At 70.0% G+C, this 55,936-nt stretch carries 53 protein-coding genes (2 of these 53 running past the window's edge); 12 read left to right on the plus strand and 41 right to left on the minus strand.

The genetic code is table 11. The features are described from left to right. The 3 genes in view from ACX12L_RS10135 to ACX12L_RS10145 are tightly spaced (each overlapping or abutting the next) and all read left to right on the plus strand, a layout consistent with a single transcriptional unit that may run on beyond the window. Positions 1–607, plus strand: partial view of a high-affinity branched-chain amino acid ABC transporter permease LivM gene (locus ACX12L_RS10135; RefSeq protein WP_459262423.1) — the end only. It extends 653 nt beyond the left edge of the window; only the last 607 of its 1,260 coding nucleotides appear in the window; its start codon lies off the left edge, out of view; its stop codon occupies positions 605–607. After that, positions 607–1,380: a high-affinity branched-chain amino acid ABC transporter ATP-binding protein LivG gene (gene livG, locus ACX12L_RS10140; RefSeq protein ID WP_459262424.1), complete on the plus strand. Its 774-nt coding sequence runs from the start codon at positions 607–609 to the stop codon at positions 1,378–1,380. Before ACX12L_RS10135 ends, livG begins: the two co-directional genes overlap by 1 nt. Continuing rightward, positions 1,380–2,090 carry an ABC transporter ATP-binding protein gene (locus ACX12L_RS10145; RefSeq protein ID WP_459262425.1) on the plus strand — a complete coding sequence of 237 codons (711 nt, stop codon included), beginning with the start codon at positions 1,380–1,382 and terminating at the stop codon, positions 2,088–2,090. Before livG ends, ACX12L_RS10145 begins: the two co-directional genes overlap by 1 nt. Before the next feature lie 80 nt (positions 2,091–2,170). Here ACX12L_RS10145 and ACX12L_RS10150 read toward each other — a convergent pair whose 3' ends face one another. The 23 genes from ACX12L_RS10150 to ACX12L_RS10260 form a co-directional block, all read right to left on the minus strand. After that, positions 2,171–3,232 carry a 6-phosphofructokinase gene (locus tag ACX12L_RS10150; protein WP_459262527.1) on the minus strand — a complete coding sequence of 354 codons (1,062 nt, stop codon included), beginning with the start codon at positions 3,230–3,232 and terminating at the stop codon, positions 2,171–2,173. Between the two features lie 2 nt (positions 3,233–3,234). After that, entirely contained in the window at positions 3,235–4,317 is a 1,083-nt protein-coding gene (gene nagZ, locus ACX12L_RS10155; protein ID WP_459262426.1) for a beta-N-acetylhexosaminidase, read from the minus strand. 67 nt (positions 4,318–4,384) lie between these two features. Next, the gene (acpS, locus tag ACX12L_RS10160) at positions 4,385–4,777 is read right to left on the minus strand and encodes a holo-ACP synthase (protein WP_459262427.1); all 393 of its coding nucleotides are present in this window, start codon (positions 4,775–4,777) and stop codon (positions 4,385–4,387) included. 57 nt (positions 4,778–4,834) lie between these two features. Then, a complete protein-coding gene (locus tag ACX12L_RS10165) occupies positions 4,835–5,602 on the minus strand; it encodes a pyridoxine 5'-phosphate synthase (protein WP_459262428.1) in 768 nt (255 codons plus the stop codon). Next, on the minus strand, positions 5,599–6,372 hold the full coding sequence (recO, locus tag ACX12L_RS10170; protein ID WP_094437886.1) for a DNA repair protein RecO: 774 nt from the start codon (positions 6,370–6,372) through the stop codon (positions 5,599–5,601). The genes ACX12L_RS10165 and recO overlap by 4 nt, the downstream gene beginning before the upstream one ends. A gap of 221 nt (positions 6,373–6,593) precedes the next feature. Next, positions 6,594–7,598 carry a GTPase Era gene (gene era, locus ACX12L_RS10175; RefSeq protein ID WP_459262528.1) on the minus strand — a complete coding sequence of 335 codons (1,005 nt, stop codon included), beginning with the start codon at positions 7,596–7,598 and terminating at the stop codon, positions 6,594–6,596. Between the two features lie 5 nt (positions 7,599–7,603). Beyond that, a complete protein-coding gene (gene rnc, locus ACX12L_RS10180) occupies positions 7,604–8,245 on the minus strand; it encodes a ribonuclease III (protein WP_459262429.1) in 642 nt (213 codons plus the stop codon). Between the two features lie 59 nt (positions 8,246–8,304). After that, positions 8,305–8,670, minus strand: a complete 366-nt coding sequence (locus ACX12L_RS10185; RefSeq protein WP_459262430.1) for a DUF4845 domain-containing protein — start codon at positions 8,668–8,670, stop codon at positions 8,305–8,307. Between the two features lie 13 nt (positions 8,671–8,683). After that, a complete protein-coding gene (gene lepB / locus ACX12L_RS10190; RefSeq protein WP_459262431.1) occupies positions 8,684–9,658 on the minus strand; it encodes a signal peptidase I in 975 nt (324 codons plus the stop codon). Between the two features lie 6 nt (positions 9,659–9,664). Further along, on the minus strand, positions 9,665–11,473 hold the full coding sequence (gene lepA, locus ACX12L_RS10195; RefSeq protein WP_459262432.1) for a translation elongation factor 4: 1,809 nt from the start codon (positions 11,471–11,473) through the stop codon (positions 9,665–9,667). Positions 11,474–11,897: 424 nt separating this feature from the next. Beyond that, on the minus strand, positions 11,898–13,379 hold the full coding sequence (locus ACX12L_RS10200) for a DegQ family serine endoprotease (protein ID WP_459262433.1): 1,482 nt from the start codon (positions 13,377–13,379) through the stop codon (positions 11,898–11,900). 108 nt (positions 13,380–13,487) lie between these two features. Continuing rightward, positions 13,488–14,474 carry a MucB/RseB C-terminal domain-containing protein gene (locus ACX12L_RS10205; protein WP_459262434.1) on the minus strand — a complete coding sequence of 329 codons (987 nt, stop codon included), beginning with the start codon at positions 14,472–14,474 and terminating at the stop codon, positions 13,488–13,490. A 121-nt stretch (positions 14,475–14,595) separates the two neighbouring features. Continuing rightward, positions 14,596–15,234 carry a sigma-E factor negative regulatory protein gene (locus ACX12L_RS10210; RefSeq protein WP_459262435.1) on the minus strand — a complete coding sequence of 213 codons (639 nt, stop codon included), beginning with the start codon at positions 15,232–15,234 and terminating at the stop codon, positions 14,596–14,598. 39 nt (positions 15,235–15,273) lie between these two features. After that, positions 15,274–15,909, minus strand: coding sequence for an RNA polymerase sigma factor RpoE (rpoE, locus tag ACX12L_RS10215; RefSeq protein WP_459262436.1), 636 nt, complete (start codon positions 15,907–15,909; stop codon positions 15,274–15,276). Beyond that, the gene (locus ACX12L_RS10220; protein ID WP_459262437.1) at positions 15,906–16,400 is read right to left on the minus strand and encodes a hypothetical protein; all 495 of its coding nucleotides are present in this window, start codon (positions 16,398–16,400) and stop codon (positions 15,906–15,908) included. The genes rpoE and ACX12L_RS10220 overlap by 4 nt, the downstream gene beginning before the upstream one ends. A gap of 99 nt (positions 16,401–16,499) precedes the next feature. Beyond that, positions 16,500–17,744 carry a beta-ketoacyl-ACP synthase II gene (gene fabF, locus ACX12L_RS10225; protein ID WP_459262438.1) on the minus strand — a complete coding sequence of 415 codons (1,245 nt, stop codon included), beginning with the start codon at positions 17,742–17,744 and terminating at the stop codon, positions 16,500–16,502. Between the two features lie 58 nt (positions 17,745–17,802). Continuing rightward, entirely contained in the window at positions 17,803–18,042 is a 240-nt protein-coding gene (acpP, locus tag ACX12L_RS10230) for an acyl carrier protein (protein ID WP_003058049.1), read from the minus strand. 103 nt (positions 18,043–18,145) lie between these two features. Further along, positions 18,146–18,883 (minus strand): 3-oxoacyl-ACP reductase FabG, encoded by a 738-nt coding sequence (gene fabG / locus ACX12L_RS10235; RefSeq protein WP_459262439.1) that lies wholly within the window; start codon positions 18,881–18,883, stop codon positions 18,146–18,148. Then, complete coding sequence (gene fabD / locus ACX12L_RS10240; RefSeq protein ID WP_459262440.1) at positions 18,880–19,833, minus strand: ACP S-malonyltransferase; 954 nt, start codon at positions 19,831–19,833, stop codon at positions 18,880–18,882. Before fabD ends, fabG begins: the two co-directional genes overlap by 4 nt. A 61-nt stretch (positions 19,834–19,894) precedes the next feature. Continuing rightward, the gene (locus tag ACX12L_RS10245) at positions 19,895–20,875 is read right to left on the minus strand and encodes a beta-ketoacyl-ACP synthase III (protein ID WP_459262441.1); all 981 of its coding nucleotides are present in this window, start codon (positions 20,873–20,875) and stop codon (positions 19,895–19,897) included. Positions 20,876–20,896: 21 nt separating this feature from the next. Next, the gene (gene plsX, locus ACX12L_RS10250; RefSeq protein WP_459262442.1) at positions 20,897–21,928 is read right to left on the minus strand and encodes a phosphate acyltransferase PlsX; all 1,032 of its coding nucleotides are present in this window, start codon (positions 21,926–21,928) and stop codon (positions 20,897–20,899) included. Between the two features lie 123 nt (positions 21,929–22,051). After that, positions 22,052–22,234, minus strand: coding sequence for a 50S ribosomal protein L32 (rpmF, locus tag ACX12L_RS10255; RefSeq protein ID WP_013519991.1), 183 nt, complete (start codon positions 22,232–22,234; stop codon positions 22,052–22,054). A 138-nt stretch (positions 22,235–22,372) separates the two neighbouring features. After that, positions 22,373–22,924, minus strand: coding sequence for a YceD family protein (locus tag ACX12L_RS10260; RefSeq protein WP_459262443.1), 552 nt, complete (start codon positions 22,922–22,924; stop codon positions 22,373–22,375). Positions 22,925–22,950: 26 nt separating this feature from the next. On the opposite strand from ACX12L_RS10260, the gene ACX12L_RS10265 reads away from it, so the two are divergent. Together ACX12L_RS10265 and ACX12L_RS10270 are read left to right on the plus strand one after the other, a co-directional pair. Next, the gene (locus ACX12L_RS10265; RefSeq protein ID WP_459262444.1) at positions 22,951–23,550 is read left to right on the plus strand and encodes a Maf family nucleotide pyrophosphatase; all 600 of its coding nucleotides are present in this window, start codon (positions 22,951–22,953) and stop codon (positions 23,548–23,550) included. Beyond that, positions 23,547–24,320: an SAM-dependent methyltransferase gene (locus ACX12L_RS10270; RefSeq protein ID WP_459262445.1), complete on the plus strand. Its 774-nt coding sequence runs from the start codon at positions 23,547–23,549 to the stop codon at positions 24,318–24,320. Before ACX12L_RS10265 ends, ACX12L_RS10270 begins: the two co-directional genes overlap by 4 nt. A gap of 4 nt (positions 24,321–24,324) precedes the next feature. Here the strand turns inward: ACX12L_RS10270 and ACX12L_RS10275 are convergent, their stop codons facing one another. The 4 genes from ACX12L_RS10275 to ACX12L_RS10290 are packed head-to-tail and all read right to left on the minus strand — an operon-like array spanning position 24,325 to position 27,427. Continuing rightward, a complete protein-coding gene (locus tag ACX12L_RS10275) occupies positions 24,325–25,365 on the minus strand; it encodes a S49 family peptidase (RefSeq protein ID WP_459262446.1) in 1,041 nt (346 codons plus the stop codon). 4 nt (positions 25,366–25,369) lie between these two features. Further along, complete coding sequence (locus ACX12L_RS10280) at positions 25,370–25,741, minus strand: Rieske (2Fe-2S) protein (RefSeq protein ID WP_459262447.1); 372 nt, start codon at positions 25,739–25,741, stop codon at positions 25,370–25,372. A gap of 2 nt (positions 25,742–25,743) precedes the next feature. Beyond that, a complete protein-coding gene (locus tag ACX12L_RS10285) occupies positions 25,744–26,415 on the minus strand; it encodes an HAD family hydrolase (protein ID WP_459262448.1) in 672 nt (223 codons plus the stop codon). Next, entirely contained in the window at positions 26,408–27,427 is a 1,020-nt protein-coding gene (locus ACX12L_RS10290) for an RluA family pseudouridine synthase (RefSeq protein ID WP_459262449.1), read from the minus strand. The genes ACX12L_RS10285 and ACX12L_RS10290 overlap by 8 nt, the downstream gene beginning before the upstream one ends. 589 nt (positions 27,428–28,016) lie before the next feature. Between ACX12L_RS10290 and ACX12L_RS10295 the strand changes: the two genes are divergently transcribed. The 4 genes from ACX12L_RS10295 (at position 28,017) to queF (ending at position 33,760) form a co-directional block, all read left to right on the plus strand. After that, a complete protein-coding gene (locus ACX12L_RS10295) occupies positions 28,017–31,085 on the plus strand; it encodes an Rne/Rng family ribonuclease (RefSeq protein ID WP_459262450.1) in 3,069 nt (1,022 codons plus the stop codon). A gap of 146 nt (positions 31,086–31,231) precedes the next feature. Continuing rightward, positions 31,232–32,005, plus strand: coding sequence for a peroxide stress protein YaaA (yaaA, locus tag ACX12L_RS10300; protein WP_459262451.1), 774 nt, complete (start codon positions 31,232–31,234; stop codon positions 32,003–32,005). Then, positions 32,002–32,856 carry a 2OG-Fe(II) oxygenase gene (locus tag ACX12L_RS10305; RefSeq protein WP_459262452.1) on the plus strand — a complete coding sequence of 285 codons (855 nt, stop codon included), beginning with the start codon at positions 32,002–32,004 and terminating at the stop codon, positions 32,854–32,856. Before yaaA ends, ACX12L_RS10305 begins: the two co-directional genes overlap by 4 nt. A 58-nt stretch (positions 32,857–32,914) precedes the next feature. Continuing rightward, complete coding sequence (gene queF, locus ACX12L_RS10310) at positions 32,915–33,760, plus strand: NADPH-dependent 7-cyano-7-deazaguanine reductase QueF (protein ID WP_459262453.1); 846 nt, start codon at positions 32,915–32,917, stop codon at positions 33,758–33,760. A 16-nt stretch (positions 33,761–33,776) separates the two neighbouring features. Here queF and ACX12L_RS10315 read toward each other — a convergent pair whose 3' ends face one another. The 3 genes from ACX12L_RS10315 to ACX12L_RS10325 all read right to left on the minus strand — a co-directional run bounded on the left by ACX12L_RS10315 (position 33,777) and on the right by ACX12L_RS10325 (position 37,643). Continuing rightward, the gene (locus ACX12L_RS10315) at positions 33,777–35,339 is read right to left on the minus strand and encodes a methyl-accepting chemotaxis protein (protein ID WP_459262454.1); all 1,563 of its coding nucleotides are present in this window, start codon (positions 35,337–35,339) and stop codon (positions 33,777–33,779) included. Between the two features lie 141 nt (positions 35,340–35,480). Next, on the minus strand, positions 35,481–36,674 hold the full coding sequence (locus ACX12L_RS10320; RefSeq protein WP_459262455.1) for a DNA polymerase Y family protein: 1,194 nt from the start codon (positions 36,672–36,674) through the stop codon (positions 35,481–35,483). A gap of 75 nt (positions 36,675–36,749) precedes the next feature. Continuing rightward, complete coding sequence (locus ACX12L_RS10325; RefSeq protein ID WP_459262456.1) at positions 36,750–37,643, minus strand: LysR family transcriptional regulator; 894 nt, start codon at positions 37,641–37,643, stop codon at positions 36,750–36,752. Between the two features lie 132 nt (positions 37,644–37,775). Between ACX12L_RS10325 and ACX12L_RS10330 the strand changes: the two genes are divergently transcribed. The 3 genes from ACX12L_RS10330 to ACX12L_RS10340 are packed head-to-tail and all read left to right on the plus strand — an operon-like array spanning position 37,776 to position 41,875. Then, positions 37,776–38,744: a tripartite tricarboxylate transporter substrate binding protein gene (locus ACX12L_RS10330; RefSeq protein WP_459262457.1), complete on the plus strand. Its 969-nt coding sequence runs from the start codon at positions 37,776–37,778 to the stop codon at positions 38,742–38,744. Between the two features lie 29 nt (positions 38,745–38,773). Next, the gene (locus tag ACX12L_RS10335; protein ID WP_459262458.1) at positions 38,774–40,000 is read left to right on the plus strand and encodes a CaiB/BaiF CoA transferase family protein; all 1,227 of its coding nucleotides are present in this window, start codon (positions 38,774–38,776) and stop codon (positions 39,998–40,000) included. Positions 40,001–40,036: 36 nt separating this feature from the next. Continuing rightward, entirely contained in the window at positions 40,037–41,875 is a 1,839-nt protein-coding gene (locus ACX12L_RS10340; protein WP_459262459.1) for an acyl-CoA dehydrogenase family protein, read from the plus strand. A gap of 118 nt (positions 41,876–41,993) precedes the next feature. On the opposite strand, the gene ACX12L_RS10345 is transcribed toward ACX12L_RS10340, so the two are convergent. The 11 genes from ACX12L_RS10345 to ACX12L_RS10395 all read right to left on the minus strand — a co-directional run. Further along, complete coding sequence (locus ACX12L_RS10345; RefSeq protein ID WP_459262460.1) at positions 41,994–42,926, minus strand: DMT family transporter; 933 nt, start codon at positions 42,924–42,926, stop codon at positions 41,994–41,996. A 171-nt stretch (positions 42,927–43,097) separates the two neighbouring features. Next, the gene (locus ACX12L_RS10350; RefSeq protein WP_459262461.1) at positions 43,098–44,270 is read right to left on the minus strand and encodes an alpha-hydroxy acid oxidase; all 1,173 of its coding nucleotides are present in this window, start codon (positions 44,268–44,270) and stop codon (positions 43,098–43,100) included. 148 nt (positions 44,271–44,418) lie between these two features. Next, positions 44,419–44,925, minus strand: coding sequence for an OmpA family protein (locus tag ACX12L_RS10355; RefSeq protein WP_459262462.1), 507 nt, complete (start codon positions 44,923–44,925; stop codon positions 44,419–44,421). A 22-nt stretch (positions 44,926–44,947) separates the two neighbouring features. Continuing rightward, a complete protein-coding gene (locus ACX12L_RS10360) occupies positions 44,948–46,183 on the minus strand; it encodes a diguanylate cyclase domain-containing protein (protein WP_459262463.1) in 1,236 nt (411 codons plus the stop codon). After that, complete coding sequence (locus tag ACX12L_RS10365) at positions 46,183–46,719, minus strand: YfiR family protein (protein ID WP_459262529.1); 537 nt, start codon at positions 46,717–46,719, stop codon at positions 46,183–46,185. The genes ACX12L_RS10360 and ACX12L_RS10365 overlap by 1 nt, the downstream gene beginning before the upstream one ends. 49 nt (positions 46,720–46,768) lie before the next feature. After that, the gene (gene pbpC / locus ACX12L_RS10370) at positions 46,769–48,940 is read right to left on the minus strand and encodes a penicillin-binding protein 1C (RefSeq protein WP_459262530.1); all 2,172 of its coding nucleotides are present in this window, start codon (positions 48,938–48,940) and stop codon (positions 46,769–46,771) included. Continuing rightward, the gene (locus ACX12L_RS10375; protein ID WP_459262464.1) at positions 48,940–49,821 is read right to left on the minus strand and encodes a methylglyoxal synthase; all 882 of its coding nucleotides are present in this window, start codon (positions 49,819–49,821) and stop codon (positions 48,940–48,942) included. Before ACX12L_RS10375 ends, pbpC begins: the two co-directional genes overlap by 1 nt. Positions 49,822–50,148: 327 nt before the next feature. Beyond that, complete coding sequence (locus ACX12L_RS10380; protein ID WP_459262465.1) at positions 50,149–51,405, minus strand: CoA transferase; 1,257 nt, start codon at positions 51,403–51,405, stop codon at positions 50,149–50,151. Between the two features lie 133 nt (positions 51,406–51,538). Next, positions 51,539–53,188 carry an acyl-CoA dehydrogenase family protein gene (locus ACX12L_RS10385; RefSeq protein WP_459262466.1) on the minus strand — a complete coding sequence of 550 codons (1,650 nt, stop codon included), beginning with the start codon at positions 53,186–53,188 and terminating at the stop codon, positions 51,539–51,541. Further along, positions 53,185–55,284, minus strand: a complete 2,100-nt coding sequence (locus tag ACX12L_RS10390; RefSeq protein ID WP_459262467.1) for an acetate--CoA ligase family protein — start codon at positions 55,282–55,284, stop codon at positions 53,185–53,187. The genes ACX12L_RS10385 and ACX12L_RS10390 overlap by 4 nt, the downstream gene beginning before the upstream one ends. Continuing rightward, a protein-coding gene (locus tag ACX12L_RS10395) for an acyl-CoA dehydrogenase family protein (protein WP_459262468.1) crosses the window boundary here: on the minus strand, positions 55,284–55,936 show its 3' portion. Its footprint extends 505 nt past the window's final position; 653 of the gene's 1,158 nt are visible here — the last part of the coding sequence; its start codon lies beyond the right edge, outside the window; the stop codon is at positions 55,284–55,286. The genes ACX12L_RS10390 and ACX12L_RS10395 overlap by 1 nt, the downstream gene beginning before the upstream one ends.

A 55,936-nucleotide genomic window follows, 5' to 3' on the forward strand; every position in this document is an offset into this window, starting at 1 on the left:
CACCGGCGGCCCCGACGGCATCTCGGGCCTGCCCAAGCCTTCGGTGTTCGGCCTGGAGATGGCGCGCAGCCCCTCGGCCGAGGGCGCCACCACTTTCCACCAGTTCTTCGGGCTGGAGTTCAACTCCATGCACATGGTGATCTTCCTGTACCTGATGGCGCTGCTGCTGGCGGTGGTCACGCTGTTCATCAGCAACCGGCTGATCCGCATGCCCATAGGCCGCGCCTGGGAGGCGCTGCGCGAGGACGAGATCGCCTGCCGCTCCCTCGGCCTGAACCCCATGAAGATCAAGCTCTCGGCCTTCACGCTGGGCGCCATGTTCGCGGGCTTCGGCGGCGCGTTCTTCGCGGCGCGCCAGGGCATCGTGAACCCCGAGTCGTTCACCTTCATCGAGTCGGCGCTGATCCTGGCCATCGTGGTGCTGGGCGGCATGGGCTCGCAGCTCGGGGTGATCCTCGCGGCCATCCTGCTCACCGCCCTGCCCGAGTTCGCGCGCGAGTTCGCCGAGTACCGCATGCTGATCTTCGGCCTGGTGATGATCCTGATGATGGTGTGGCGCCCGCAGGGCCTGCTGCCCATGCAACGCCACCACGTGGAGGTGAAGTGATGGCAGCCGGCAACAGCTTTTTGCACGTCGAGGGCCTGAGCATGCGCTTCGGCGGCCTGCTGGCCGTCGACGGCATCGCCTTCGATGTCAAGGAACGCGAGATCTTCGCCATCATCGGCCCCAACGGCGCGGGCAAGACGACGGTGTTCAACTGCATCAGCGGCTTCTACCGCCCCACCACGGGCAACATCCGCCTGCAGGGGCAGGACATCGCCGGCCAGGGCAGCCACAGCGTGGCGCTGCACGGACTGGTGCGCACCTTCCAGAACGTGCGCCTGTTCAAGCACATGACGGTGCTGGAGAACCTGCTCGTGGCGCAGCACCGGCACCTGTCCACGAACCTGCTCACGGGCCTGTTCAAGACGCGCGGCTACCGCGAAAGCGAGCAGAAGGCCCTGGACAACGCCCTGCACTGGCTGGACTACATGGGCCTGCGCGAGTTCGTCAACCGCGAGGCTGGCAACCTCGCCTACGGCCACCAGCGGCGCCTGGAGATCGCGCGCTGCATGGTGACCAAGCCGCGCGTGCTCATGCTCGACGAGCCCGCCGCGGGCCTGAACCCGCAGGAAAAGAAGGACCTGCAGGGCCTGATCGAGAAGCTGCGCCAGGAGTACGGCGTGGCGGTGCTGCTCATCGAGCACGACATGAGCCTGGTGATGGGCGTGTCCGAGCGCATCCTGGTGATGGAATACGGCCGCCCGATCGCCCTGGGCACGCCCGACGCCATCCAGAAGGACGAGCGCGTGATCAAGGCCTACCTGGGAGAGGAATGATGCAAGCCATGCTGGAATTCAAAGGCATCAGCACCCATTACGGCGCGATCTGCGCCGTCAACAACGTCAGCCTGCACGTCAACAAGGGGGAGATCGTCTCGCTCATCGGCTCCAACGGCGCGGGCAAGACCTCGCTCCTGATGACGCTGTGCGGCAACCCGCGCGCCAGCAGCGGCCAGGTGCTGTTCGAGGGCGAGGACATCACCAACACGCCGTCCCACCTCATCATGCGCAAGGGCATCGCCATTTCGCCCGAGGGGCGGCGCATCTTCCCGGCCCTCACGGTGGTGGAGAACCTGCAGATGGGCGGCTTCTTCCAGTCCAAGGACGCGATCGGCGAGGGCATGGAATACGCCTTCAAGCTCTTTCCGCGCCTGAAGGATCGCGCCAACCAGCGCGCGGGCACCATGAGCGGCGGCGAGCAGCAGATGCTGGCCATAGGCCGCGCGCTCATGAGCAAGCCGCGCCTGCTGCTGCTCGACGAGCCCACGCTGGGCCTGGCGCCGCTCATCATTGCGCAGATCTTCGAGATCATCCAGGAGATACGCGCGCAGGGCGTGACGGTGTTCCTGGTGGAGCAGAACGCGAACCGCGCCCTGTCCATCGCCGACCGGGGCTACGTGCTGGAAACGGGCCGCCTGGTGCTGGAGGACACGGGCGCCAACCTGCTGACCAACGCCGACGTGCGCAAGGCCTACCTGGGCGCCTGACACCAGAGGTTGGGCCGGGCATGAAAACCCGGCCTAACCCTTTCCAGCCAAGCGCTGCCAGCTCTCAAACCTGAAGCAGATCAATCACCCAGGCACACGCCGATGTCGCGCGCCATGGTGATCAGGTCGTGGTCCGGCGGCACCTTGCGCTGGGTGTTCGCCACCCGGGCGATCTCCACGCTGCCGATGCGCCCGTCCTGCAGCGTGACCATGCGGTCCAGCTGGCCGGCGATCACCAGCTGCGCCGCGTGGTGGCCGAAGCGCGTGGCCAGCACGCGGTCGAACGGCGTGGGGTCGCCGCCGCGCTGCACGTAGCCCAGCACGGTGGTGCGCACCTCGCTCTTGAGGTGCGGCTGCAGCTGCTGGCGCAGCACGTGGCCCACGCCACCCAGGCGCACCGGGTCGGGGCTGCCGGCCACGCGTTCGCGCACGGTGATCTCGCCGCCGCGCGGCTTGGCGCCCTCGCCTATGCAGATGATGGTGTAGCGCTGGCGCCGCTCGCGCTCGCGGCAGCGGCGGACGATGGCCTGCAGGTCGTAGTCGATCTCGGGCAGCAGGATCACGTCGGCCGCGCCGGCGATCCCGCTCTCCAGCGCCAGCCAGCCCGCGTGGCGGCCCATGGTCTCGACGATCATCACGCGGTGGTGGCTGTTGGCCGTGCTCTCCACGCGGCGCAGCGCGTCGGTGGCCGTGGCCACGGCCGTGTCGAAGCCGAAGCTGCGCTCGCACAGCGCGATGTCGTTGTCTATGGTCTTGGGCACGCCCACGCAGGCCAGGCCGATTCGCTGCAGGCCGTGCGCCAGGCTCATGGTGCCGTCGCCGCCTATGGCCACGACCACGTCCAGGCCCAGGGCGCGCACGTTGCGCCGCACCTGCTCCAGCGTGGCCTCGTCCTTCAGGGGGTTGGCGCTGTTGCTCGTGCCCAGGATGGTGCCGCCCATGTGCAGGATGCCCGAGACCCGGTCCCACACCAGCGGCCGGGCGCGCGGCGCGTCGCCCATCAGGCCCTCGAAGCCGTCCAGGATGCCCAGCACCTCGACCCCCTTGCCGTGGCCATGCTGGATCAGCGACTTGGTGACGGCGCGGATCACCGCGTTCAGGCCGGGGCAATCGCCCCCGCCCGTGAGCACGCCGATGCGCATGTTCATGGCAGCAGGTCCAGCGCGTGCATGTAGGCCGGCTGCACCATGAGGTCGTCCCAGGGCTGCGGCAGGGTCTCGGGCAGCAGCGCCTGGCGGCGCGCCTCGCTGGCCCTGCTGGCCTGCCAGCGGCCCGCGGCCTGGGCGTCGGCCAGGCCGGCTATGAGTTCGTCCACGGCCTGGCCGTCGCCCAGGCTCTGGTTGCACAGCAGCACCAGGTCGCAGCCAGCATTGAGCGCGGCCACGCCCGCGTCGGTATAGCTGACCACCTGGCCATCGATGCGCCGCGCGCCCTCCATGCTCAGGTCGTCGCTGAAGACGGCGCCGTCGAAGCGCAGCCGGCCGCGCAATATGTCCTGCAGCCACCTGGCCGAGAAGCCCGCGGGGCGGCCGTCCACCTTGGGATAGATGACGTGCGCCGGCATGACGCTGGTGAGCACGGTGGACAGCCACGGGTACGGCGCCGCATCGTCGGCCAGGATGGCCTTGAGGCTGCGCCGGTCCACCGGGATCTCGGTGTGCGAGTCGGCCCGGACGAAGCCGTGGCCCGGGAAATGCTTGCCGCAGTTGGCCATGCCCGCCTGCAGCAGCCCCTGCATGAGCGCGCGCGCCAGCATGGCGACCACGCGCGGGTCGCGGTGGAACGCGCGGTCGCCGATCACGCCGCTCTCGCCCCAATCCAGGTCGAGCACGGGCGTGAAGGAGAAATCGACGCCGCAGGCGCGCAGCTCGCTGCCCAGCACGTAGCCCGCCGCCGTGGCCGCGTCCATGGCGCGCAGGGCGCCGCTGCCCTGCCCCGCCTTGCCGTCGTTCATCCACAGCTCGCCGAAAGCGCGCATGGGCGGGATGTGGGTGAAGCCGTCGGTGCGAAAGCGCTGCACGCGCCCGCCCTCGTGGTCCACGCAGATCAGCAGGTCGTGGCGCACGGCCTTGATGGCGGCCGTGAGCGCGAGCAGCTGCGCGCGGTCCTGCCAGTTGCGCGCGAACAGGATCACGCCGCCCACGAGCGGGTGGGCCAGGCGGCGGCGGTCGTCGGCGCTCAGCTGCGTGCCGGCCACGTCGATGATGAGGGGGGCGTGTTCCGTCATTTGTCTTTCGCTTTCATTTCGATAGCTTCCAGCGCTTGATGGACGGGCGCTGGAGGCCATTTTGGCTTCAATCCTTCTCCACCACGCAGAAACTCGCGGCGTAGTCGCTCTCGTCGGTCACGCTCAGGTGGCAGCGCAGGCCGCGCGCCTCGAACCAGTCCTTGAGCGCGCCGTGCAGCACGATGGTCGGCTGACCGCTGGCCAGCTTGGCCACCTCGCAGTGGCGCCAGGTCATGGGCATGCGCATCCCCAGGCCTATGGCCTTGCTGAACGCCTCCTTGGCGGAAAAGCGCGTGGCCAGGTAGCGCACGCCGCGCTCGGGCCAGCGCGCGCCGCGTGCGCGCCAGGTGGTCAGCTCGCCGTCCGCCAGCACCTTCTCGGCGAAGCGGTCGCCATGGCGCGCCAGGCTGTCGCGGATGCGGCGCACGTCGCAGATGTCCGTGCCTATGCCATAGATCATGGTTTCAAGTGAAATAGGCCCCCAGCGCTTGTGCAACAAGCGCCAGCAGCTATGGAATCAGGAGTCGCGTTCGAGCATGCCCTGGTCTATGCAGCGCTGGTAGGCGCGCACCGTGTCGCCGTAGCCCAGTTCCAGCGCGTCGGCGATCAGCGCATGGCCTATGGAGACTTCGAGCACGCCGGGCACGGCGGCCAGGAAGTCGGCCAGGTTGTCGCGGTTCAGGTCGTGGCCGGCGTTCACGCCCAGGCCCGCGTCCAGCGCGGCCTGGGCCGCGGCGCGGTAGCGCGCGAGCTCGGCGGACTGCCGGGGCGTGCCCCAGGCCGCCGCATAGGGCTCGGTGTAGAGCTCCACGCGGTCGGCGCCCACGGCCCTGGCAGCGGCCATCTGGTCGGGCACGGGGTCCATGAACAGGCTGACGCGCACGCCCAGGGCCTTGCATTCGGCCACCAGAGAGGCGAGCCGCTCGGCGTCACCGGGGAAGCGCCAGCCATGGTCGCTGGTGAACTGGCCCACGCTGTCGGGCACGAAGGTGGCTTGGGCAGGAAGCACCTGGCGGATGAACTCCATCAGGTTGTGCGTGGGGTTGCCCTCGATGTTGAACTCGGCCTGCGGCCATTGCTTGAGCAGGGCGGCCAGCTCGTGCACGTCCTGGGCGCGGATATGGCGCTCGTCGGGCCGCGGGTGCACGGTGATGCCCTGCGCGCCCGCCTGCAGGCACAGCTGCGCGGCGCGCGTGACGCTGGGTATGCCCAGATGGCGCGTGTTGCGCACCAGGGCCACCTTGTTGACGTTGACCGAGAGGGCTGTGCGTGGGAGGGAGGTCATAGCGATTGCAGGTCCATCATGAGCTGGCGCGTGCGCAGCAGGGGGCTTCCGCAATGGTATTGCAGCAGCGCGCGCAATTGTGCTTTGAGCTCTCCGGCGGCGGGGGCTCCCGCGCCGGCCACGGCGCGCAGGACCGCCGTGTAGCCCTGCTCCAGCGCCCGCTGCAGCACCAGCCACTGCGCGCCCGTGAGGGCCGCGCGCTCGCCATGGGCCGCGGCGCGCAGGCCCCCTTCGGCCACCAGGGCGTAGCGCGACTGCGGCGCCAGCGCGCCGAGCGTGGCGGTTTCGGCATCGAGCGCGGGCAGCAGGCCGATCTCGCGCAGCAGCAGCAACTCGAAGGCGCGCAGCACGGGCTCCAGCGCCTCGCCGTGCGCGCCGCTGCCGAGCACGCGCACCACGCCCGCGTACAGGTCGAAAAGCTGGGCATGCGTGTCCTCGCGCGCCAGCAGGCGCAAGAGCAGCTCGTTGAGGTACAGGCCCGACAGCAGCGCGTCGCCCGTGGGCAGCACGTGGCCGCCCACCCACTCCGCGGCCTTGAGCGTGTGGATCTCGCCCTGCCCGACCTCGCCCGCCAGGCCCCAGGCCAGGCGCAGCGGCTGCAGCGGCAGCAGCACGGGGCGGAAGTTGGAGGTGGGCTTCTTCGCGCCCTTGGCGACCAGGGCGACGCGCCCGTAGTGGCGCGTGAACACGTCCAGGATCAGGCTCGACTCGCTCCAATCGTAGGCGTGCAGGATGTAGGCGGGCTCGTCGGCAATGCGGCGCGTAGCCATGGCGAAGCTATTCTTTCAATAGCTGCCAGCGCTTATTGGATAAGCGCCAGAGGCCGATTTACATGCGCACGCCGCCCGCAGCGCCTGAAACCCGCACCCGGGCCACCTGTCAGAAGGCCGCGGAGCAGGCCATGCCAGCGGACGCCGTGGAGCTGGCTTTGCCAGGCCACCGGCGGCGTCCCCCTGGGGGGAAGGCGCGAAGCGCCTCAGGGGGGTGTCCATCATTCATAACCGAAGGAGCGTACGCGCGCCTCGTCGTCGGCCCAGCCGGAGCGCACCTTGACCCAGACTTCGAGGAACACCTTGGCGTCGAGCTGCTTTTCCAGCTCCTGGCGCGCCTCGGTGCTGATGCGCTTGAGGCGCTCGCCCTTCTCGCCGATCACCATGGCCTTGTGGCCGTCGCGCTCCACGACGATGGTCGCCGCGATGCGGATGAAGCGCTTGTGCTGCTTGCTCTTTTCCTCGTCCCACTTGTCGATGACCACGGTGGACGTGTAGGGCAGCTCGTCGCCCGTGAAGCGGAACAGCTTCTCGCGCACGGTCTCGCTCGCGAGGAACTTCTCGCTGCGGTCGGTCAGCTCGTCCTCGGCGTACCACCAGGGCTGCTCGGGCAGGTACTTCTCGCAAATGCCGAACAGGCGCTCGATGTCGCCCTTGTTCTTGGCCGACATGGGCACGAACTCGGCGAACGGGTGGCGCTCCTGCATGCCCTTGAGCCAGGGCGCGATCTCGGCGCGGCGGTGCACGGTGTCGAGCTTGTTGGCGATGAGCAGCGTGGGGATGCCGGGCTTGAACAGGCTCAGCACCTTGGCGTCGGCCAGCGTGAAGCTGCCGGCCTCGACCACGAAGAGGATCAGGTCCACGTCGCCGATCGCGCCCATCACCGTCTTGTTCAGCGACTTGTTCAGCGCCGTGCTGTGCCGCGTCTGGAAGCCCGGCGTGTCCACGAACACGAACTGCGTCTGCCCCCGCGTGCGTATGCCGGTGATGCGGTGGCGCGTGGTCTGGGCCTTGCGGCTGGTGATCGAGATCTTCTGGCCCACGAGCGCGTTCATCAGCGTGGACTTGCCCACGTTGGGCTTGCCCACGATGGCGATCAGGCCGCAGCGCTGGCCCGCGGCGTCGCCCGCCGCGCTGCCGCCCGCCCGCGCGGCGGCGAGCATGGATTCAAGGTCATTCTGGCCGCCAGCATCCGGTTCATCGGCGCTGCCAGCTACTACATTCATAGCATTCATGCGTGCTTTGCTTTCAATTGGGCCAGCATGGCGGCGGCTGCCGCCTGTTCGGCCGCGCGGCGCGACGCGCCGCTGCCGCGCTCGGCCAGCCGCAACGCGGGGACCTCGCATGCGACGTGGAACACCTGCTTGTGCGCGACCCCCGTGGTCTGCACCACGCGGTACTGCGGCAGGCTCATTTTGCGGCCCTGCAGCCACTCCTGCAACGCCGTCTTGGCGTCCTTGGCGGCCTCCTGCAGGCGCGGGCTCAGCTCCACACCCTCGAACAGGCGGTGCACCAGGGCCTGGGCCTGCTCGTAGCCCGCGTCCAGGTAGACGGCGCCGATGATCGCCTCCAGCGCATCGGCCAGGATGGAGGGACGCAGCTTGCCGCCGGAGCGCGATTCGCCCTCGCCCAGGCGCAGCACCTGCGGCAGCTGCAGGCGCACGGCGATGCCGTGCAGCGATTCCTGCCGGACGAGCAGGGCGCGCACGCGCGAGAGCTCGCCCTCGGGCAGGCCCTGCATGCGCTTGAACAGCAGGCTGGAGACGGCCAGGCTCAGCACCGAATCCCCCAGGAACTCCAGGCGCTCGTTGTGGTCGGCCGAGAAGCTGCGGTGCGTGACGGCACGCTGCAGCAGCGAGGGATCGGAGAACATGTGCTGCAGCCGCTGCTGCAGCGCCGGGAGGCTGTCGGATGGCACTACGAGGACCGGCCCTATTTGGTCGATTCTTGGAAGCGGTAGACCAGGTAGGCCGGCCCCGCCAGCGGTATCTCACGCGAATAGCTGAACGAGACGACGACCTTGTCGTTGCGCTTGGTGATCTCCAGGTCCTTGCCGGAGATGGAATGGATGTCGTCGATCTGCGCGGCGCGGTCGAACGCGGCGCGGATCTCCGGCACCGTGGTGCCATCGCGCGCGGCCTTGGCGGCCGCCTTCTTGATGGCTACGTACTCGATGAAGACGGGGACGGACTGCCCGCCGATGGCAAACGCCGAGACGGCCAGCAGGCCCACGAAGATCACGCCGATGAAAGACAGCCCGCGCTGGCGCGAACGTGCTGCCGTGCGTTGCAGACCCATACCTACCTCCCCCTCAGTTGAACGAGCCTATGCGTTTCAGATCGCCGAAATTCATCCACACGAAGAAGGCCCTGCCGACGATGTTCGCATCCGGCACGAACCCCCAGTAGCGCGAATCGAGCGAATTATCGCGGTTGTCGCCCATCATGAAGTAGTGGCCCTCGGGCACCTTGCAGGACACGCCCTCGACGCTGTAGCGGCACTGGTCGCGGAACTGGTAGTTGCTGGCCCCCTGCACGAAGGCCGGCATCTCGGGGTTGTTGAGGATGCGGTGGCGGTGCGTGCCGAGCTGCTCCTCGAACTGCTTGAAGTAGCGCATCGCATCGCGGTCGAAGAAGTCGGGCAGCGCCGTGGCCGGCACGCTCTGGCCGTTCACGGTGAGGCGCTTGTTCAGGTAGGCCACCTCGTCGCCGGGCAGGCCGACCACGCGCTTGATGTAGTCCATGCTGGGCTGGGGCGGGTAGCGGAACACCACCACGTCGCCGCGCTCGATCGGCTTGCCCTGGGTGATCTTGGTGCCCAGCACGGGCAGGCGCAGGCCGTAGGTAAACTTGTTCACGAGGATCAGGTCGCCCACGAGCAGCGTCGGGATCATCGAGCCCGAGGGGATCTTGAACGGCTCGAACAGGAACGAGCGCAGCAGGAACACCACGGCGATCACCGGGAACAGGCCCGCCGTCCAGTCCAGCCACCAGGGCTGCATGAGGATGCGGCCCTTGGCCTCCTCCACATCGCCGTCCACCTTCTGGATGCCCATGCGGTCGAGCTCCGCGCGGCGCTGGGCCGCGGCGTCCTCCAGTGCCTGCGCTGCCTTGCGCCTGCGCGGCAGGAACACCAGCCGCTCGGCCAGCCAGTAGCCGCCCGTGACCACGGTGGCAAGGAACAGCAGCAGCGCGAAATTGCCTTCTATGGCGCCCACGTACCAGGCGCCGATATAGCCCACGAAGGCCGCGAGCACGGCGCCCGTGATGTATTGCATGGCTTGCATCGCGTATCAATCCTCCACTTGCAGGATGGCGAGGAACGCCTCCTGCGGAACTTCCACCGAGCCGATCTGCTTCATGCGCTTCTTGCCCGCCTTCTGCTTTTCCAAGAGCTTCCTCTTGCGCGTGATGTCGCCGCCGTAGCACTTGGCCAGCACGTTCTTGCGCAGCGCCTTGATGGTCTCGCGCGCGATGATGTTGGCGCCGATCGCGGCCTGGATGGCCACGTCGAACATCTGGCGGCTGATGATCTCGCGCATCTTGGCCGCCACGGCGCGGCCCCGGTAGGCGGCCTGCGTGCGGTGCACGATGATGGACAGCGCGTCCACCTTCTCGCCGTTGAGCAGGATGTCCACCTTCACCACGTCGGAGGCGCGGTACTCCTTGAACTCGTAGTCCATCGAGGCATAGCCGCGCGACACGCTCTTGAGCTTGTCGAAGAAGTCCAGCACGATCTCGCCCAGCGGCAGCTCGTAGGTCAGCATGACCTGGCGGCCGTGGTACTGCATGTTCATCTGCACGCCGCGCTTCTGGTTGGCCAGCGTCATCACCGGGCCCACGTAGTCCTGCGGCATGTACAGGTGCACGGTGACGATGGGCTCGCGGATCTCCTGGATGCGGCCCTGGTCCGGCATCTTGGAGGGGTTCTCCACCATGATGACCTCGCCGTCGCCCTTGACCACCTCGTACACCACGCTGGGCGCGGTGGTGATCAGGTCCTGGTCGAACTCGCGCTCCAGGCGCTCCTGCACGATCTCCATGTGCAGCAGGCCCAGGAAGCCACAGCGGAAGCCGAAGCCCAGCGCCTGGCTCACCTCGGGCTCGAAGTGCAGCGAGGCGTCGTTGAGCTGGAGCTTCTCCAGCGCGTCGCGCAGCGCGTCGTACTGGTTGGCCTCGGTGGGGTAGAGCCCGGCGAACACCTGGGGCTGGATCTCCTTGAAGCCGGGCAGCGCCTCGGTGGCCGGGCCCGCGTTGTTGGGCAGCTTCTTCTCCAGCGTGATGGTGTCGCCCACCTTGGCGGCCTTCAGCTCCTTGATGCCCGCGATGATGTAGCCCACCTCGCCCGCCCTGAGCGCGTCGCGCTGCACGTTGGCGGGGGTGAAGACGCCGAGCTGGTTGGCCTCGTAGGCGGCGCCCGTGGCCATCATCTTGAAGCGCTCGCCCTTCTTCAGCTCGCCATCGACCACGCGCACCAGCATCACCACGCCCACGTAGCTGTCGAACCAGCTGTCGATGATCATGGCGCGCAGCGGCGCATCGGGCTTGCCGCGCGGCGCCGGCACCTTGGCCACGATCTGTTCGAGCACGTCGTCGATGCCCATGCCGGTCTTGGCCGAGATGGGAAGAGCCTCGCTCGCGTCGATGCCGATCACGTCCTCGATCTCGGCCTTGGCGTTCTCGGGGTCGGCCTGGGGCAGGTCCATCTTGTTGAGCACGGGCAGCACTTCCACACCCAGGTCGAGGGCCGTGTAGCAGTTGGCCACCGTCTGCGCCTCCACGCCCTGCGAGGCATCCACCACCAGCAGCGCGCCCTCGCATGCGGAGAGCGAGCGCGAGACCTCGTACGAGAAGTCCACGTGGCCCGGCGTGTCGATGAGGTTGAGGTTGTAGACCTGCCCGTCCCTGGACTTGTACTGCAGCGCCGCGGTCTGCGCCTTGATGGTTATCCCACGCTCCTTCTCGATGTCCATCGAGTCGAGCACCTGCGCCTCCATCTCGCGGTCGGCGAGGCCCCCGCAGCGCTGGATGATGCGGTCAGCAAGCGTGGACTTGCCGTGGTCGATGTGCGCAATGATCGAAAAATTTCTGATGTGGTTCATCAACGGGATACGACAAATGTTTGAATGGCAAGACCCAGGACAAGAAAAAAGGGCGCGTCAAACAAGCGACGCGCCCTGAACCAACAATCTTTGGCAACTGCGATGGTTGGAGCCTCATTGTAGGCAAAAAGCCTCCCGGGGGGAGGCCATCCAACGACTGCCGAGGGCCGTTGCCATGGTGCAACGAAAATTTTATCAACAGATTATCCACAGAAATTCCGCCCTCTCTGAACAACAGGTGTGCAAACTGTGGAGCGGCTGTGAATTGCGCCATGCGTTTCCGCATGGCGGCGCAGCAGCACCGAGTTTATAGCGAATACTTCTGTATCAAGGGTGCATTCTATCGAAATGGGCAGATAGGACTTTGCGCCGGACGCCACGCGCCAGGCACAAAGCCCTATTCCCGAGCGGGATGCGGGGTGCCTCAGCGCGCGGGGCGGATCAGCGCGTACTGCGCCCACTCGCCGCGCCGCAGCAGCACGTTCACGGGCTTGCCCTTGTCGGCCTTGGCCAGCGCGGCCTCGAAATCCTTGAGGCTGCGGACCTCCGTGTTGGCCAGGGCCACGATCACGTCGTCCGCACGCAGGCCCGCGCGCGCGGCCGCATCCTCGGCCGAGACCACGCGCACGCCGCCCTTGATCTTGAGTTCCTTCGCCTGGGCCGGCGTCAGCTCCGCCACCACCAGGCCGAGCTGCTGCGCGGCCACTGACGGCGACTTGCCCTTGCCATTGCCCTCCGCGGCCTTGGCCACGGCCTTCTCGTCGGGCTCGACCTCGGCGATGGTGATCGTCAGGTCCCGCGCGGCGCCCCGGCGGAAGACCGTGATGCTGGTCTTCGTGCCCGGCTTGGTGTTGCCCACCAGGCGCGGCAGGTCGGCCACCTTCTCCACCGCCTTGCCGTCGTAGCGGGTGATGATGTCGCCCGCCTCGATGCCGGCCTTCTCCGCGGGCGAGCCCGGCTCCACGCCGCGCACCAGCGCGCCCTGCGACTTGCCCAGGCCGATCGATTCGGCCACGTCCTTGGACACGGACTCGATCTGCACGCCGATGCGGCCGCGCGTCACGCGCCCGCTGGCGCGCAGCTGCTCGCTCACGCGCATGGCCTCGTCGATGGGGATGGCGAACGAGATGCCCATGAAGCCGCCGGAGCGCGAGTAGATCTGGCTGTTGATGCCCACCACCTCGCCGCGCATGTTGATCAGGGGCCCGCCCGAATTGCCGGGGTTGATGGCCACGTCGGTCTGGATGAAGGGCAGGTAGTCGCCCGTGTCGCGCTGCTTGGCGCTGACGATGCCCGCCGTCACCGTGTTCTCCAGCCCGAAGGGCGAGCCGATGGCCATGACCCATTCGCCGGCCTTCAGGCGGCTCACGTCGCCCACGCGCACGGCCGGCAGGCCGGTGGCGTCGATCTTCACCACGGCCACGTCGGTGCGCTTGTCGGCGCCGACGATCCGGGCCTTGAATTCACGCTTGTCGGTCAGGGTCACGACCACCTCGTCCGCGCCCTCGACCACGTGGGCATTGGTCATCACGTAGCCGTCGCTGCTGAGGATGAAGCCCGAGCCCACGCCGCGCGGCTGTTCCTCGGGCTGCTGGCGCCTGGGCCCCTGCTGGCGCGGGATGTTGGGAACGGGCAGGCCGAAGCGCTTGAAGAACTCCAGCATGTCCTCGTCCATGCCATCGATCGACGGACGGGCCGCCACCTTTTCCAGGGTGCGGATGTTCACGACCGAGGGCCCCACCTGCTCCACCAGTTCGGTGAAATCGGGCAGCCCTCTCAGCGCGGGCGCCGACTGGGCGTGCGCCGCGGATGCGCCCGCCAGCAGGCCCGTTCCCCCGGCCAGCGCCACCATCGCCGCCAAGGCGCAGGACTGCAGCCCCTGTTTCCACTCGATCCTCGACATCATCGGTCTTTCCCATCCTCAAAGAGTTGCCCCGCCACCCGCGGGGAATGCAGTATGTGAAGTTGCGCGGCGCCATTGGTTCCCCGCCATCGCCGCGCCCGACGCGCGGCCTCAGCGCCCGCGCCGCATGGTTTGCATGAAGTACCGCAGCGTCCGCGGCGGCACCTCGCCCACGGCAGTGACCCAGGTGTCTCCGGACATCCTCTGCGCCAGCACCTGCGTGGCGCCCATGCTGGCCTCCTGAACCGCCAATGGGTGGCGCCGCGCGACGTAGGGCTCCATGAAAACCGACAGGGTCGCCATGCCGTCGGAATAAATGCATTGCACGACCGGCCGTGCCGGCTCCGCCGGCGCGAGGCCTTGCCGCCTGTAGCACCCCTGCGACGCGAAGCCGGCCACGGTCTCGTCCAGGGTCCAGCCCTCGGCCTGCGCGGTGGTCGGCTGCGTGGACACGGCCACCAGGCGATAGCCGGCCACATCGGCCATCATGCGCGCCATGGACTGCAGGCCCAGGGGCACCCCCATGGTCAGTTCCGAGAACGCCGCCTGCTCCAGCACGCGCCCGTCGCCATCGAGGGTCTGCATCTTCACGAGCAGCCCGGATGCCCGGTCGATCCAGACACGGTAGCCGAAGCGCCAGGCATCGCGCGGCACGAAGGCGAGCATGTCGGCATCGAGCCCCGCCACGCGCTCCGGCCGGCCCATCTGCACCATGTAGTGCCGTGCCGGCTGAACCCCGGCCGCATCGGGCACACGCGGGAAGGAAGCGGAAGCGCCCTGCATTTCGCTGCGCACGATGCGCTCGCGTGGCAGGAAGGTGCGAACCTCGCCATCGCGGCGGAAGACGACACGGGGCGTGCCGCTCAGCGATTCCACGCGTTCGATCTGGCTCTGCCCATCGCAGGCGTGCCAGATGCGGGAACTGGCCATCGCGCCATGCGCCGACAGCACCACGAAGGTGCCGCTGTAATTGCGCCCGAGCGCAGCCTGGCGCATGCGGCCGATCCAGGCGGCCACGTCCATGGACTCGCGCGCCTCTCCCGGCGCAGCCGTGTTCGCCTCGTGCGCGCGGGCAGCGGGTGCGGCAGCCATGAGCATGCAGCCCACCACGGCCACGCAGCGCGCCGCCCGGCGAAGGGAGGCACGATGCCTCGGCGGCATCCCGTTCCCGTGCACGCTCATGCGCTCGCCCGGCTGCCGAATATGCGCTCGCCCGCCCTCAGCGCGCCGGAGCCTCGAAGGTCGCATTGCGCAGGAAACCCGCAGGCATCTGCAGCGCAGAGGTACTGCCGAACTGCTTGTGCGCAGCCAGCAACTCGTCCAGGCGCGGGTCGCGGATCATGATCTGCTGCCCCTGCGGCCCGCCCGCCGTTGCCACGAACGCGGGCACCACGGCCTCGGCAGGCGGCTGCGCCGCGGCAAGCTGCGCCCCCTGGGGCGCGGCGCCGCCGCCCAGGCCCAGGTAGGCGTTCCAGCCCAGGGCCGCCACCGCGGCCAGCGAGGCAAAGCCCGCCGCAAGCTTCCAGCGGAAGACGGAGACGTTGGCCGCGGCATCCCGCGCATGGGGCGCGGCTTCGCGCGGCGCGGGCGCCACCTGGACCAGCGGCTGGGCCGTGGCCACGCCGCCGTGCCGGGGCTCCAGCGCCAGTTGTTCGCGCAGGCGCCCCAGAAGCGCCGGATCGGCGACATGCGTCACCTCGGAGCTGCGCAGGGTGTCGCCGATCAGGTGGTAGATACGCCAGGCCGATTCGCCCTCCTCGGTCGCGGCATAGGCCACCGCCTGGGCAAACGCCTCGCCCTGCAACTCGCCATCGGCCAGGGCCGACAGATGTTCACGCATCCTCGCATCGTCGTTCATGGAATCACCTGCCATAGTGCGCAATCTCCGACCTTCCTGCTACCACCGCTTGCCCGACTGCTTTTCGAGCAAGGGCTTGACCTTCGCCGATATGGCCTCGCGGGCCCGGAAGATCCGCGACCGCACGGTCCCGATCGGACACGCCATGGCCACGGAAATCTCCTCGTAACTCAAACCCTCGATCTCCCTGAGCGTCACGGCCTGGCGCAGATCCTCGGGCAAGGCCTCCATGGCAGCGTTCACCGCCGCCGCCACTTCCTGGGCCGCGAGCACGGTTTCGGGGGTTTCGTCGCTGGTTAGTTCGCGGTCCAGCAGGGAAGTTTCATCTTCCTCGTCGCCGCCCGAGCGCAGGCTGCTTTCCGAGATCACAGGGTTGCGCTTGATGTCCACCAGGGCCTTCTTGGCGGTGTTCACGGCAATGCGGTACAGCCAGGTATAGAACTGGGCCTCGCCGCGGAACTGGTGCAGCGCGCGGTACGCCCGCAGAAAGGTCTCCTGCGTGATGTCGGGTATCAGGTCCACGTCGCGCACCATGCGCCCCACCAGGCGTTCGATGCGGCGCTGGTACTTGATGACCAGCAGCTCGTAGGCCCGCTGGTCGCCGGCGACCGTGCGCTCGACCAGGCGCAGATCGCTGTCGGCGGAATCGGGTGGCGCTGGCGAGGGTGCTGTCATGTCTTGGTCGTTACTCCGCCATCCGGCTCGGAGGGTGCTGCGTCGGTTGCTTCTGCCGGGTCCGGCGCTTTGCTACGGGCGGGCGAATATACCGCACGCCGCAGCACCGCCCATTGAACCGGATCGCTGCGCCGTTCGAGCCAGAGCCATGACGGCCGCCCCCGCGGGGGCCGGACGGACAGCAGCAGGCCGCCCTGCAGATCCAGATGGACATGCGGCCCGCCCTGCGCGGGATCGTGCCCGGGTGCGCCGCATTCGAGCAGCCATTGGCCGCCATCCCAGACCAGATGCCCCACGGGCATGCGCCGCCACCAGCGCCAGGCCGCCGCGGCACACAGGAGCCAGAGCCCCAGGCCAGCCACGGCCTTGACGGCCATGTCCGCATCCGCAGTACCCAGCGCCAGCCAGGCGAGCGTTCCCGCCAGAGCTGCGGCGGCCACGATGGCCAGCGCCCAGCCCACGGCCGGCGAGCGGCCACAGGGATAGCGCACGGCCGGCGCATGCGGTGGAGCGCGCATGGTCGCAGGCCCGGCTATGCCCGATGCGGCTTCAAGCCGCGCGGGCATTGCGCTGCGCCGGGAGCACGCCGCTCAGACGCGCTGAAACACCAGCGTACCGTTGGTGCCACCGAAGCCGAAGTTGTTCTTGAGCGCGACATCCATCTTCATGTCGCGCGCGGTGTTGGCGCAGTAATCCAGGTTGCACTCCGGATCCTGCTCAAAGATGTTGATCGTCGGCGGTACCTTCTGATGGTGCAGCGCGAGTACGGTGAACACGCTCTCGATGCCGCCGGCGCCGCCCAGCAGGTGGCCGGTCATGGACTTGGTCGAACTCACCACCATCTTCCTGGCATGGTCGCCCAGGGCGGCCTTGATGGCATTGGTTTCGTTCAGGTCACCCAGCGGCGTGGAGGTGCCGTGGGCGTTGAGATAGTGCACCTGGTCTGGATTCAGGCCCGCATTGCGCAGCGCGGCCTGCATGGCGCGGCGCGGACCGTCCATGCTGGGGGCCGTCATGTGGCCCGCGTCGGCGCTCATGCCGTAGCCGGTGATCTCGGCATAGATGCGCGCACCGCGCGCCTTGGCGTGCTCGTATTCCTCGAGCACCAGCACGCCGGCGCCCTCGCCCAGCACGAAGCCGTCGCGGTCCTTGTCCCAGGGGCGCGAGGCCGTCCTGGGATCGTCGTTGCGCGTGGACAGGGCACGCATGGCGGCAAAGCCACCCACGCCCAGCGGGGACACGGTGGCTTCGGTGCCGCCGGCCACGATCACGTCGGCATCGCCGTACTCGATCTTGCGCGCGCCCTCGCCAATGCAGTGCAGGCCGGTGGTGCAGGCCGTCACCACCGAAAGATTCGGACCCTTGAAGCCGAAACGCATGGACACATGGCCCGCCACCATGTTGATGATCGACGCCGGCACGAAGAACGGCGTGATGCGTCGCGGGCCGCGGTTGGTCAGTTCCGCGTGGGTGTTCTCGATCAGCGGCAGGCCGCCGATGCCGGAGCCGATGATGCAGCCGATGCGGGTGGCCAGTTCCTCATCCAGCGCCTCGCCCGTGGGCAGGCCCGCATCGCGCACCGCCTCCTGGGCAGCAGCAATGCCGTAGTGGATGAAGCTGTCCATGGTGCGCGCATCCTTGGCGCTGATGTAGGACTCCAGGTCAAAACCCTTGACCTCGCCCGCGATCTTGCAGGCAAAGTTCGTTGTGTCGAACTTGGTGATGAGGTCGATACCGGATTTTCCGGCGAGGATGTTGGCCCAGGCATCGGCCACCGTGTTACCCACGGGGGTGATGCAACCCAGGCCGGTCACGACAACGCGACGACGGCTCATGCGTTAAACCTTTTGCTGATCGGATGCCGCGCCCCGGTACACGCGGGGCCGCAGTGGCTTAGGCCTTCTGATGGGTATTGGCGTAGTCGATGGCGTTCTGCACCGTCGTGATCTTCTCTGCGTCTTCGTCAGGGATCTCGATGCCGAACTCGTCTTCCAGAGCCATCACCAGTTCCACCGTGTCCAGCGAGTCGGCACCCAGGTCGGCCACGAAGGCCTTTTCGTTGGTGACTTGAGACTCTTCCACGCCGAGTTGTTCGGCAATGATTTTTTTGACACGTGCTTCGATATCGCTCATGGTTTCCCTCGGGGGGTTGTGAATGAATCCGCGATTCTAGCTGCTTCGGGCAAAGCTCCCTAGCAACCCGCCGCACGGACAATCCGGCGTCAACTTGTCTCAACTACATGTACATGCCGCCATTGACGTGCAATTCCTGCCCCGTCACATAGCCGGCGCCCGCCGAGGCGAGGTACGCCACGGCATGCGCGATGTCGCTGGGCTGGCCCAGGTCGCCCATGGCGATCTGGGATTTGAGCGCTTTCCTCTGCTCTTCGGGCAGGTCGGCCGTCATGTCGGTGGCGATGAAGCCGGGCGCCACGCAGTTCACGGTGATGCCGCGGCTGCCGAGCTCGCGCGCCAGCGCACGCGTCATGCCGGCCACGCCGGCCTTGGCGGCCGCGTAGTTGGCCTGGCCGGGGTTGCCCGAGGCGCCCACCACGCTGGTGATGCTGATGATGCGGCCGAAGCGCTGCTTCATCATGGGGCGGATGGCGGCGCGGCTCACGCGGAAGACGGCCTTGAGATTGGTGTCGAGCACGGCGTCCCAGTCGTCATCCTTCATGCGCATGGCCAGGGTGTCGCGCGTGATGCCGGCGTTGTTCACCAGCACGTGCAGGCCGCCATGCTCCTTGACGATGGCGTCCACCAGCGCGTCCACGGCCGCGCCGTCGGTCACGTTCAGCTTCACGCCCTTGCCGCCGTGGGCGGCCAGCGCCTGGGAGATGCGCCCGGCGCCCTCGTCGGTGGTGGCCGTGCCGATCACGCGCAGGCCGCGGGATGCCAGTTCGGCGGCGATGGCGGCGCCGATGCCGCGCGTGGCGCCGGTGACCAGCGCAATCTGGGGGGTGGTCTCGCTCATGCCAGCAGCTCCTTGGTTTCGGCCAGCGTGGCCGGGTCGTACAAAGAGGCCCCGATCAGCTCGGGGGCGATGCGTTTGGTCATGCCGGCCAGCACCTTGCCCGGGCCGCATTCGATCACGTGGGTCACGCCGCGGGCCTTGAGGGCCTGCACGCATTCCACCCAGCGCACGGGGCCGAAGGCCTGGCGGTACAGGGCGTCGCGGATGGCGTCGGCGTCGTGCTGCACGGCCACGTCCACGTTGTTGATCACGGGGATCTGCGGCGCGGCCAGTGCAAGCAGGGCCAGGGCCGTGCGCAACTTCTCGGCCGCCGGCTTCATCAGGCTGGAGTGGAACGGCGCGGACACGGGCAGCGGCAGCGCGCGCTTGGCACCGGCGGCCTTGAGCACCTCGCAGGCCTTGTCCACGCCGGCCTTGGTGCCGGCGATCACGGTCTGGGCCGGGTCGTTGAAGTTCACGGCCTCGACCACCTCGGGCGAACCGGCCCCGAAGCTGGCAGTGGCCTCGGCGCAGCCGGCGATGACCTTGGCGGCATCCAGCCCCAGGATGGCGGCCATGGCGCCAACGCCCACGGGCACGGCCTCCTGCATGGCGGCGGCGCGCAGGCGCACCAGGGGCGCGGCCTGCGCCAGCGTCAGCACGCCCGACGCCACGAGCGCGGAGTATTCGCCCAGCGAGTGCCCGGCCACGGCCGCAGGCAGCGCGCCGCCCTCGGCGCGCCACGCGCGCCAGGCGGCCACGCCGGCCACCAGCATCACGGGCTGGGTGTTGGTGGTCAGGGCCAGGGCCTCCTTGGGGCCGGAGTGGATCAGCGCGCCCACATCCTCGCCAAGGGCGTCCGAGGCCTCGCGCAGCGTCTCGGCCACCACGGGGTGGTCGCCCCAGGCGTCCAGCATGCCCACGGACTGTGAGCCCTGGCCGGGGAAAACGAATGCAAAGGTGTTGGCCATTGTCTCTTCTTGGAATACGAACGAAATCAGGCTTTAGCGCTTTCCAGGCAAGCGCCAGGAGCTACATTTTCAGGAGTATGGCACCCCAGGTGAAGCCGCCGCCCACGCCTTCGAGCATGACGGTCTGGCCGGGCCGGACCTGGCCGCCGCGCACGGCATGGTCCAGGGCCAGGGGGATGGACGCCGCAGAGGTGTTGCCATGCTGGCCCACCGTCACCACCACCTTGTCCATGGACAGCTTCAGCTTGCGCGCCGTGCTCTGCATGATGCGGATGTTGGCCTGGTGCGGAATCAGCCAGTCGATGTCGGCGTCCGTGAGCCCCGCCTTGTCCAGAGCGGCGCGCGCGGCCTTCTCCAGCACGCCCACGGCCAGCTTGAACACGGCCTGGCCATCCATCTTGAGCAGCGGGTCGCCCAGGATCTGCCCGCCATAGACATGGCCCGGCACGCACAGAATGTCCACGTGGCTGCCGTCGGCATGCAAGTCGCTCGCCAGGATGCCCGGCGTATCGGAGGCCTCGAGCACCACGGCGCCGGCGCCGTCGCCGAACAGCACGCAGGTGGTGCGGTCGCTGAAATCCAGGATGCGGCTGAACACCTCGGCGCCCACCACCAGCGCGCGGCTGGCGGCGCCCGACTGGATCATGGCGTCCGCCACCGTCAGCGCATAGACGAAGCCGCTGCAGACGGCCTGCACGTCGAACACGGGGCAGCCGTTGGTGATGCCCAGCTTGTGCTGCAGGATGGCTGCGGTGGAGGGAAACACCATGTCCGGCGTGGACGTGGCGACGATGATCAGGTCGATGTCCTGCGCCTGGCGGCCGGCGGCCTCCAAGGCGCGGCGCGAGGCCTCCAGCGCCAGGTCGCTGCTGGTCACGTCGCGCTCGGCGAAGTGGCGCGCATGGATGCCGGTGCGCTCCACGATCCATTGGTCGGAGGTCTCGATGCCCTGCCCTGCCAGCTGGGCCACCAGATCATCGTTGGTCACACGGCGCGGCGGAAGCCAGCTGCCGGTGCCGGTAATGCGGGAATAGCGTCTCATCTATAGAAGGGCCGGGGCCGGTCAGGATGCGGGCTGGGCGTCTGCGGCGGCCAGCAGGGGCGCCGCATGCGCAACCCGCGCACGGACGCGGTCGAGCAGGTTGTTGCGGGCCGCATCATACGCCCGGTTCAACGCCTGCTCGAAAGCCAGCACGTCGGCCGAGCCATGGCTCTTGAAAACCAGGCCGCGCAAGCCGAGCAGGGCCGCGCCGTTGTAGCGCCGGTGATCCATGCGGCGCATCAGCGCGGATAGCACCGGATAGGCGACGATGGCGGCCATTTTCGTCAGGATGCCGCGCGAAAACTCCTGCTTGAGCGCACCCACGATCATCGAGGCAACCCCTTCGCTGGCCTTGAGCGCCACGTTGCCCACGAAGCCGTCACAGACCACGATGTCCACCGTGCCCTTGAAGATGTCGTTGCCCTCGACGTTGCCGTGGAAGTTGAGATCGCCGGAATTGGCCGCAGAACGCAGCAGTTCGCCGGCTTTCTTGATGACTTCGCTGCCCTTGATGAGCTCTTCGCCGATGTTGAGCAGGCCCACGCTGGGCGCGTCCGTGTTCCTGAGGGCGGAGACCAGGGCCGAGCCCATGACGGCGAACTGCAGCAGGTGCTCCGCCGAGCAGTCCACGTTGGCGCCCAGGTCCAGCACGGTCGTGGCGCCGCCCCGCTCGTTGGGCATCTGGGTGGCGATCGCCGGACGGTCTATGCCGTCGAGCGTCTTGAGCAGGTAGCGCGCGATCGCCATCAGCGCGCCGGTGTTGCCGGCCGACACGGCCGCCTGCGCCGCGCCATCCTTGACCTGCTGGATGGCCACGCGCATCGAGGAATCCTTCTTGCGGCGCAGCGCCACCTCCACGGGGTCGTCCATGGAGACGATCTCGGAGGCCGCGACCACGGTCGCGCGCTCATGCACCACTCCCTGCAGGCTGGCGGGCTGCCCGACCAGCAGCAGGCGCGCATCGGGGTGATGCGCGAGAAACTGGCGGCACGCGGGAAGCGTCACGCCGGGGCCGTGGTCGCCCCCCATGCAGTCAACAGCCAGTGTGATCATCGGCAGGTAGTCGGTCCGTCAGGCAGTCATGAAAAACAGTCGTCATTCTGGCGCAAGCCAAAACGACAAAGGCCCGCGCTACGCCATCTGTAGCAACGGGCCCTTGGTTGGGCAGCCTGGAGATCAGGCTTCGGACTTGTTCTTCAGCACCTGGCGGCCACGGTAGAAGCCGTTGGGGCTGATGTGGTGGCGCAGATGGGTTTCGCCGGTCGTGGGCTCCACGGCCGTGCCCGGCGTCGTCAGGGCGTTGTGCGAGCGGTGCATGCCGCGCTTGGAAGGGGACTTCTTGTTTTGCTGAACAGCCATGATCGGCTCCTAGGGTCTTGAAAGGGTTGGTAAAAAACGCGATCAGCCCATTGAAGACACGAGGGGGGTTTCGCGTGAAGCCCGCCATTATATGACAAATGATTTTGCATACGGCGCGGCCTGGATGGGAACGGCCCGTCAGTCCCCCGGCTTGTCCTTGCGCAGCCCGGCCAGGGCCGCGAACGGGTTGGGCTTTTGCGCGCTGGCCTCCTCGAAGTCCTCGTCGCTCGATGCCATCCGGACCTCGGCGGGGCACTCGTCGTGGCGCGGCACCACGGGCAGTGCCATGAGCAGTTCGTCCTCGATGAGCTCGCGCAGGTCGAACTCGCGGCTCAGGGCCAGCAGGTCTTCCTCGCTGTCGCTGTCGAGCGCCTCGGCCGTGGCCTCGTCGGCGACGAAGCGGAATTCCCGGTCCACCTCCAGCGGCACGTCCACCGGCTGCAGGCAGCGCTGGCAGATCATGGGCAGGCTCGCACTCGCCTTCAGGCGCAGCCAGACCTGGCCGGCGATGCCATGGGTGGTGCGCAGTTCGCCATCGGCCATCCAGTCCACGCGCAGGTCGGGATGCAGGCCCTTGGCTTCTTCGGCCAGGCGCTGGTACTTGAGCAGCGTGTCATGACCGGACAGGTGAGCGCCGGCCTGGGCAAAGGCCTTGACGTCCAGCCGGTCGGGGGAATGTTCCTTGGTCATGGCGGGCAGTGTAAGAGAATCAGGACATGCTGGAACCCCCTTCCCTGCCCCGTTCCCTGGTATTGGGATCGACCTCGCGCTACCGGCGCGAACTCCTGGCCCGCCTGGGCCTGCCCTTCGACGTGGCCGCCCCCGCCGTCGATGAAACCCCGCTGGCGGGCGAGGCCCCGCGCGCGCTGGCGCTGCGTCTGGCGCTGGCCAAGGCGCGGGCCGTGGCCGCCGCCCACCCGCAGGCGGTGGTCATCGGCTCGGACCAGGTGGCCGACCTCGACGGCGAGCCCCTGGGCAAGCCCGGCAGCCACGAACGGGCGACGGCGCAGCTGCGCCGGATGCGCGGCCGGACCGTCGTCTTCCACACCGCGCTGGCCGTGGCCTGCCAGGCCACGGGGTTCGAGCAGGTGGACCTGGCCCCCGTGCACGTGCGCTTCCGGGATCTGTCGGATGCCGAGATCGAGCGCTACCTGCACGCCGAGCAGCCCTACGACTGCGCCGGCAGCGCCAAGAGCGAGGGCCTGGGCATCGCCCTGCTGGATGCGATCGACAGCGACGACCCCACGGCCCTCATCGGCCTGCCGCTGATCCGCACCTGCCGCATGCTGCGCGCCGCGGGACTGACGCTGCCATGACCACCGGCACGCTCTACCTCGTGCCTGCGCCGCTCGACTTCGGCTGCGACGCGCAGACCCCACTGCAAGACGCATTGCCCGAGGGCACGCTGCGCCGGGCCGCGCTGCTCACCCACTGGATCTGCGAGAACGCCAAGAGCTGCCGCGCCTACCTCAAGCGCATCGACGCCCTGCACGCACTGGCCGCGCCCCTGCAGCAGCAGCACATCACGGAGCTGCCGCGCGAGGTGCACAAGAAGGGCGACCATGGCGGCAAGGACCATGCGAGCATCGACGCCACGGCCCTGCTCGCCCCCCTGCTGGCGGGCCACGACATGGGCCTGGTCAGCGAGGCCGGCATGCCCGCCGTGGCCGACCCCGGCAGTTCGGTGGTGCGCGCCGCGCACGGCATGGGCGCGCGCGTGGTGCCGCTGGTCGGCCCCGTCTCGCTGCTGCTGGCGCTGGCCGCCAGCGGCCTGAACGGCCAGAACTTCGCCTTCGTGGGCTACCTGCCGCAGGACGCCGCCGAGCGCGCCCAGCGCATGCGCCAGCTGGAGGCCCTGGCGCTGAAGACCGGCCAGACGCAGCTTTTCATAGAAACGCCCTACCGCAACGCCGCGCTGTGGCAGACGCTGCTGCAGGCGCTGCAGCCCGGCACGCGCCTGGCCGTGGCGGCAGGACTGACGCTCCCGCAGGGCGAGGTGCAATGCCGCAGCGTGCAGCAGTGGCGCGCCTCGAACGCGCCGCCGCCCGGCAAGCACGTGCCGGTCGTGTTCGCGCTGGGGGCTTGAAGCCTCAGCGCAGCGCCGGCGCCGCGCGCATGCCGCGCAGCACGGTTTCGCCGAACGTGGCGCCGAACTTGCGCGCCAAGCGCTCGGCCACGTTGTCGCGGCGCGTGTAGTCGATCACGTCCTCGGCCTTGACGATCTCGCGCGCCACGTAGTCCAGGCTGCCGTACTGGTCGGCCAGGCCCATCTCCACGGCCTGCTGGCCGGTCCAGAACAGGCCGCTGAAGGTCTCGGGCGTGGCCTTCAGGCGCTCGCCCCGGCCCTGCTTGACCGCGGCGATGAACTGCTGGTGGATCTGGTCCAGCATCTGCTGGGCATAGCCGCGCTGCGTGGGCGACTGCGGGCTGAACGGGTCCAGGAAGCCCTTGTTCTCGCCCGCGGTGAGCAGGCGGCGCTCCACGCCGAGCTTTTCCATGGTGCCGGTGAAACCGAAGCCGTCCATGAGCACGCCGATGCTGCCCACGATGCTGGCCTTGTCCACGAAGATGTCGTCGGCCGCCGCCGCGATGTAGTAGGCGGCCGAGGCGCAGGTCTCCTCCACCACCGCGTACACGGGCTTGTTGTACTTGGCCTTCAGGCGCACGATCTCGTCGTTGATCATGCCGGCCTGCACCGGGCTGCCGCCGGGCGAGTTGATGAGCAGCACCACGGCCTGCGAGCCCGAGTCCTCGAAGGCGCTGCGCATGGCGGCCACGACGAACTCGGCGCTGGCCTCGGCGCCGGCGGCGATCTCGCCCTTGACGTCCACCACCGCCGTGTGCGGGGCGCTCTTGGCGGGGCTGGCGATGTCGCGCGAGACCACGGCCCAGCCCACCAGGACGATCAGGACGAGCCAGCCGAAGCGCCAGAAGTTGCGCCAGCGCCGCGCCGCGCGCTGCTCGGCGAGCGTGCCGAGCACGAGCTTTTCGAGCAACTCGCGCTCCCAGCCGGGCGTGGCGGAGGCGGCCTTTCTTGCTTCCGTTTCAGTAGCTTTCCGCGCCCACAGGTCGGGCGGTTGAGGCTGATTTCCGTCGAATCCTGTGGGTTCGGTGCGGGTGGGCTCGGTCATGGTGTCAGAACGCTACGGGGTGCAGATCGGGGGCAGTATGCCAGTACACCATGCCGCCTTCTTCGCTCAGGGCCACCTTGGCCAGCGGCCCGCGTGCCGGGCCGCCGAGGCAGGCGCCGGTGTCGGGCGCGAACACCGCGCCATGGGTGGCGCAGATGAGCCGGCAGCCGCTGTCGTCGAAGAAATGGCCTTCCTGGTAGTCCATTTCCATCGCCACGTGGGTGCAGCGGTTCAGGTAGGCGTGCACCCGCCCCTCGTAGCGGATGGCGAAGGCGCGCAGGTTCTGGCCGCGGTAGCAGACGTCGAAGGCCGCGGCGAGGCCGCCGTCGACGAGGGCGTCGCTGGCGCACAGGGGTATGCGTTGCGCATCGGGCATGGTCAGGCGTTCTCCAGCAGCCAGCGGTGCAGCGCGGCCACGGACGGGGCCACGCACAGCGGGCCGAACTCGGCGAAGCCCGCCTGGTCGTGCGCGCCATAGCCCACGCCCACGCTGGCGCAGCCGGCGGCGCGGGCCATCTCCAGGTCGTGCGTGGTGTCGCCGATCATGAGCAGGCGCCCGGGCTCCACGCCGAACTCGGCCATCAGCTCCTGCAGCATCAGCGGATGGGGCTTGCCGGCCGTCTCGTCGGCCGTGCGCGAGCCGTCGAACATGCCGCGCAGCTGCACCATCTGCAGCACCTGGTCCAGGCCGCGCCGGCTCTTGCCCGTGGCCACGGCCAGCAGGTGGCCGCGCGCGCGCAGGGCCTGCAGCATGGGCAGCACGCCGCCGAACAGGGTCACGTCGTCCTGGCGCCTGAAGTAGTGGTAGCGGTAGCGGTTGGACAGCTCGGCGTATTTCTCGCGCGGCACGTCGGGCGCGGCATGGGCCAGCGCCTGGGGCAGCGCCATGCCGATGACCCAGGCGGCGGCCTCGTCGCTGGGCACGGCGCCTCCCAAGTCGCGCACGGCCTCCTGGATGCTGCGCACGATGATGGCGGTGGAGTCGAACAGCGTGCCGTCCCAGTCGAAGGCGATCAGGTCGAAACGGCGCGGGCGGGGGGATTCAGGCATCGGCATGTCCGGTGGAAAGAAAGGCCGCCAGCTCGGGCGGCAGCTCGGCGCGCAGCTCCATGCGCTCGCCGCTGGCCGGGTGGTCGAACTGCAGGCGCCACGCATGCAGGAACATGCGCTTGAGGCCCTGCTTCTGCAGGCGCCGGTTCAGGTCGAAGTCGCCGTATTTGTCGTCGCCCGCGATCGGGTGGCCCTGGGAGGCCAGGTGCACGCGGATCTGGTGCGTGCGCCCGGTCTTGATGGTCACCTCCAGCAGGCTCATCGCGGGCAGGCCCTGCAGCGGGCGGGCGGGGAGGTGGCTGCGTACCTTGACCAGGGTGATGGAGCGCATGCCGTCGGGGTCCTGGGGCGTGGTGACGCGCACGCGGCGCTCGCCATCCTCCTGCAGGTATTTGTGCAGCGGCAGGTCGATGACCTTCTTGTTGGCCGGCCAGGCGCCCGGCACCAGGGCCAGGTAGGTCTTGCCGGTCTCGCGCTCCCGGAACTGGTCCTGCAGGTGCTTGAGCGCCGAGCGCCGCTTGGCCACGAGCAGGATGCCCGAGGTCTCGCGGTCCAGCCGGTGCACCAGCTCCAGGAAGCGCGCCTCCTGCCGGGCCTGGCGCAGCTGCTCGATCACGCCGAAGCTCACGCCGCTGCCGCCGTGCACGGCCACGCCGGCGGGCTTGTCGAGCGCGATGAGGTGCTCGTCCTCCAGCAGGATGGGGAATTCGCGCGCGGGCGCGGGGTGTTCGGCCTTGTCCTGCACCTTGTCCGACACGCGCACGGGCGGCAGGCGCACCCGGTCGCCCGCGGCCACGCGCGCGTCGGCGCTGGCGCGGCCCTTGTTCAGGCGCACCTCGCCGCTGCGGATGATGCGGTAGACGTGGGTCTTGGGCACGCCCTTGAGGTGGCGTATCAGGAAGTTGTCGAGCCGCTGGCCCGCGGACTCGGCATCGACCTCGACGATGCGTGCCGCAGGGGCTTCAACTGGGGCTCTGCCCTGGGCGGGTTTGCCCCCTATAATGTGTTTCACCTGCGCGACGAATGTGTAAGCGGTTGATTTGTCTGGAGTTTAAAGGACACGGCCCGGCTCGGTGCGCGGTATGGTCGATGCCAACGGGCGTCGTGCGCACGAATTGCAGGCCGGATGCCTGCGAAGGTCCGCACGCCACACGGCAGGCTGACACATTGAAACACTGAATACGGAAATTCCAAGCCGGCTCCCGCCCCACCAGGGCGCGGCGGCCGGCGGATCAAAGCGAAAACATGTGGGTACTGCTGGCATGGATGGTGTCGTTGTGGCGCGGGCGTCAGCCCTTGCCATGGACACGAAAATCGCCTGCAGCGCCCGTCCGGCAAGCGCAAGTAGCTACTGTTTCAGTAGTACATCTGCGCCCGCTCCGGCTCGCCCCCATCCACGCGCCACCACCCGGCCCGCGCAGCTAGACGGCTGCGCGGCCGCAGGCATCCCGGCCATTCCCTTCGTTTCGATGCGTCAGTCCAGGCATTCCCGGCTCTTCTAGAGCCTGTATTGGTTTGGCACCGGCGGGACACGCCAGCGCAGCCCCGATGGGGCGCTGCGCGCAGTCCCGCCAGACAACATAACGAAAAGGACACGCATCATGAAACGGATGCTCATCAACGCCACGCAGCCCGAGGAGCGGCGCCTGGCCATCGTGGACGGCCAGAAGCTGCTGGACTACGAGATCGAGATCGAGGGGCGCGAGCAGCGCAAGGGCAACATCTACAAGGCCGTGGTCACGCGCGTGGAGCCGTCGCTGGAGGCCTGCTTCGTCGACTACGGCGAGGACCGCCACGGCTTCCTGCCGTTCAAGGAGATCTCCAAGCAGTATTTCTCCGAGGGCGTATCGCCCAGCCAGGCGCGCATCAACGACGTGATCAGGGAAGGCCAGGAGCTCATCGTCCAGGTCGAGAAGGAGGAGCGCGGCAACAAGGGCGCGGCGCTGACCACCTTCATCAGTCTGGCCGGCCGCTACGTGGTGCTGATGCCCAACAACCCGCGCGGCGGCGGCGTCTCGCGCCGCATCGAGGGCGAGGACCGCGCCGAGCTGAAAGAGGCGATGGACCAGCTCGAATACCCCAAGGGCATGAGCATCATCGCGCGCACCGCCGGCATCGGCCGCAGCGCGCCCGAGCTGCAGTGGGACCTGAACTACCTGCTGAAGCTGTGGAACGCCATCGACGGCGCGGCCAAGGCGGGCAAGGGCGCGTTCCTGATCTACCAGGAGTCGAGCCTGGTGATCCGCGCCATCCGCGACTACTTCAACAGCGACATCGGCGACATCCTGATCGACACCGACGACATCTACGAGCAGGCGCAGCAGTTCATGCAGCACGTCATGCCCGAGCATGCCGCCCGCGTGAAGCGCTACCGCGACGACGCGCCGCTGTTCTCGCGCTTCCAGATCGAGCACCAGATCGAATCCGCCTACGCGCGCACCGTCAACCTGCCCTCGGGCGGCGCCATCGTGATCGACCACACCGAGGCGCTGGTCAGCGTGGACGTGAACTCCGCGCGCGCCATCAAGGGCGGCGACATCGAGGAAACCGCCACGCGCACCAACCTGGAGGCCGCCGACGAGGTGGCGCGCCAGATGCGCCTGCGCGACCTGGGCGGCCTGATCGTGATCGACTTCATCGACATGGAGGAATCGAAGAACCGCCGCGAGGTCGAGAACCGCCTGCGCGACGCGCTGCGCCAGGACCGCGCGCGCGTGCAGTTCGGCGCCATCAGCAAGTTCGGCCTCATGGAGATGAGCCGCCAGCGCCTCAAGCCCTCGCTGTCCGAAGGCGCGCACATCCGCTGCCCGCTGTGCGACGGCACCGGCCACGTGCGCGACACGGAAGGCTTCTCGCTGCAGATGCTGCGCATGATCCAGGAAGAGTCCATGAAGGACAACACCGCCGCCGTGCACTGCCAGGTGCCCGTGGAGGTGGCCAGCTTCCTGCTCAACGAAAAGCGCACCGAGATCGCCAAGATCGAGCTCAAGCAGCGCGTCAACGTGGTGCTGATCCCCAACAAGTCGCTGGAGACGCCGCACTACAAGCTCGAGCGCCTCAAGCACGACGACCCGCGCCTGGAAAGCCTGGAGGCGAGCTACAAGCTGGCCGACGTGGAGGAGGAACAGACCCGCGTCACGCGCCGCTCGCAGGAGCCCACCAACAAGCAGACGCCCGTGATCAAGGGCGTGCTGCCCGACGCGCCCGCCCCCGTGGCCGAGCCGCGCCCCGAAGCCGCCCCCGCCGCCGCCCGCGGCCCGGCACGCGGCCAGGGCCAAGGCCAGCCGCGCGCCGCCGCGCCCGCGCAGCCGCCGCGCCCCGCGCCGGCGCCCGAGCAGGGCTTCTTCGCCTGGCTCAAGAGCCTGTTCGGCTTTGCCCCCGCGCCCGCACCCGTGGCCACGCCGGCGCCGCAGCCGGCCGAGCCGGCGGCACGTGGCGAGGCTCGCCGCGACGGCCGCGGCGGCGAACGCGGCAGCCGCCGTGGCGGTGAGCGCGGCGCCCCCCGTGACGCCAGCCGCGAAAACGGCGGCACCGAAGGCCGCGGCCGCCGCGGCGAGCGCCCGGCCGAGGGCCGCGACACCCGCGAGCCGCGCAATGGCCGCGACGGCGAGCGCCGCAGCGAGCGCGCCGAGGGCGAGGGCCGGCGCGAGCCGCGCGAGGGCCGCGGCGGCCGTGATCGCGGCGAGCGCGGCACGCAGCAGCCAGCACAGGCCGCCAGCGACCTGGCAGCCGTGAACACGGCAGCGGCGGGCGGCACCGAAGCCACGGCAGCGCAGGAGCGCGGCGAACGCGCCCCGCGCAATGGCGAGCGCTCCGAACGCCGCGAACGTGGCGAACGCGGTGAACGCAGCCGCGAGCGCGGACCACGCACCATCGACGCAAACGCCCCGGCCGCCGCCGGCGACTTTGCCGACACGGCGCCGCTGACCTCGCTGCCCGACCTGGACCTGACGGCCAACGAAACCGCATCCGCCGCGCCCGAAACCGCCAACGGCGGCGAGGACCGCCGCGAGCGCCGCTCGCGCGACCGCTATGGCCGTGACCGGCGCGAACGCGGCGAGCGCGGCCCGCGTGCCGCCGAGGCAGCACCCGAGGCCCCGCTGATGGAGTTCGACCTGCCCGCGGCGCCGGCCGAGGCCCCGGTGGACGCGCAGCCCGCGTCCGAACCGGCACGCCGCAGCTACTTCGCGGCACCCTCGGCGCAGCCCGCTGCCGCACCGGCTGCCGAGCCCATCGCCGAGCCCGTAGCGGCAGAGCCCGCAGCAGCCCCGGTGGCGGCCCCCGCCTCCGAGCAGGCCGCGACCGTGGCCGAGGCGGCGCCCGCCAGCGCCGCGCCCGAAGCCGTGGCCGCCCCTGCCCCTGCCGCCGCACCGGCCACGCCGGCCGAACCGGCACCGGCCGGCGGCATGCCGCGCGTGCAGGCCTTCACGCTGCCCGTGGATTCGCTGATCCAGGTGGCGCAGGCATCGGGCCTGGAATGGGTCAACTCCGACGCCGGGAAGATCGCCGCCGCCCAGGCCGCGATCGCCGCCGAGCCCAAGCCCGTGCGCGTGCCGCGCGAGCGGCCGCCCGCGCCCGTGCTCGACGAGGGCCCGCTGGTGCTCGTGGAAACCCGCCGCGACCTGCGCGACCTGCAGCTGCCTTTCGAGAAGGAAGGCACGGCCGCCTGAAGCCGCGCGGCGGCACGGCCGCGCGCCATGGCACCGGGGGCGACAGCCCCCGGTTTCGTTTCATCATCAAAAAGCAGAGCTGCCAGCGCTTGATATACAAGGGCTAGAAGCCGATTTGGCTTGAAGACCGGCAGCTGGAGTCACGCATGCTGTTCCTGCTCTCCCCCGCCAAGTCGCTGGACTACGACACGCCCCTGCCCGAGGGCCTGCCGCACACGCGGCCCGCCTTCGTGCCCGAGGCCGGGCGCCTGATCGAGGTGCTGCGCACGCAGTCGCCGCAGCAGATCGCCTCGCTCATGTCCATCAGCGACCCGCTGGCCGCGCTCAACGTGGCGCGCTACGCCGCGTGGCGGCCGCGCTTTTCCGCCGCCAACTCCCGCCAGGCCGTGATGGCCTTCAACGGCGACGTGTACGAGGGGCTGCAGGCGCGCACGCTCTCGGCCGAGGACCTGGCGTGGGCGCAGCAGCACCTGGCGATCCTGAGCGGCCTGTACGGCGTGCTGCGCCCGCTGGACCTGATGCAGCCCTACCGCCTGGAGATGGGCACGCGCCTGGCGACCGACGCGGGCGCCAACCTCTACCAGTTCTGGGGCGCGCGCATCGCCGGGCACCTGAACCAGCGGCTTGCGCCCGGGCCCGCGCCCGTGGTGGTGAACCTGGCCTCGCAGGAGTATTTCAAGTCCGTGGACCGCAAGGCGCTCAAGGCGCGCGTGGTCGAATGCGTGTTCGAGGACTACAAGAACGGGGAGTACAGGATCATCAGCTTCCACGCCAAGCGCGCGCGCGGGCTCATGGCGCGCTACGCCATACAGCGGCGCGCCGCGACCCCGCGCGAACTGGAGGGTTTCGACCTCGAAGGCTATGCTTTCCACCCCGGGGCCTCCGCGCCCGACCGCCTGGTGTTCAGACGCACGCCATGACCGCCCGACAGACCATCACCCCCGCGCTGCGCCAGTGGATCATCGACCAGGCCGGCGCCGGCATCGCCGCGCCCGCGCTGATCGAGGCCATGGGCCAGGCCGGCTGGGCGGAGGATGTCGCCGTCCGGGCCGTCGAGGAGGTGCTGCGCGCCCATCTGGACACGGCGGCGCAGGAGAAGGACCCGCCGCCCGCCGTGCCCGTGCCCGAGCCCCCCATCGCCGACTCGCCGCTGTTCATCGACGTGGGCGACCGCCGGGTCGAGGTGCTGATGGCCATGGCCAGCCCGCGCGTGGTGCTGTTCGGCAACCTGCTCTCGCCCGAGGAATGCCAGGCCGTCATCGATGCCGCGCGCACGCGCATGGCGCGCTCGCTCACCGTGCAGGCCGCCAGCGGCGGCGAGGAGGTGAACGGCGACCGCACCAGCGACGGCATGTTCTTCCAGCGCGGCGAGAACGAGGCCGTGGCCCGGCTGGAGGCGCGCATCGCGCGCCTGGTGCGCTGGCCGCTCGAGAACGGCGAGGGCCTGCAGGTGCTGCACTACCGCCCCGGCGCCGAGTACAAGCCGCACTACGACTATTTCGACCCCGCCGAGCCCGGCACGCCCAGCCTCCTGAAGCGCGGCGGCCAGCGCGTGGCCACGCTGGTCATCTACCTGAACGACCCCGTCAGGGGCGGCAGCACCACCTTCCCCGATGTGCCGCTGGAGATCGGCCCGCGCCAGGGCAACGCCGTGTTCTTCAGCTACGGCCGCGCCCATCCCGGCTCGCGCACGCTGCATGGCGGCGCCCCCGTGATCGAGGGCGAGAAGTGGATCGCCACCAAGTGGCTGCGCGAGCGGGAATTCAAGTGAAACCGGCCTCCAGCGCTTGCGCAGCAAGCGCCATAAGCTTCAAATCCAATAGCAAACCATGACCACGCCGGAACAATCCCAGCTCGGCAGGACATCCGCCTACGCCGACCAGTACGACGCATCGCTGCTGTTCTCGCTGCCGCGCGCGCCCAAGCGCGCCGAGATCGGCATCGCGGGCAGCCCGCCCTTCTTCGGCGCCGACCTGTGGACGGCCTACGAGCTGTCGTGGCTGAACCCGCGCGGCAAGCCCCAGGTGGCCATCGCCCACATCACCGTGCCCTGCGAGACGCCGAACATCGTGGAGAGCAAGTCGCTCAAGCTCTACCTCAACAGCTTCAACGGCACACACTTCGCGAGCCTGGACGAGGTGCGCGCGCGCATCCGCCAGGACGTGAGCGAGGCCGCATGGCGCGGCGCCTCCGCCGCGGGCACCGTGGGCGTGCGCCTCGTCACGCCCGACCTGTTCGCGCAGGAGCGCGTGCACGAGCAGGACGGCCTGCTGCTCGACCGCCTGGACATCGAATGCTCACGGTACCAGCCCGCGCCCGAGCTGCTCAAGGCCCACCACGACGAGGCCCCCGTGACCGAGACGCTGGTGAGCCACCTGCTCAAGAGCAACTGCCTGGTCACGGGCCAGCCCGACTGGGGCAGCGTGCAGATCGCCTACAGCGGCGCGCAGATCGACCAGGAAGGGCTGCTGCAGTACATCGTGAGCTTCCGGGGCCACAACGAATTCCACGAGCAGTGCGTCGAGCGCATCTTCATGGACGTCTGGCAGCGCTGCCGCCCCATCAAGCTGGCCGTGTACGCGCGCTACACGCGCCGCGGCGGGCTGGACATCAACCCCCTGCGCACCAGCCACCCGCAGCCCATGCCCGCGAACGTGCGCACGGCGCGGCAGTAGCCGGGCAGCCGCCCGGTCAGCGCATCTCGAAGACGTCCAGCGTGCGGCCCAGGATGCCGGCGTTGCTGCTCATCGCGCGCGCCGACGCGGCCGACTTCTCGACCAGCGCGACGTTCTGCTGGGTCATGCGGTCCAGGTCCACGACGGCATCGTTGACCTGGCCGATGCCCGTGGCCTGCTCGCGCGTGGCCGCCTCCATCTGCTCCATCAGCTGGCTCACGTGGCCGACCGACTCCACCACCTGCACGATGGTCTGGCCGGCCCCGTGCATCTGCTGCACGCAGCGGATGATGCTGGCGTTGGATTGGCCGATCAGCCCACGGATCTCGCCCGCTGCCTGGGCGCTGCGCTGCGCCAGCGCGCGCACCTCGCCCGCGACGACGGCAAAGCCCCGGCCCTGCTCGCCCGCGCGCGCGGCCTCCACGGCGGCATTGAGCGCCAGGATGTTGGTCTGGAACGCGATGCTCTCGATGGTGGCGATGATCTGCCCCATCTGGCGCGAGGACTGCTCCATCGCCTGCACCACGTCGCCCACCTCGGCCATGGCCTGGCCGCCGCGCTGCGCCAGCTGGGCGCTGTGGGCGCTGCGTTCGAGCACCTGCCGCGCCGACTCGGACGACTGGCGCACCGTGCCCGCCATCTGCTCCATCGCGGCCGCCGTCTCCTCCAGGCTGCTGGCCTGCGATTCGGTGCGCGCCGACAGGTCCTGCGCGCCCACGGCGATCTCGGAAGAGATGGCGCCGAACTGGGCGATCTCGCTGCGCGCATCCCCCACCACGGCGCGCAGGTTGATCTGGATCTGGTGCAGGCTCTCGAGCAGCAGCCCCAGCGGATGGCGGCCAACGGCCTGGACGCCCGGGGTGTGCAGATTGCAGCAGGCCAGGCCGCGGGCCAGGCGCTGGGCATCGCCGATGGCGGTGGCGATGCGCCGGTGAAAGCGCCAGAGGATGCCCCCCGCCATGGCCAGCAGCAGCACGGCCTGCACGGCCGCCGCCTGCGCGCCGCCCCAGCCCAGCAGGGCGGGCGCCAGCGCCACGGCCAGCAGGGGCACCAGCATGGCCGCCAGGCGCAGGGTGAAGCCGGCGCGCTGCAGCTTGCCCAGCTGGTTGCGCCAGCCCAGGGGCCGCACCTGGCCGCCATGGAGCACGAAGGTGGGGCTCCCGGCCTCGCGCTCGCTGCGGATGCGGGCGTACAGCGCCTCGGCTGCGCGCACCGCTTCGCGCGTGGGCTTCTCGCGCACCGACATGTAGCCCTGGGGCTTGCCGTCCACCATGATGGGCGTGACGTTGGCGCGCACCCAGTAGTAGTCGCCGTTCTTGCGCCGGTTCTTCACCAGGCCGCTCCAGGGCCGTCCATGGCCGATCGTGGCCCACAGGTCCTTGTAGGCCTCGGGCGGCATGTCGGGATGGCGGATCAGGTTGTGCGGCTGCCCCAGCAATTCGTCGATGCCGTAGCCGCTGACCCTGGCGAACGCGGCATTGCAGTGGGTCATGTGTCCACGCTTGTCGGTGGTGGACATCAGCAGTTCTTCCGCCGGGAAATCGTATTCGTTGTCGGTCACCGGGTTGTTGATGCGCATGGCTGTGGCGGCAGAGGGCGGCGCAGCCCCGCGGTAACCAGCGGGGCTTGCCGATTGATAGGACGAATCAGTATAGGAATCTGAAATGAATCATTACAGGCGTTTCGTTTGCCTTTGATTCAAATCAAAGCCCAACGGGCGTCAGAGCAACAGGGGCTCTTCCGCCGCCCCGTCGCCCGCCTGCGCGCCGCCGTCGTCCGGCTGCAGCTTGCCCACGCGCACGCCCAGGAGGCGCAGGCGCTTGGTGAGCGGCACGCGCTTCAGGCACTGGCCGGCCGCGCGGCGTATCGTGGCGGCGTCCCGCGTGGGCTGGTCTATGGTCTGGTCGCGCGTGGCGGTCTGGAAGTCGGCGTAGCGCAGCTTGATGCCTATGGTGCGCCCCTTGTAGCCCTTGGCGGCCAGGTCCTGCGCCACCTGCTGGCACAGGGTGGTGAAGATCTCCCCCAGCAGCGCCTTGTCGCTCACCGCGTGCAGGTCGCGCTCGAAGGTGGTCTCGCGGCTCATGCTCACCGGCTCGCTCTCGGTCACCACGGGGCGCTCGTCGCGGCCCCAGGCGGCGTCGTGCAGCCAGGCGCCGCTGGCCTTGCCGAAGTGCGCCACCAGCCAGTCGCGCGGGCGCGCGGCCAGGTCGCCGATGGTATGGATGCCGTGCGCCTGCAGCCTGTCGTTGGTCTTGGGGCCTATGCCGTTGATCTTGCGGCAGGCCAGCGGCCAGATGCGCGCCTGCAGGCCCCCGGGCTGCACGATGGAGATGCCGCCCGGCTTGTCGAACTCGCTGGCCATCTTGGCGATGAGCTTGTTGGGCGCCACGCCGATGGAGCAGCTCAGGCCCGTGGCCTCGTGGATGCTTTTCTGGATCAGCCGCGCCAGCACCCGGCCGCCCTCGCGCTGGCCGCCGGGTACCTGCGTGAAGTCGATGTAGACCTCGTCCACGCCCCGGTCCTCCATCACCGGGGCGATGGACAGGATGACCTCCTTGAAGCGCCGCGAATAGCGCCGGTATTCGGCAAAGTCCACCGGCAGCAGGATGGCCTCGGGGCACAGGCGCGCGGCCTTCATCAGCCCCATGGCGGAGCCCACGCCGAACTGCCGCGCGGCATAGGTGGCGGTGGTGATCACGCCGCGGCCCACGTAGTCCTTCAGGCGCGGGAACGCGGCCGGCGGAATCTCGGCCAGGCGGCCCGCATAGGCGGCGGCCAGCGCGTCGTCGTGCTGCCGGCGCCCGCCGCCTATGACCACGGGCAGGCCCGTGAGCTGGGGGTAGCGCAGCAGTTCGACGGACGCGTAGAACGCATCCATGTCGAGGTGGGCGACGCGGCGGGGCTCGGCAATCATGGCCGCGGGATCATGGGGCTTCGGGAACAAGGAATCTGGCACGCAGTACGCAACCGGGAGCTATGCAAAGGCGCATCATGATGCGCCTTCCTTCAATTGCAGCGCCATTTCCGCCAGCAAGGGGCGGATCAGGCTTTCGTGGTCCTCGCCGCGCCAGGCGCCTATGAGCTCCGAGTCGACGCGGGTGCCGGCCAGGGGGCGGAACTGCAGGCCATCGATCGCCACGCGGCCAACGGACCGGGGCACGATGGCCACGCCAAAACCTGCCGCCACCAGCGACGCCACCGTGGCGTTGGCGCGCACTTCGTAGCGCACCTGCGGCGTGAACCCCGCCGCCACGCACATGGCGATGATGCGGTCGTGGTACTCGGGCGAGAAATGGCGCGGAAAGAGCACGAAGGATTCGTCCTTCAATGCCCGCAGGCGGATCTCCTTCCTGCCCGCCAGCGGATGCGAGGCCGGCAGGGCGCAGACGAAGGGCTCGCGGTACAGCACGCGGGTGTGCAGGCCCTCCGGAACGGCGCGCGGATGCAGGATGCCGAAGTCGATCTGCTCGCGCTGCAATGCGTCGATCTGCTCGAAGCTGTTGAGCTCGTGCACCGTGATGAGCAGGCCCGGGCGCTCCAGGTCGAACCGCCGCAGCACCGCGGCCATGGGCGTGAGCAGCGCCGCCCCCACGAACCCGATGCGCAGGCTGCCCGCCTCGCCCCTGGCGGCGCGGCCGCCCAATGCCTGGGCCTGGTCGGCAAGGCTGAGGATGCGGCAGGCCTCGCGGTAGAAGACCTTGCCGGCCGCCGTCAGCTCCACCGCGCGGGTGCTGCGGCGCAGCAGGGCGTAGCCCAGCGATTCCTCCAGCCGGGCGATGTTGAAGCTCAGCGGCGGCTGCGAAATGGCCAGCCGCTGCGCGGCCTTGCCGAAGTGCAGCTCCTCGGCCACGGCCACGAAGTAGCGCAGCTGTCTCAGTTCCATGCCTGTCCCGCTCCGGTTTTTTGATACACGAATTAGATAAATAACCAGAAAAAATGTATTGGACGGTATGGATCACGTCAAGAAGAATCAACTCCGGACGCCAGATCCACACACACCATCAGGAGACAAGACATGGACATCAAGCAAATGCTGCTGGGCGCAGCCCTGGCCGCCCCGTTCGCCACCGCCGCCTGGGCCCAGGACTACCCGCGCCAGCCGATACGCCTCGTGGTGCCGTACGCGGCGGGCGGCATGACGGACGTGGTGGCGCGCATCGTGGGGCAAAGGCTCGGCGACAGCCTGGGCCAGCCGGTGGTGGTGGAGAACAAGCCCGGCGCCTCCACCATCACCGGCGCGGACTTCGTGGCCGGCTCCAGGCCCGACGGCTACACCCTGCTCGCGGCCACCAACGCCACGCTGTCCGCCAACCCCTGGCTGTACAAGAACCTGCGCTACGACGCCGTCAAGAGCTTCAACCCCATCGCGCTGGTGGCGATGGCGCCCAGCGTCATCGTGCTCAACCCCAAGGTGCCCGCCAGCACCCTGGCCGAACTGGTGCAACTGGCCAAGGGCAAACCGGGCAGCCTGAGCTATGCCTCGTACGGCAATGGATCGAGCGCCCACCTGGCCGGCGAGCTGCTGCGCACGCGCGCCGGCATCGACGTGCTGCACGTGCCCTACAAGGGCAGCGCCCCGGCCAAGGCGGCCACCATCGCGGGCGAGGTGTCGATGACGTTCGAGCCCGCCTTCACCGGCGCGCCGCTGATCAAGGGCGGCCAGCTCAAGGCCGTGGCGGTGATGGGCAGCAAGCGCTCCGACGCCCTGCCCGACGTGCCCACCGTGGCCGAGGTGGGCTACCCCGGCATGGAGATGCAGGCCTGGGTGGGTTTCGTGGCGCCCGCCGGGGTGCCGCAGCCGGTGCTCGCCAGGCTGGCCGAAGAGATCAAGAAGATCATGGCCGCCCCCGAGGTGCAGAAGCAATTGGTCAGCAGCGGCGCCGAGCCCGTGGGCTACTACCTGGGCGACTTCGCCGCCTACCTGAGGGACGAGAGCGCCAAGTACAAGGCCGTGATCGAGGAAGCCCGCATCAAGGCCGAATGACGGCGGCCCCGCAGCGAACCACCCATACCATGAGCGACAAACCACTGCAAAAGTACCGCGTGCTGGACATGACCCGGGTGCTGGCCGGCCCCTGGTGCACGCAGAACCTGGCCGACCTGGGGGCCGATGTCATCAAGGTGGAGCGCCCGCGCCAGGGCGACGAGACCCGCGGCTGGGGCCCGCCCTGGATGCCGGCCGCCGCGGGCAGCCAGCGGCACGATTCGGCCTATTTCGGCTCCACCAACCGCGGCAAGAAGTCGGTCACCATCGACTTCACCACCGCGCAGGGCCAGGCGCTGGTCAGGGACCTGGTACGGCAGTGCGACGTGCTGGTGGAGAACTACAAGGCCGGCACCCTGGCACGCTACGGCCTGGGGTACGAGGACCTCAAGGCCATCCACCCGGGCCTCGTGTACTGCTCCGTCACCGGCTTCGGGCACACCGGCCCGTACAGCCACAAGCCGGGCTACGACTTCGTGTTCCAAGCCATGAGCGGGCTCATGAGCATCACCGGCGAGCGCGACGACCTGCCCGGCGGCGGCCCGCAGAAAGTGGGCATTGCCGTGGCCGACATCACCACCGGCATGTACGCCACCGTGGCGGTGATGGCGGCGCTGCTGTGGCGCGAGGGCAGCGGCAAGGGCCAGCACCTGGACATGGCGCTGCTGGACTGCGCCATGGCCTTCAACAGCAACCAGGCGGTGAACTACATGGCCTCCGGCACGCTGCCGCGCCGCTACGGCAACGCCCATTCCAATGCCGTGCCCTACCAGGTGTTCGACACGCAGGACGGGCAGATCGTGGTCGCCGTGGGCAACGACGCGCTGTTCGCGGCGTATTGCCAGGCCATCGGCCGCCCCGACCTGGGCGCGGACGCGCGCTTCGCCAAGGTTTCGGGCCGGCTGCAGAACCGCGACGCGCTGCTGCCGGAACTCTCCCGCACCATGGCCGGACAGGCCAGCGCCGAATGGCTGGCGCGGCTCGATGCGGCCGGCGTGCCCTGCGCGCCCATCAACGACTTCGAGCAGGCGCTGGCCGACCCGCAGGTAAGGGCCCGTGGCATCGAGACGCCGATCACGCTGCACGACGGCGCCACCTTCCGCGCCATTGCCAGCCCGCTGCGCTTTTCCGAAACGCCCCTGGATTACCCCGCCGGCCCGCCCACGCTGGGCCAGCACACCGACGCCGTGCTGCGCGAGCGCCTGGGCCTGACCCCGCAGCAGCAGGACGCGCTGCGCGCGTCCGGGGTCATCTGAAGCCTGCCCACCCTCTAATCACAAGGAGATTCCGCCATGACCTTCCTGCCCCGCTACAGCGCCTTCGCCAAGCCGCGGCCAGCCACGTCCCATCAAAGCTCGGACAAGCTGGCGTCCGACTGCGCCGGCCTGGATTTCTTCGAGATCGACCCCGGCCTGCAGCAGCTGCTGCCGCTGTACGTGCCGCAGGCCGAGCTGCAGTACTTCCTGCCGCACCTCAGGCGCCTGGGCCAGCTGGCGGGCGGGCGCCTGAACGAGCTGGCCACCGTGGCCGACAAGCATGGCCCGGTGCTGCACGCGCGCTCGCGCTGGGGCGAGGACGAGGACTGGGTGGAATACCACCCCGCCTACCAGGAGATGGAGCACATCGCGTTCGAGCAATTCCAGTTCCACGCCATGACGCACCGGCCCGGCGCCATGGGCTACCCCGGTACCTTGACCCCCGCCACCAAATACGCGTTCCAGTACCTGTTCGTGCAGTCCGAATTCGGGCAGATGTGCCCCATCAGCGTGACGGACACCTCCATCCACCTGATACGCAAGTTCGGCAGCGAGGAGCTCAAGGCCCGGCTGCTGCCGCGCATGCTGGCCGACACGCTGGAAGACCTGTGGAAGGGCACCCAGTTCATGACCGAGAAGGCGGGCGGCTCCGATGTCGGCCAGGTGGAGACCACGGCCCGGCTGATCGACGGCCAGTGGCACCTGTTCGGGGAGAAATGGTTCTCCTCGCACGTGGACGCGGACGTGGCGCTGATCCTGGCGCGCCCGGAAAACGCCCCCGCCGGCACGCGCGGCCTGGCCCTGTTCGCCATGCCGCGCCACCGCGAGGACGGCAGCCGCAACAGCTACCGCATCGTGCGGCTCAAGGACAAGCTCGGCACCCGCAGCATGGCCAGCGGCGAGCTGCGCATCGAAGGCGCCTTCGCCTACCTGGTGGGCGACCCCACCCGGGGCTTGAAGCAGATGATGGAGCAGGTCAACCTCTCGCGGCTGTCGCACGCGGTGCGCGCCGCCGCCATGATGCGCCGCTGCCTCAACGAGGCCTTGCAGGCCGCGAGCAACCGCCACGCCTTCGGCCAGCGGGTGATGGACTACCCGCTGATGCAGCGCCAGCTGCTGAAGATCATGGTGCCCACCGAAGCCGCCCTGTCCGTGACGCTGGCCACCGCGGACCTGATGGCCAAGGGCTACGCGGGCGACAAGCAGGCCGCGGCCGCGCTGCGGCTGCTCACGCCGCTGCTCAAGCTGCGCACCTGCCGGGACAACATCACCGTGGCCACGGGCGCCATGGAAGTGCGCGGCGGCAACGGCTACATCGAGGATTTCGTCAATGCCCGCCTGATCCGGGACGCGCACATCGGCGTCCTGTGGGAGGGCACGAGCAACATCAACGCGCTGGACGCCATCGGCCGCGCCGTGCGCAAGGACCGCGCCCACCTGGCCCTGCAGGCCGTGCTGCGCGAGAAACTGCAGGGCATGCAGCACAGCGCGCCGGACATGGCGCGCCAGTTGGGCCATGCGCTGGACCAAGCCATCGCACTGGCCGAAACCGTGGCCACCCGCCCCGAGTTCGAGAACGAAACCCGCCGCGCGGCCTCCGCCGTGTACTACGCCGCCGCCGCCGTCCTGCTGGCCTGGGAAGCCACGCAGCCGGGCGTGGACGGCCGGCGGCTGCTGCTGGCCGACGCCGTGCTGCGCACCCACCTGCTTGCCGCAGACCCCATGGCGGCACCCGGCACCCTGACGCACCCGCGCGACGCCGCCCTGCTGGGCAGCGCCAGGCTCGGCCTCCAGGAAGCCCTGGAACTGCTGGCTCCGGCGCAGCGCCAAGCCGCGGCGCCAGCGGCTGCCGAGCTGCCCGAACTGGTGCACTGAGCCGCATGCCGCTCATACGGATGTGAATTCAGGCGGATAACGAGGCGGGGCGCCGCAGACAGTGCCGCAGCACGGCAAGGCGCCCCCACAACGCTATACGGTTGAAGGCAAATCCGTATCAGATGCCCTGCAGGCAGATGAGTATCAGCCCCGCCAGCATCAGCACCATGCCGGCCTTCTCGGGCCGGGTGAAGGACTCGCTGAGCACGCGGCGCGACACCAGGTAGCTGAACACCACCTCCACCATGCCCAGCGTGCGCACCGGCCCCGCGCCCTGCATGGCATAGGCGGTGAACCAGGCCAGCGACGCGGCCGCGCCCATGCTGCCGGCCAGCAGCGACAGGCGCCAGGCGGGCCACAGGGGCGCCAGGCCGCGCTCGTTCCGAAGGACCACCCAGGCGCCCAGGCCCAGCGTCTGCAGCGCCTGCGCGATCAGCACGCCCCAGGCGCCCGAGAGCCACGGCGTCTCGGCCCCCAGGGCCAGCGCGCCGCCGCGGAAGCCCACGCTGGCAATGGCGAAGCTGCCGCCGCAGGCCAGGCCATACAGCGCCGGGCGGCTCAGCCAGGCCGACGGCGACCACAGCTGCCCGCGCGGCGGCAGCGACAGCATCAGCACGCCCAGCGTGGCCACCGCCATGGCCAGCAGCGCCAGCGGCGTGGGCAGCTCGTGCAGGAAGATGCTGGCGAACAGCGCCACCTGCAGCACCTCGGTCTTGGTCAGGGTGACGGCCACGGCGAAGTTGCGCTCCGCCATGGCCAGCAGCAGGAACGCCGTGCCCGCGATCTGGAAGAACGCGCCCAGGGCGATCCAGCCCAGGTAGGCTGCCGTGAACCGCGGCCAGGCCGGCGCCTGCGCGGGCCACCAGTACAGCAGCGCCAGCCAGGCGGCGGCAAACGGCAGGCCGTAGAGAAAGCGCACCAGCGTGGCGGGCAGCGTGCCCAGCTCCTGGGTCAGCGTGCGCTGGGCGGTGTTGCGCAGGGTCTGGGCGAAGGCGGCGAACAGCACCACCGGCACCCAGAGCCAGGCGAGCGTATCAGGGGGAAGGGACATGAAAGGGCGACATGGCAGCGGCCCCGCAGCATAGCCAGCGCCGCCGGCGCGGGCCGCGCCCATTGGCGAGGGCCGCCCGTGCGCATGGCGATGGCCGATGCCAATTTTCAATAAAAACAGCCTCCAGCGCTTTTCCAGCAAGCGCTGCCAGCTATCAAGACACAAGCACCTTCAAGCCTGCGGCGCCGTGGGGTAGGTGCCGGGGACGAGGATGGAGCGGTCCACGTTCTGGAGGTTGGTGTGGCCGCAGAAGGCCATGCTCACGTCCAGCTCCTTGTGGATGATTTGCAGCGCCTTGGTCACGCCGGCCTCGCCGAAGGCGCCCAGGCCGTAGACCATGGCGCGGCCGATCATGGTGCCGCGCGCGCCCAGGGCCCAGGCGCGCAGCACGTCCTGGCCGCTGCGGATGCCGCCGTCCATCCACACCTCGATCCTGTCGCCCACGGCATCGACGATGGCGGGCAGCGCATGGATGGCGGACGGCGCCCCGTCGAGCTGGCGCCCGCCGTGGTTGCTGACCACGATGGCGTCGGCGCCGTTCTGCACGGCCAGCACCGCGTCCTCCACCTCCATGATGCCCTTGAGGATGAGCTTGCCGCCCCACTGCTGCTTGACCCAGCGCACGTCTTCCCAGGACAGGCGCGGGTCGAACTGTTCGTTGGTCCAGGCGGCCAGCGAGTTCATGTCGGACACGCCCTTCACGTGGCCCACCAGGTTGCGGAAGGTGTGGCGCCTGGTGCCGGCCATGCCCAGGCACCAGCGCGGCTTGGTCATGAGGTTGACGATATTCGCCAGCGTGGGCCGGGGCGGCGCCGTCAGGCCGTTCTTGATGTCCTTGTGGCGCTGGCCTATCACCTGCAGGTCCAGCGTCAGCACCAGGGCGCTGCACTTGGCGTCGCGCGCGCGCCCGATCATGCGCGCCATGGCCTCGCGGTCGCGCATCATGTACAGCTGGAACCAGAACGGCGCGCTGGTGTGCTCGGCGATGTCCTCGATGGAGCAGATGCTCATCGTGGACAGGGTGAACGGTATGCCGAACTTCTCGGCCGCGCGCGCGGCGTGGATCTCGCCGTCGGCATGCTGCATGCCGGTGAGGCCCACGGGGGCGATGCACACGGGCATCTTCGCCTGCTGGCCGACCATGGCGGCTGCGGTGCTGCGCCCCTCCATGTTCACCGCCACGCGCTGGCGGAACTTGATGGCATGGAAGTCCGTCTCGTTGGCGCGGTAGGTGCCCTCGGTCCACGAGCCCGAGTCGGCGTAGTCGTAGAACATGCGCGGCACGCGCCGCTCGGCGATCACGCGCAGGTCTTCGATACAGGTGATTTTGGAAAGATCGGCCACGGCGGTCCCCTGGTGTTTTCGACAAGCCGTGCATCGTAGTGCCAGGTGCCTTCGGCCGGCTTGAAGGCTTTTGCGCGGCCCGTGAATTTTTTTGTGGCCGCCGGGCGGCTCCCTGGCCATGGGGGCCGGCCACACACGCCCGTGCCGCCTATTGCGCCGGGACGATCAGCGCCACGCGCCGGTTTTCCTGGCGCGCGGCCTCGCTGGTGCCGATGACCAGCGGGCGGCTCGCGCCGTAGCCGCGGATGTCGATGCGCTCGCGCGGGATGCCCGCCTCGGCCAGCACCTGGGCCACCGACTGCGCGCGGCGCAGCGACAGGCGCTCGTTGTAGTCGGGCGAGCCCTGGTCGTCGGCATGCCCTTCCACGCGCAGCGCGCCCACGCCCACGTCGACCAGCGCATGGCCCATGCGCGCCAGCATCTCGCGGCGCTCGCCGGTCATGGCGTCGGAATTGAAGTCGAACAGCAGCTTGCCGGACATCTGCAGCTCCCAGCCGTCGCCGGTCTGCACGAAGCCCTGCTCGCGCAGCACCTGGGCGCGGCGCGCGGCCTGCGCTTCGGCGGCCGCAGGCGGCGGGCTCTGGCATGCGCCCAGGGCCAGCACGGCGGCGCACAGCCACAGCAGGCGCAGGAAAAAACGGGAAGGGGTTGGCATCGTCATCATCTCTGTGCTTTCTCTACACGTCCGTCATCCGCCGGCCCCGGCAGGCTTTCTCCTCGTACATGGCGGCGTCGGCGCTGTGCAGCAGCGACTCCATGTCGCGGCCCTGCTGCGGGAACACGGCCACGCCCACGCTCACCTGCGGCCGCAGCACGCCGCCGCCCTCCAGCACCAGCGGCTCGCGCATGGCGGCCGCCACGCGGCCGGCCAGGGCCTTCGCTTCGGCCTGCGCGGCCGGGGGCGCCATGATCACCGCGAACTCGTCGCCGCCCAGGCGCGCGGCCACGTCGCCCGCGCGCACCTGCGCCTGCAGGCGGCGCGCCACCTCGACCAGCAGCGCGTCGCCCGCGGCATGGCCGTGGGTGTCGTTGACCTGCTTGAAGCGGTCGCAGTCGATGAACAGCAGCGCCATGGCCTGGCCGGCGCCGCGCGCACGCACGATGGCCGCCTGCAGGTGCTGCTCGAAGCTGGCGCGGTTGGGCAGGCCGGTCAGGCTGTCGTGCAGCGCGCGCTGCTGCAGCTCGGCATTCTTCTGATGCAGCAGCGCCTCGCGGTCCTCCAGCTCGCCCAGCAGGGCGTTGAAGTCGTCGCCCAGCTCGCGCAGCTCGGCCAGCCGCGCCGGCGGCACGCGCAGGCCGGTGGCGCGCTCGCGCCGCACCGCGCGCGCCACCTGCGCCAGCGCCTGCAGCGGCGTGACCATGTCGCGCAGCATGCGCCGCGCCAGCAGCAGGCCCACCGCGCCGCTGACGGCCGTGCAGGCCAGCAGCGCCGCCAGGCCGGTGAGCACGAAGTTCAGCAGCGCCTGGCCATCGCCGTGCAGCTCCACCGTGCCCATGGGCGTGCCCTCGTACCGGATGGGAGCCACCGCCGGGGCCAGCAGCGCCAGCCGCGCCAGCGCCTGCCCCGTGCGCGCGCGCAGGCCGGGCTCGGCGCCCTGCCACTGCGCGAACACGGCGCCCTCGGCGTCGCGCACCACGGCGCGGGCCACGCCTTCGCGCGCGAGCATGCGCGCCAGGGCCTGGCCGGCCTCCTCCGCGTCCTTGAAGACCACCGCCGCCTCGACCGTGTAGGCGACGGAGCGCGCCATCAGCTGCAGGTTGTTTGCCAGGTGCACACGCAGCGCCACCAGCCCCGCGAGCAGCAGCAGCGACCCCGCCAGCGCCATCGCCATCAACGCCATGCCCAGGTGCGCCCGGCGCACCACGCCACGCAAAGAGGAGGGCCTGCCCACCGCCCCGTTCCGTTGAGCCATCAGGCGCCGCCCTTGCGCCGCGCCAGCTGCAGCACGCGCGGGTTCACGCGCACGCCGCTGCGCGCCACGGAGTCGAGGTTGGTCTCGAAGGCCACGCCGCTCTCGCGCACGTCCAGGCAGAACATGCAGCCGATCAGGCACAGCTCCTGCCGTTCGCTGATGGACAGCAGCGGCTGCGATTCGAGCCGCTCGCGCAGCTGGCGCCATGCGGCATCGTCCAGCATGCCGGCGTAGACGCCGTCGCACTGCGACAGCAGCCCGGCATCGTCCAGCCGCATGCGGCGCACCTGCACGCGGCGGTCGCCGGGCAGCACGCCGCCCTTGAGCAGCTCGTCCGCGTACTCCGTGGGGCCGACGACGCACAGGCGCACCGTCTGCGACGCGGAGGGCCAGCGCGTGTAGCCCAGGATGCCCAGCACCGTCTTGGCCACGGCCTGCGACTTTTCGTCGGTGACGATCTCCTGCGCACGCACCGGGCCTGCGGCCAGCCACAGCACGCACAGCGCCACCAGGGCATGCCTGAAGAGGGAGGGGATCGACACGCTGCAGCCTTTCGAAACAGAGGAAAGCAGTGTAGCGGCCAAGCTACTCAGGGGTGCGCACACCCGCGCCGCGCACCTCGATCTGGATGGTATCGAGCACCTTGCCGCGCGCGTCCAGCAGTTCCACGCGGTGGCGGCCGGGCCAGGGCAGCCACGCCCACTGCGCGCCCTGCCCGGCCGGCTTGCCGTCGATGCGCCAGCGCACGGCGGCGCCGTCGGCCTCGAAGCGCAGGCGCTGGTGCGCGGGCGGGATGTCGGGGTCCAGCGCGACGATGGTACCCGGCGCGGGCGCGAGGATGCGCGCCGCGGGTTTCAAGCCTTTTTGGCCTCCAGCGCCCTCCTGGTAAGCGCTGGAAGCTACCGTATCGATAGCAAACAGCGCCTGCTGCGTGCCGCGCAGGAACCATTCTCCCCGTGCGCTTTCCAGCCGGCCGCCGTCGGGCGCGGGCCCGTAGCGCACCGCCTGCCGCACCACGCCCCCGGGCGGCCGGGGCGCTCTGCTGGGCGTGCCGCGGTGCAGCCAGCCCATCACGTCGGCCCAGATGGGCGCGGCGCCGCTGGTGCCGCTCACGTCGTGCATGGCCGCGCCGCCGGCGTTGCCCACCCACACGCCCACGGTGTAGCGCGCGGACCAGCCCACGGCCCAGTTGTCGCGCATGTCCTTGCTGGTGCCGGTCTTCACGGCGGTCCAGAAGCGCGTGGCGAGCACGCTGTCGGCGCCGAAGGTGGGCGCGCGGGCGTTCGCGTCGGCCAGGATGTCGCCCACGATGAAGGCCGCGCCCGCGTCCAGCGCCTGCGTGAACGCCGGGCGCGGCGTGGCGGCGAAGGCCACGGGGCTGGCCCGCCCGCCGTTGGCGAGCGCGCGGTAGGCGTTCGCCAGGTGCACAAGCGGCACCTCGCTGCTGCCCAGCGCGAGGCTGTAGCCGTAGTAGCCGCCCGATTCGGCGAGCGGCAGTCCCAGCGCGCGCAGCTGCGCGAAGAACGCATCGGGCGAGACCATGACCAGCGTGCGCACCGCCGGCACGTTGAGCGAGGCCGCCAGCGCCTGGCGCACCGACACCCAGCCCTTGAACTGCCGGTCGTAGTTCTGCGGTATGTACAGGCCGCCGGCCGTGGGGATCTGCGCGGGCGAGTCGTGCACCAGCGAGGCGGCGGTCAGGCGCCGCTCGGCAATCGCCTGCGCGTACAAAAAAGGCTTGAGCGTGGAGCCGGGCTGGCGCAGCGCCAGCACGCCGTCCACCTCGGCCGCCTGGCTCAGGGGGCCGGACGAGCCCACCCAGGCCAGCACCTCGCCCGTGGCGTTGTCCAGCACCACCAGCGCGCCGTCCTCCACGTTGCGCCCGCGCAGCTCGCGCAGGTGGCGCGTGAGCGCCTGCACCGCCACGCGCTGCAGCGGCGCGCTGACCGTGGAGCGCACGCGCTCGCCGGGCGGCACCCTGCGCAGCAACTGGCGCGCAAAGTGCGGCGCGATGCCCTCGCTGGCGTCGAACGCGCGGCGCTGCAGGGCGGCGGCGGTGAACAGGTCGAGCGCGTCGCAGTCCACGCCCCTGCCCCTGTGCATCTCGCTCAGCACCCCGCAGGCGCGCCGTGCGACCAGCGCGGGCGCGGCATTGGGCGCGCGCACCAGCGCGGCGGCCACAGCGGCCTCGCGCTCGTCGAGCCCGTGCGCGGCCTTGCCGAACAGCGTGCGCGCGAGCGCGTCGATGCCCACGATCTCGCCGCGAAACGGCACGAGGTTCAGGTACGCCTCCAGGATCTGGTCCTTGCGCCAGCGCCGGTCGAGCACCTGCGCGGCCACGGCCTGGCCGAGCTTCTGCGTGACCGTGCGCCCGCCGGGCCCCTGGCGCCAGTCGCCGTCGAGCAGGCCCGCGAGCTGCATGGTGAGCGTGCTCGCGCCGCGCGTGCGCTGGTTCCACAGGTTGGCCCAGGCGGCGGCGGAGACGGCGGCCCAGTCCACGCCGCTGTGCTCGTAGAAGCGCTTGTCCTCGCTGAGCACCAGCGCCGTGCGCAGCGCGGGCGACACGGCCGCCAGCGGCTGCCACTGGCCGCGGCGCACCGTGGCGTCGGTGCGCAGGCGCTGGATCACCTCGCCCTCGCGCGAGAGCACCAGGGTCTCGGACGGGTGGAAGTCCGCGCGCACCTCGTCGAACGTGGGCAGCGCCAGCGCGGGCAGTGCCGCCAGGGCCAGCCAGGCGGCGATGAGCGCGCGCCGCATCAGCGCCCGGCGCGCGAGCCACGCAAACGGGCGGCGTCGCACCAGCGCTGCGCCACCGCGGGCGAGGTGGTGCACACCGCGTCGTGCGTGGCGGTGGTCACGGCGCGCTCCAGCAGCTGGATGTCGGCCTCGTGCTGGCGCGCGACGTGCGGGTCCTCGAAGAAGATGGCGCGGTGGCAGCGGCGCTCCAGCACCAGGTCGGCGATCTGCGCGTCGCCGCCCAGCGGGCCGCTGTTGAAGCGCTGCACCCAGGGCTCGCCGGCGGGCCAGCCGCGGCTCCAGGCCATCTCGTTGAGGCGCTGGCCCGTGGTGCCCGTGCCCACGCGGCGGCCGAAGCGCGAGAGCAGGTCGAAGTTGCGCGCGGCGAAATCCAGCATGGCGCCCTTCATCGCGTCGTGCGCAATCAGCGCCAGCGTCTGCGCTTCGTAGTCATGGAAGCGGTCGGCATGGCGGTCGGGCGGCAGGCCCGCGTGGATGCGCTCCATCTCCACCCAGTCGCGCGCACTGGCCACGGTGGACAGGAACGGCTTGCCGTGGATCACGCACTGGCGCTTGAGCGCGAGCGCCTCGGGGAAGATGGACGACGGGTCCACCGGGTCGATGAGGTAGATGGCGCCGTCGAGCGCGCGCCCCGGCTCCGGCATGCCCACCACCTCGGCCACCAGCTTCATCAGCCCGCCCTCGCGCCCGTAGGGGTAGCGCACCAGCGGCGCGTAGCCGCGCAGCATGCCCGCCGCGGCGATCGCATCGTGCGTGCGGCCCACGGCGTGCAGGCCAAGCCGGAGCTCGCGGATGCCCACCTCGCAGGCGCGCAGGAAGGCGAACAGCGCGGCGTCTTCTGACTGGTGGTGCAGGCGGTTGGCGGCAAGGCCCATGAGCATGTGCGGCGGCTTTCTGTGGCGGGTCAATGAAAGCGCCCATCGTAAACGCAGCCGGCACCCGGTGGCGCCGGCCCGGGCCGGGCCATTAACACCCCCACAGAGGGCCCGGCATTGCAGAGGAAGCCCGGCCCAATGCGCAGGCTCATGGACTGCGATGCCGCGCCACACTTGGGGCTCACGTCCGGTCAAGACCTGCGGGCTACTATAGGCCCGGTGTGTGACGCTGGCATGACTGTCCGGGGCCCCGAGCCACGGCCTCATGCGGCGCCTGGCTGGCCCGGTCCAGCGCTGTCCCGGCGTCCGGATTCCACACCGCAAGCACCCATCTCACACCCGCGAAGGATCGCGCTCGGGGCCTGCCACGATGCCGGCGTCGTGCAGGCGGCCGATCACGCCGGAATCGAGGCCCAGCACTTCGTGCAGCACCTGGTCGGTGTCCGTCCCCAGCAGCGGCGCCGGGGACGTCGGCTGGCGCGGGATGCCGGCTGCGCGGACGACCGCACCGGCGGCCAGGTGCGTGCCGATGCCCGGCGTGTCGATGCGCTCGAACACCGGATTGGCGACGCTCGCGCGCACATCGGCGGCGAGCAGTTCGGTGATCGTGTTGTAGCGGCCCCAGCAGACCTTGTGGCGCGTGAGCTCGGCTTCCGCCTGCGCGCGCGTGCGCGCCGCGAACCACGGTTCGACCAGCGCGGCGATCTCGGTGCGCGCCTCGAAGCGCTGCGCCTCGTCGCGGAATTCAAGGCCCAGGCGCTGCTCGAGCGCCGCGATCGCATCGGCGATGCCGCACGCCTGCACCAGCGCATCCCACTGATTGATCGAGATCGCCGCCACCATGATGCGGCCACCGTCGCTGGTGCCGAAATCACGGCCGAACGCGCCGTACAGATCGTTGCCGATCGAGGGCCGGTCCTGGTGCAGCAACTCGGCCTCGCCCATGACGCCGAGGTGCGACAGGGCCGTGAACGCGACGTCCGACAGCGCGATGCGCAGCTGCGCGCCTTCGCCGCACGTTGCGCGGCGGCTGACGGCGGCGACCACCGCGAACGCCGCTTGGTACGCGCAGGCCATGTCCCAGGCGGGCAGCACGTGGTTGACGGGGCGCTGCACCGAGCCGCCGCCGGTGACCGCCGGATAGCCGGTCGCGCAATTGACGGTGTAGTCGAGCGCTGTCGATCCGTCGCTGTTGCCTTCGATCGTGCACGTGATGACGTCGGCGCGCTTCGCCGCGAGCACGTCGTGCGCGAGCCAGGGCGTGCCGATGTTGGTCAGCAGCACGCCGCCGCGCGGCCCTGGCGCGGTCGCGAGCGCCTGCACCAGCTCGCGCCCTTGCGGCCGGCGCAGGTCGATCGCGATCGAGCGCTTGCCCTTGTTCAGCGCGGTCCAGTACAGGCTGCGGCCGCGCCCATCGGCCTGCGGCATGCGCGGCATGCGCGGCATGCGGCCGTAGTCGATCCCGCCGCCAATCATGTCCACGCGGATCACTTCGGCGCCGTACTGCGACAGCGTGAGGCCGGCCAGCGGCGCGGCGATGAACGCGGAGCTTTCGATGACGCGCAGGTTGTCGAGGAAGGAGTAGGTCACGGAACTGCCTTTCGTCAATGCGTTACGCCAGGCCCCGACAGAACACCTCTGCCGGGCGGTCGGGCGGGTGGGTCCGGCCTTCGGCGCGGTGCGCGCGAAGCGCACGGGACTCGTTCGGCATGGACCCCATTCTTCAGCGCTTCTCCAGCGCCTGCTCCAGCAGGCTGCGCGCGATCACCTTCAGCGCCAGCGTCTCCTCGGCGCCCTCGAAGATCGACAGAACGCGCGCGTCGACGAAGTAGCGGCTCACGGCCGTTTCCTCCGCATAGCCCATGCCGCCGTGGATCTGCAACGCCTCGCGCGTGACCAGCTCCGCCGAGCGGCACGCCAGCAGCTTCACCAGGCTCGCCTCCATGCGGCCGCCGCCCGCATCGAGCAGGCGCGCAACGTCGTAGGCGAGCCAGCGGCAGGCGACGAAACGCGCCGCCATGGCCGCGATCTTCACCTGCGTGAGTTGGTACGAGGCGAGCGGCGCGCCGAACACCTGGCGGTCGCCGGCGTAGCGGATCGCCGCGCGCACCGCGGCCCGCATCACGCCCAGTGCACGGCCTGCCGTCTGCATGCGGCCGCCCATCATGCCGGTCATCGTGAAGTAAAACCCCTTGCCCAGGCCCGCGTCCCCGCCGACCAGGTTCTCGTCCGGCACGAAGAAGTTCTCGAACACGAGGTCGAACGAATGCATGCCGCGGTAGCCAATGGTCGGGATCGCGCGGCCGTGCAGCGTGCCGCCGCCCTCCTGCGCCACGGCGAACTCATGGCCCTCGAACGCGGGCTTCTCGACCAGCAGCAGGCTCAAGCCGCGGTGGCCCGCCGCTTTGTCCGGATCGGTGCGCGCAACGACCATCAGCACGCCGGCCTTGCCGGCGAAGGTGCACCAGGTCTTCGCGCCATTCAGCAGCCAGCCGCCTTCGGCGCGCGCCGCCTTCAGCTGCAGGCCCGCGACATCCGAGCCGAAGTCCGGCTCGGTCATCGCGATCGCGCACAGCGGCTCGCCCACGGCGAGCGCCGGCAGCCAGCGCCGCTTCTGCGCCTCGGTGCCGCCAGCCAGCAGCGCCCGCGCCAGGATCTCGGGCCGCGTGATGAGGCTGCCGGCCGCGCCGAGCGAGCCTTCCGACAGCGCCTCGGTGACGGCCACCATCATCTGCGTGTCGTCATGGCTGCCAGGCGCGGTACCGCCGTAGGCCTCCGGGATCGACAGGCCGAACACGCCCATCTCGCGCAGCGGCTGCAGCAGCGACTCGGGGACGATCTGGTCCTCTCGGTGGATGCGCTCTGCGAGCGGCGCCACCGCCTCTGCGGCGAAGCGGCGGAAGCCGTCGCGCGCCATGACGATCCCGGCATCGAGCGGCACGTCGCCGAGTTCGCCATCGCCCGCGGCGACCGCCGCGCCGGCCTGCGCCTGCACCGCGGCACCCGCCGCCTCGCGCCGGAACTGCGCGAGCTCGCCGCTCGCGGCCAGCGCGCGCAGCTCGCCCAGCTGCAGGTCCAGGCGCAGGTCGAGCAGCAGTGGCTCCAGTCGGCGCAGCACGGCGCCGAGCGCTTCGGCGACGAACACTCCCGCCAGTTTCGCGTCGAGTGCGTTGAGCCGCGCTCCAGCGAGGGTCTCGGCGGCCAGCAGGTCCGCGGCGGCCCACGCGATCTCGTAACTTGCGAACTGCTGCGCGTCCAGCTTGCGCGCGTCGAGCTTGCCGCCTTCTGCGCACTCGCGCGCGAGCGCGGTGACCGCGCCGTCGAACAACGCGCGCGTGCGCACCAGCAGCGGACTCACGATAGCGGGCATCATGGCTGCCTCCGCAAAACCAGCGCGTCGACCGCGAGCACGCCCGCACCTTCCGGCATCACCATCAACGGATTCACCTCCGCCTCCACGACGCCCAGTTGCGGCTGCAGCGCCAGTTGCGACAGGGCCGACACGGCACGCGCGAGCGCATCGAGATCGCCGCGCGGTCGTCCGCGCAGACCCGCCAGGGTCCGGAACGCCTTCACTTCCGCGATCATCTCGCGCGCAGTCTCAACGGTTACCGGTGCGAGCCGCAGGGCGCGGTCGCGCGCCACCTCTGCCCACACGCCGCCGGCGGCCAGCATCACCAGCGGACCGGCATCGGCATCGACGCGATAGCCGACCAGCGCCTCCATGAGCCCGCTGCGCATGGTCTGCACGAGCACGTCGCGGCACTCGATGCCGGGCGCGCGCTCGGCGAGGTTGCGACGCAGCGTCTCGAACGCGGCGTGCAGCCCGGTCTCGTCGCGGATGCCCAGCACCACGCCGCCGACCTCGGTCTTGTGGGGGATGCGCTCGTCGCAGACCTTCGCGACGACCGGAAATGCGAACGGCAGCGCGCGCGGCAGTTCAGCCAGCGGCATCTTCACGACCGGCGCATGCGGCACATCGAGCTTTTCCAGCAGACCGTAGGCGTCGGCCTCGCTGATGAACGCTGCCTCATCGCGCGCTGGCTGCGTGGCCGCGGCAGGCACCGTCGGCGATCGCCGCTGCAGCACCGCGGCGATCGCGTCGGCGCACGCCTCGGGCGAGCGGAAGCACGGCACGCCATGCGCGGTGAGTTCCGCGAGCGCCTGCGGCGCATCGGGCACCAGCATCGCGGCCAGCGGCCTGCTCGCCGTGCGCGCCGTGTCGATGACGGGCTTGACCGCCAGCTCCGGCTGGAAGCGCGCCGACGAGCCGACGACTGTGACGACGAGGTCGAACTCCGGCGCGTCCAGCAGAATCGCCAGCAACTGCCTCATGATCTCGTACTTCGCACCGGCCAGCGTCACGTCCAGCACGCGCCCCGGCGTAGCCGGCAGGTTGGCCGCCGCCAGGCGCGCCAGCGTCGCGGGCGAGGGCGGCTCGACGACGATGCCGCGGATGCCGAGCTGGTCGACCACCATCGCGGCACCGCCCCCGGTCGTGGTGACGATGCCGACGCGCGGCGGGTGCGCCGCGCCGGTGGCGCCGAGCGGGATGCGGCGCGCGAGCGCAGGGGCTTCCAGCAGCGCCTCCAGCACCCCAACGCGCGCGACGCCCAGGCCGCGCAGGAACGCGTCGGCCACATCGTCCTCGCCAGCGAGCGCGCCGGTATGCGTGGTCGCCATCTCCGCGGCCGCCTGCGAGCGCCCCAGCTTGTATGCGATCACCGGCTTGCCGCGGCGCGCCGCCTCTCGCGCGAACCGCTGCAGGTCAGCGCCGCGGCGCAGGCTTTCCAGGAACAGCAGGTAGCTGTCGATCTGCGGGTCGTCCAGCGTCGCGCTGCAGATCTCGCCCAGGCTCAGGTCGGCCTCGACGCCGACCGAAACCATGCCGGCGAAGCCGACGCCGCGCGCCTTGCCGCGCGACAGCAGCGCGCCGAGCATGCTGCCGCTGTGCGAGGCGACGAACACTTTGCCCGGCGGCAGCTCGCGCTCGGCGAACGCGGCGTTGGCCGTGAGCAGCAGGCCCGAGCCCGGATGCGCGACGCCCAGGCTTGCCGGACCGACCAGCCGCAGGCTGCTGGTGCGCGCAAAGGCGCGCACCGCCTCCTCGCGCGCGGCGCCTTCCGGACCCGCCTCCGAAAAGCCGCCGGCCAGCACGGTGGCGACCTTGACGCCCAGACGCTCGCATTCGCGCAGCGTGCCCAGCACGTGTTCGGTGGCAGTCATCACGAACACATGCTCGGGCACCTCGGGCAGCGCCGCGAGGCTGGGCCACGCGCGCTCGCCCTGCACCATCCCGCGCTGCGGGTTGATCGGATACACGGCACCCGCGAACCCGGCCTGGCGCAGATAGCGCAGCGGACGCGCCGCCGGCTTGGCCGCATCGTCGGAAACGCCCACCAGCGCGACGCTGCGCGGGTGCAGCAGCACGCGCGCCAGCTCGGCCCCGCTCGCACGTCCGGCGGCCATCACGCCGCCTTCTCCGGACGCTGCGAAAAGGTGCGCCCGAAGACACCCTCCGCGATCCGGTTCTTCAGGATCTCGATCGAGCCGCCGGCGATCATCCAGCCGCGCGTGCGGCGTACGCAGTATTCGACCAGCAGGTCCTGCGTGAAGCCCAGGCCGCCCATGACCTGCATGGCTTCATTGGAGACTTCCCAGCCTGCGAGGTTGCACGCGAGCTTGGCCATCGCCGTGCCCTGCGCCGACGGCAGCCCGTGCTCGCCTTCCATCGCCGCCTTGTACAGCAGCAGCTGCGCCTGTTCCAGCTTCATCGCCATTTCGGCGAACTTCCACTGGACGCCCTGGAACTCGGCGAGCGTGCGGCCGAACTGCTTGCGCTGCAGCGCGTGCTCGCGCGCCAGGTTGAAGCAATAGCGCCCGCAGGCCAGCGCGCGCGACGCGTTGCCCAGACGCTCGACGTTGAAGCCGGAGATCTGCTTCTTGAAGCCGCCGGCCCCCAGCAGCAGATTCCTCGCCGGGACGCGCACGTTGTCGAAATACAGCTGCCCCCACTGCTCGCCGTTCATGAAGCGGGTCGGCTGCCCGATCGAGAAGCCCGGCATGCCGCGCTCCAGCAGCACCGAGCCGATGCCGCCCACGCCGGGGCCGAACCGCACGT

The sequence above is a fragment of the Alicycliphilus sp. T452 genome (genome assembly GCF_054512775.1).

Excerpts from the sequence above, each read along its gene's own strand:
- livG (WP_459262424.1), top strand. The coding sequence starts at position 607 with ATGGCAGCCGGCAACAGCTTTTTGCACGTCGAGGGCCTGAGCATGCGC.
- ACX12L_RS10145 (WP_459262425.1), top strand. The coding sequence starts at position 1,380 with ATGCAAGCCATGCTGGAATTCAAAGGCATCAGCACCCATTACGGCGCG.
- ACX12L_RS10150 (WP_459262527.1), bottom strand. The coding sequence starts at position 3,232 with ATGCGCATCGGCGTGCTCACGGGCGGGGGCGATTGCCCCGGCCTGAAC.
- nagZ (WP_459262426.1), bottom strand. The coding sequence starts at position 4,317 with ATGACGGAACACGCCCCCCTCATCATCGACGTGGCCGGCACGCAGCTG.
- acpS (WP_459262427.1), bottom strand. The coding sequence starts at position 4,777 with ATGATCTATGGCATAGGCACGGACATCTGCGACGTGCGCCGCATCCGC.
- ACX12L_RS10165 (WP_459262428.1), bottom strand. The coding sequence starts at position 5,602 with ATGACCTCCCTCCCACGCACAGCCCTCTCGGTCAACGTCAACAAGGTG.
- recO (WP_094437886.1), bottom strand. The coding sequence starts at position 6,372 with ATGGCTACGCGCCGCATTGCCGACGAGCCCGCCTACATCCTGCACGCC.
- era (WP_459262528.1), bottom strand. The coding sequence starts at position 7,598 with ATGAATGTAGTAGCTGGCAGCGCCGATGAACCGGATGCTGGCGGCCAG.
- rnc (WP_459262429.1), bottom strand. The coding sequence starts at position 8,245 with ATGTTCTCCGATCCCTCGCTGCTGCAGCGTGCCGTCACGCACCGCAGC.
- ACX12L_RS10185 (WP_459262430.1), bottom strand. The coding sequence starts at position 8,670 with ATGGGTCTGCAACGCACGGCAGCACGTTCGCGCCAGCGCGGGCTGTCT.
- lepB (WP_459262431.1), bottom strand. The coding sequence starts at position 9,658 with ATGCAAGCCATGCAATACATCACGGGCGCCGTGCTCGCGGCCTTCGTG.
- lepA (WP_459262432.1), bottom strand. The coding sequence starts at position 11,473 with ATGAACCACATCAGAAATTTTTCGATCATTGCGCACATCGACCACGGC.
- ACX12L_RS10200 (WP_459262433.1), bottom strand. The coding sequence starts at position 13,379 with ATGATGTCGAGGATCGAGTGGAAACAGGGGCTGCAGTCCTGCGCCTTG.
- ACX12L_RS10205 (WP_459262434.1), bottom strand. The coding sequence starts at position 14,474 with ATGCTCATGGCTGCCGCACCCGCTGCCCGCGCGCACGAGGCGAACACG.
- ACX12L_RS10210 (WP_459262435.1), bottom strand. The coding sequence starts at position 15,234 with ATGAACGACGATGCGAGGATGCGTGAACATCTGTCGGCCCTGGCCGAT.
- rpoE (WP_459262436.1), bottom strand. The coding sequence starts at position 15,909 with ATGACAGCACCCTCGCCAGCGCCACCCGATTCCGCCGACAGCGATCTG.
- fabF (WP_459262438.1), bottom strand. The coding sequence starts at position 17,744 with ATGAGCCGTCGTCGCGTTGTCGTGACCGGCCTGGGTTGCATCACCCCC.
- acpP (WP_003058049.1), bottom strand. The coding sequence starts at position 18,042 with ATGAGCGATATCGAAGCACGTGTCAAAAAAATCATTGCCGAACAACTC.
- fabG (WP_459262439.1), bottom strand. The coding sequence starts at position 18,883 with ATGAGCGAGACCACCCCCCAGATTGCGCTGGTCACCGGCGCCACGCGC.
- fabD (WP_459262440.1), bottom strand. The coding sequence starts at position 19,833 with ATGGCCAACACCTTTGCATTCGTTTTCCCCGGCCAGGGCTCACAGTCC.
- ACX12L_RS10245 (WP_459262441.1), bottom strand. The coding sequence starts at position 20,875 with ATGAGACGCTATTCCCGCATTACCGGCACCGGCAGCTGGCTTCCGCCG.
- plsX (WP_459262442.1), bottom strand. The coding sequence starts at position 21,928 with ATGATCACACTGGCTGTTGACTGCATGGGGGGCGACCACGGCCCCGGC.
- rpmF (WP_013519991.1), bottom strand. The coding sequence starts at position 22,234 with ATGGCTGTTCAGCAAAACAAGAAGTCCCCTTCCAAGCGCGGCATGCAC.
- ACX12L_RS10260 (WP_459262443.1), bottom strand. The coding sequence starts at position 22,924 with ATGACCAAGGAACATTCCCCCGACCGGCTGGACGTCAAGGCCTTTGCC.
- ACX12L_RS10265 (WP_459262444.1), top strand. The coding sequence starts at position 22,951 with ATGCTGGAACCCCCTTCCCTGCCCCGTTCCCTGGTATTGGGATCGACC.
- ACX12L_RS10270 (WP_459262445.1), top strand. The coding sequence starts at position 23,547 with ATGACCACCGGCACGCTCTACCTCGTGCCTGCGCCGCTCGACTTCGGC.
- ACX12L_RS10275 (WP_459262446.1), bottom strand. The coding sequence starts at position 25,365 with ATGACCGAGCCCACCCGCACCGAACCCACAGGATTCGACGGAAATCAG.
- ACX12L_RS10280 (WP_459262447.1), bottom strand. The coding sequence starts at position 25,741 with ATGCCCGATGCGCAACGCATACCCCTGTGCGCCAGCGACGCCCTCGTC.
- ACX12L_RS10285 (WP_459262448.1), bottom strand. The coding sequence starts at position 26,415 with ATGCCTGAATCCCCCCGCCCGCGCCGTTTCGACCTGATCGCCTTCGAC.
- ACX12L_RS10295 (WP_459262450.1), top strand. The coding sequence starts at position 28,017 with ATGAAACGGATGCTCATCAACGCCACGCAGCCCGAGGAGCGGCGCCTG.
- yaaA (WP_459262451.1), top strand. The coding sequence starts at position 31,232 with ATGCTGTTCCTGCTCTCCCCCGCCAAGTCGCTGGACTACGACACGCCC.
- ACX12L_RS10305 (WP_459262452.1), top strand. The coding sequence starts at position 32,002 with ATGACCGCCCGACAGACCATCACCCCCGCGCTGCGCCAGTGGATCATC.
- queF (WP_459262453.1), top strand. The coding sequence starts at position 32,915 with ATGACCACGCCGGAACAATCCCAGCTCGGCAGGACATCCGCCTACGCC.
- ACX12L_RS10315 (WP_459262454.1), bottom strand. The coding sequence starts at position 35,339 with ATGCGCATCAACAACCCGGTGACCGACAACGAATACGATTTCCCGGCG.
- ACX12L_RS10320 (WP_459262455.1), bottom strand. The coding sequence starts at position 36,674 with ATGATTGCCGAGCCCCGCCGCGTCGCCCACCTCGACATGGATGCGTTC.
- ACX12L_RS10325 (WP_459262456.1), bottom strand. The coding sequence starts at position 37,643 with ATGGAACTGAGACAGCTGCGCTACTTCGTGGCCGTGGCCGAGGAGCTG.
- ACX12L_RS10330 (WP_459262457.1), top strand. The coding sequence starts at position 37,776 with ATGGACATCAAGCAAATGCTGCTGGGCGCAGCCCTGGCCGCCCCGTTC.
- ACX12L_RS10335 (WP_459262458.1), top strand. The coding sequence starts at position 38,774 with ATGAGCGACAAACCACTGCAAAAGTACCGCGTGCTGGACATGACCCGG.
- ACX12L_RS10340 (WP_459262459.1), top strand. The coding sequence starts at position 40,037 with ATGACCTTCCTGCCCCGCTACAGCGCCTTCGCCAAGCCGCGGCCAGCC.
- ACX12L_RS10345 (WP_459262460.1), bottom strand. The coding sequence starts at position 42,926 with ATGTCCCTTCCCCCTGATACGCTCGCCTGGCTCTGGGTGCCGGTGGTG.
- ACX12L_RS10355 (WP_459262462.1), bottom strand. The coding sequence starts at position 44,925 with ATGCCAACCCCTTCCCGTTTTTTCCTGCGCCTGCTGTGGCTGTGCGCC.
- ACX12L_RS10360 (WP_459262463.1), bottom strand. The coding sequence starts at position 46,183 with ATGGCTCAACGGAACGGGGCGGTGGGCAGGCCCTCCTCTTTGCGTGGC.
- pbpC (WP_459262530.1), bottom strand. The coding sequence starts at position 48,940 with ATGCGGCGCGCGCTCATCGCCGCCTGGCTGGCCCTGGCGGCACTGCCC.
- ACX12L_RS10375 (WP_459262464.1), bottom strand. The coding sequence starts at position 49,821 with ATGCTCATGGGCCTTGCCGCCAACCGCCTGCACCACCAGTCAGAAGAC.
- ACX12L_RS10385 (WP_459262466.1), bottom strand. The coding sequence starts at position 53,188 with ATGATGCCCGCTATCGTGAGTCCGCTGCTGGTGCGCACGCGCGCGTTG.
- ACX12L_RS10390 (WP_459262467.1), bottom strand. The coding sequence starts at position 55,284 with ATGGCCGCCGGACGTGCGAGCGGGGCCGAGCTGGCGCGCGTGCTGCTG.